Below are 56,929 nucleotides of genomic sequence, written 5' to 3'. Positions count from 1 at the left end.
CGTCGTCGACCACGAACAGCTCGACACCGACGTCGGCGGCGATCCGGGCCAGCTCCCGTTGCTTCGGCAGCGAGACCTCGAATCCCGTTGCCTCCCACGAGTTGTAGAGCACTGGCTTGCGCGACTCACGGCTGCGGAGCCGATCGTAGGCGTGCCAGACCTGGGTGAGACCGTCGACGCTGTAGGCCAACGCCAGCTCCGGCGTCGTGAACGTCTCCCCCGGCTCGACCACGACCGGGCCGAGCATTCCGGCACGCACACGCGTGAGCCCGGAAGGCTCGACCTCGGCCGTGATCTCCCAGGAACCGGACCACGCCAGCGACACGCCCCACGTGTCGTCCACGGACAACCAGGGCGCGTAATTGTGCCCGGGAACGCCGTATGAGCTGCCGATGCGAAACCCGCCCGAGGGCAGGTCAACGTGGTCCAGCTGGAACTCCCGCGCCCATTCGCCGTGCAAGAAGGACAGACGAGGACGCGAGGTCGGCAGGCAGACGCCTGCCGAAGCGATGCGATCGAGACGCAAGGGCTGATCGGACGTGTTGGTGAGTTCGACCCACCGCGCCAGCACGTCGACCTCGGGTGAAGGCCGGTAACACAGCACAGCGCGGATTCCGGCGACCGAGTCGGCGAACGCCAGTCGCAGCACACCGTCGGCCTCGGTCGCGCCGTCGAAGGTGAACCACGAGTCGCCGGCCAGTTCCAGGTCGGCACCGGTGAACGGCCGCTGCCCGCGCGGCACGTACTCGACCGGCGCCGCGTCGGCCTCGGTGATGAAGTGGATCTCGCCGAGGTTCTTCAACGGGGACGGCCCGCGCTCGACGCCGTGCGGTCCCCACGCCACGAGCTCGGCCCAGCGACCGCCGGGTTCGACCGCCACCGTGTAGGAGGTCGTGGCCATCCTCAGCGTCCAGGTCATTTGACCGCTCCCACCGCGAGTCCGGAGATGAAGTGCCGCTGGAACCGCAGGAACACCGCCACGGTCGGGATCGCCGCGATCACCGAGCCGGCCGCGATCACGTTCCAGTTGGACACGTACTGGCCCTGCAACGCCAGCAGCGCGGGCGTCACCGGCATCACCGCGGACGACCGCAGCACGGTGATCGCCCACAGCAGGTCGTTGAAGATCCAGGTGAACGCCAGCGCCGCCAGTGCGGCCAGCGCGGGCCTGGTCATCGGCAGCACGATCCGCCAGAAGATCTGCACGGGACCGGCGCCGTCGATGGTGGCCGCCTCCTGCACCTCGTTCGGCATGGCGCGCATGAAACCCTGCAGCACGAACGTGTAGAAGCCCAGGCCGAAGCCGACCTGCACCACGATCAGCGCGACGAGCGTGTCGTAGATGCCGAGCAGCTCGGTCAGCTTCGACACCGGCACCAGCAGGATCTGCGGCGGCAGCAGGTTGCCCGCGAGCATCAGCAGGATGATCGAGCGGCGGCCGGGGATGTGGAAGCGGCTCAACGCGTACGCGGCCGCGGAACTCAAAGCCAGTGACAGGAACACCGTCGGCACCGTCACGAGGACGCTGTTCCACATGGCGCCCGCGCCACCGTTGGTCCACGCGTCGCCGAATCCGGCGAGGGTGAACGACTGCGGCAGCGACGCGAGGCCGTTGGCGGCGATGTCGTCGAACGAGCGGAAGGCGGTGATCAGCACCGCCGCGATGGGCAACAGCCAGAGCACGGAGATCGTGCCCGCCACGGCGTGGAAGATTCGATTCGACATCAGTTCTCCCGGAACGCGCGGACGAGGTAGGTCACGATCACGCCGAACGCCAGCACGAAGATGACCACGGCCAACGCACTCGCGTAACCGAGCTTGAGCGACTGGAACGCGGTCGAGTACATGTACGTGCTGAGCAGCTCGGACGAGTGGTACGGCCCGCCGCGCGTCATCGACCACACCACGTCGAACGACCGCAGCGAGTCGATCACGATCACCGACAGCACGACCGAGTTCACCGAGCTCAGCTGCGGCCAGGTGATGTGCCGGAACTTCTGCCAGGCCGTGGCACCGTCCAAAGTGGCCGCTTCGTAGAGCCCGGGGTCGATGCCCTTGAGCCCCGCCAGGTACAGCACCATCACGTACCCGACCTGCCGCCACAGTGCCGGAAGCAGCACCGCGTACAACGCCGTGTCCGGATCGGCCAGCGGCGAGCTGTCGAACAACCCGCCCGGCTGGTAGAGCACCTGCCAGATCAACGAGGTGGCGACCAGCGAGAACACGACCGGCACGAACAACGCGGCGCGGTAGACGCCCACGCCACGGCGTTCCTTCTGCAGCAACACGGCCATTCCGAGGCCGCCGACCGCGGACAGCCCGCCGAACAGCACGAGCCAGATCGCGGTGTTGGTGACGGCGGTGTGGAAGACCGGGTCGTCGATCATCCTGGCGAAGTTGTCGGCCCCGACGAACCGGGGCGGCGAGACGCCGTCCCAGTTCGTCAGCGCGAGCCAGAAGCCCTGCAGCGCGGGCCAGAAGACCCAGAACCCCTCCACCAGCAACGGGATGAGCACGAACAGCAGCAGGATCGGAGGGACCCTGGTGAAGCTTCTGGTCATGTCAGGACGACCACACCTGCTGAGCGGCCTTCTGCCAGTCCGCGAGAATGGTGTCCAGCTGGTCGGGCTGCTGCAGGAACTTGATCAGCGCGGCGTCCGCGGTGGGCTGCAGCGCGTCGCTGGAGTCGCGGTTGAAGAACTGGGTGATCTCCGCGGCCTCCTTGAGGTGCTGCCGGCCCTTGGTGACGAGCGGTGTGCCGGAGTCCTTGGCGTTGGGGTGCGTCGGCAGGATCGTGCCCGACGACGCCTTGATGTAGGCCTCCTGCCCCTCCGCCGTCGCCGCATAGGTCAGGAACTCCTTGACCTCCTTGACGTGCGCCGACTTGGCACTCGCGAAGAAGCCGTCGGTCGGGCCCTCCTCGGCGAGCGGCACCTTCGGATCGATGATCGGGAACCGGAAGAAGTCGATGTCGTCGATCGCGTCCTTCGGCACCCCGTCGGCGAAGAACGCGCCGGTGAGCAGCATGCCCGTGCTGCCCTGCAGCATCGCGGTCGTGGCCTGCTGGAAGCCGATCGCGGTGCCGTTCGGGTCGGTGAAGGGCAGCACCTCGCGCCACGGCGTGAAGATCGCCTTCACCTTCGGGTCGTCGAACTTCTGCTTGCCCGCCAGCAACTCGCGGTGGAACGGCGCGCCGTTGATCCGGATGTTGAAGTAGTCGAACCAGCTCGACGCCGTCCACGGCGAGTCGGATCCCGCGCCCATGCCGAGCGGGATCACGCCCTTGCCCTGCAGCGTCTTGCACAGCTCGACGAACTCGGCCCAGGTCTTCGGCGGGGTGACGCCCCACTTGGTGAAGTTGGACTTGCGGTAGAAGAAGCCCCACCAGTAGTACGTCGTCGGCACGAACACCTTGCCGCTCAACGTCTTGAAAGCCTGCGGGTAGTCGCCCATGGTCTGCCAGACGTCGCTGACGTCGAGCAGCAGCCCCTTCTGCTCGTAGCCCGTGAGCAGCGCTCCGGGGTACCAGGTGTAGAGGTCGGGCGGGTTGGCCGAGGTGAGGTAGCTCGGCAGCTGGGTGCGGAAGGTCTCGGACGCCACGGTGTTGACCGAGGTCTGCGAGCCTTTCTTGTCGTTGAACGCCTTCACCAGTGCCTCGATCGCGGCCTTGGCGGCCGGCGCGCTGAGGTTCGACTGGATCGTGGCCGTGCCGGCGGTCTGCGCGACCGGGCCGGAGGACGCCGAGGTGGCGCAGGAAGCCGTGCCGCTGACCAGCAGTCCGGCACCCGCGGCGGCGGTGACGCGGAGGAAGTGACGCCTGTCCATGGCGGACAGATTGCGCCCAGGTCATGATCATGTCAAGAATAATTCATAATTTATGATGTGCCGTATGATCTGACTTCATGAGCGAGAAGCGGCTACGAGGCGTGCACGGCCAGACCGTCGAGGCGCTGGCGGGCCGGATCCTGGCCGGTGAGATCGGCGAGGGCGACACCCTGGATCTCCCGGCACTGCGCGAAGAACTCGACGTGTCGCTGACGGCGCTGCGCGAGGCGCTGAAGGTGCTCTCCGCCAAGGGCATGATCGACGCCCGGCAGAAGCGCGGCACGTTCGTGCAGCCCCGCTCCTCGTGGAACCTGCTGGACACCGACGTGATGCGCTGGCAGACGCAGACCGACATGGACCCCGGCCTGTTCGACGAACTGACCGAGATGCGGGTGATCGTCGAACCCGCCGCGGCCCGCCTGGCCGCCGAACGCGCCACCGACGCGGACATCGAGGCGCTCGGGGGCGCCCTGGAGCGAATGGCCGCGGCGCGCGACCTGGCCGCGACCGTGCGGGCGGACCTCGAGTTCCACCGGTTGCTGATGGCGGCCACGCACAACGCGTTCCTGACGCAGGTCGAGCGGATCATCGCGATCGGGCTGGCCGAGCGGGACAAGCTCGTGCACGGGAGCGTGGACGACGATCCAGTGCCGTCGCACCGGGCGGTGCTGGACGCGATCGCGGCTCGTGACCCGGAGGCGGCCTACGAGGCGATGCGGGCTCTGGTCGACAAGTCCGGGGCCGACCTGGACCGGATTCGCTGAAGTCCATCCGCACTTAATCGGTACGACACTCGTACCCGGTTGTGAATGATTCTCACGTCCTTCACCATCGGGCCTCATGCGCCTGATCACGCTAGCCGCCGCCGTCGCGCTCACGATCACAGCCACACCCGCGATCGCGGGCCCGGCCGCCCCGAAGATCTCCACCCACAACGTCTTCATGCTGTCCCGCAACCTCTACCCGAACTGGGGCCAGCTCGCCCGCGCCGACCTGATCGACAGCACCGGTGTGCTGAACGGCCAGGATGTCGTCGTGCTCAACGAGGCGTTCGACAACGCCGCCTCCGACCGCCTGCTCGCCAATCTCCGCGACACCTACCCGCACCAGACGCCGGTCCTCGGCCGCAGCCGCGCCGGATGGGACGTGACCAGCGGCGCCTACAGCGACTCGACGCCGGAGGACGGCGGAGTCGCGGTGCTGAGCCGTTGGCCGATCACGACGAGGATCCAGCACGTGTACCGGGACGGGTGCGGCGCGGACTGGTTCTCCAACAAGGGTTTCGCGTACGTCCGGGTCGAGATGCCGGCCGGGCCGGTGCACGTGATCGGCACGCACATGCAGGCTGAGGACTCCACCTGCACGAGCGCTCCGGCGGGGTACCGGGCCAAGCAGCGGGCGGAGATCAAGGCGTTCCTGACAGCGCGGAACATCCCCGCGTCCGAACCGGTGTACGTGGTCGGTGACCTCAACGTGGTCAAGGCGAGCGCCGAGTTCCCGCGCATGATCGGCGAACTCGGTTCAGCCACGCCGGAGATCGTCGGGCACCCGTTCTCGTGGGACTGCGCGGACAACAGCGTCTGCCGCGACCAGTACGGGCCGGAGTACGCCTCCGAGCACCTCGACTACGTGCTCACGATCCAGGGGCCCGTGCTGCGCAACGAGACCCGCCGGGCGAAGAGTCCCGAGTGGTCGATCTGGTCGTGGGGGCGCAAGTACACCTACACGGACTTCTCGGACCACTACCCGGTTTTCGCTAGCTGAGGACGGGAGCGACGGTCAGGCCGAGTTCGGGCATGCCCAGCCAGTCCAGGGTGCCGCCCGACTCGGCCAGCTTCAGCCGCACCGCGTAGACGCTGAGCAGCAACGCCTGCAACGAGTCCACGCCGTACGCCGCCGAGACCGCGCCGTCGCCGAGGCCGGTGATCTGATGTGGACAGACCCAGTCACCGTTGCTGCTCAACGGGTCCGGACGCGGGGCGCCGAACCTGATCACCACGGCGAGGTGGGATCCGTCCGGCGCCACGCCCTCGATGCTGCGTTCCGCGACTACCTCGCCCAGGTCCATGTGGACACTGAATCACAGGGCGAGCGCGCTCTCCAACCGACGTCAGGTGCGGCGGATCGCCTTTGGTCACGCGCGCCAGCGCCCTGCGCAGCGACTCGTTGATGTCGGCGTTCGTGGTGCCGCGGTCGTGCACCTCACCGTCGAGCGCGCCCGAGGCACGTCGAGCCGCGCGTGGACGCCGCAGCAACCGGAGACCGACTCGAACCGCAGCCGGGGTCGCCGACGTATGCGTACGAATGCATCGCGTCACTCTGGTGCCGTGACCGCTGGCTTTCGCTGCTTCTCGGTTCCTGATCGGTGCGGTCGTGCTCGCAACAATGCGCAAGCTCGTGGCAAATTGATCATTTTCCGGCTTTTGACTATTTCCTCCGAGCGATAACCATCCATCAATCCATCAGATCGGGTGCAATCTGAGCCCACGCGTGAATCCCGGAAGTAGCATCAACTCCATGCCTATCCGGATCAAGCGGAAGTTTTCTGCGGTTCTGGTCGCCTGCACCCTCGCCGCGATAGCGCCGGCCACCGACGTAGGCGCAACGCCCAAGGCAGTGGTCGTGCCGATGTTCGGCGGAGCAACGATGGACACCACACAGCCGGACGGCCAATGCATGACCAACCAGCGTGCGATAGACCGGCTCCACAGGCTCAAGACCGTCGAACGCCTCGCGCAGACCGTCCGCACGCTCACCACCAGCGACTGCAACGCGCTGATGAACCTCATACCTGCCGCCATGGCAACCGGACTCAAGATCAATGTAACCGTGTGGGCCGTGGACACGGCAAAGTTCGATACGGAGAAGCGCCACCTGGAGGATGCCCTCAAGTCCTTCGGAGCCGACTGGCTCAACACGGTGTCTGTAGGATCCGAGTCCCTTTATCAAAAGGAAATCGATCCGAATCTCCTCGCCGAGCGGATCCTTGACGTCAAGGGCATGGTGCATGACGCATATGGCCACCGTGATGTCGCGGTCGGCACGTCCGAACCCCGGACAGTCTGGGCCGACAGTGCGAGCGATCCCGTGGTCGAGGCGTCCGACTTCGTCGGGCTGACTGTCTTCCCCTACTGGGAGGGCAAACCCGTCGACGAAGGCGTTACGACGCTGAAGAAGGCGATCCGCGAGACCAGGGCGGCGACCAGCGGCAAGCCGCTCGTGGTCACCGAAACCGGGTGGCCCTCAGCCGGACCCGCTTTCGGCGAGGCCGTTGCCAGTCTGGAAAGTCTGGAGAGGTACTTCAACGAGGCTGTCCTGTGGCTGCTACAGCAGAAGATCCCTTACAACTGGTTCTCTGGATGGGACGAGCCAGGACGGTTTTCAGAGGTGGAGAAGCACTTCGGGGTCTTCCTCGCCGATGGCACGGCCAAGTTCCAGCTGACCAGGTAGCTGTCTCTTCGACCTGTGGCGCAGTGTGTGGGCGGAACGATCAAACGTACCGGCGCAGCAGATCCTCCTCCGTCTCCCTGCGCACGATCGGCCGCGCCACCCCGTCGCGCACCGCGATGATCGGCGGGCGGCAGACCTGGTTGTAGTTCGAGGCCAGCGCGTGGTGATAGGCACCGGTAGCGGGCACGGCCAGCAGATCACCGGCGTGCACGTCGGCGGGCAGCAGCACGTCCTCGGCCAGGACGTCACCGGCCTCGCAGTGCCTCCCGACCACCGTCACCGGCCGCCGCCTCCCACCGCGACCGACCAGCCTGACCGCGTACTTGGCGCCATACAGGGCCGGACGCGGGTTGTCGCTCATACCGCCATCGACGGCCACGAAGGTGCGCGAAACACCCTGCTTCACCGTGCAGACCCGGTACAGGGTCACGCCGGCGTTCGCGACGATCGACCGGCCCGGCTCGATGAGCACCTTGGGCACCGGCACGCGGTGCACCGCGCACTCGTAGTTCAGCGCCACGCGGATCCGGTGCGCGAACCCGGCGAGGTCGAAGCCGGACTCGCCCGCGAGGTAGGGCGCGCAGAAGCCGCCGCCCAGGTCGAGCTGCTCGAGCCGCACGCCGCACGAGGCGATCAGGCCGACCATGCGCCGCACGGTTTCCTCGTACGACGCGACATGCCGCACCTGGGAACCGATGTGGCAGTGCAGGCCGGCGAGCCGCAACGACGGCTGCTCGACGACCCGGAGGATCGCCTCGAGCGCCGCGCCGGACGCCAGCGAGAAGCCGAACTTCTGGTCCTCCACGCCGGTCGCGATCGCGGCGTGGGTGTGCGCGTCGACGCCGGGCGTAACCCGGATCATGACCTGCTGGCCGTGCCGGGCCAGCGCGCCGAGCTGGGCGATCTCGTCGAACGAGTCGACGACGATCCGGGAGACGCCGTACTCCAGGGCGGCTTTGAGGTCCTCGGCGGTCTTCACGTTGCCGTGCATGATGATTCGTGACGCCGGGACGGTCGCGGCACGGGCCAGGGCGAGCTCGCCGGCGGAGGACACGTCGAGCGAAAGGCCTTCCTGCGCCATCCACCGGTAGACCTCGGGGCACGGCAACGACTTGCCCGCGAACACCACCTCCGCCTCCGGCAGGGCGCGGACGAACTGCCTGGCGCGGGACCTGACCGTCAGCTCGTCGAGCACCTGGCACGGCGTGCCGAACCGGGCGGCGAGCTGCGTCGCGGGGAGTCCACCGATCACCAGGTCCGCGCCGGCGAGACGGGTGCCGTCCGGCCACAGACCCTCTTCCAGCACCGGCTCGGTGGAACATCCGGTGCTGGGCAACAACTCGGCGAGCGTCATGCGTCCAGGACACGCCTGCGCAGAGCCCGTGCCCAGTGCCGCGACGAGACCCTGACACGGACGAGGCCTACCTTGACGCGATCCTGACGATCACGGTGGCCGGGGCCACAGTCAGGTCACTCCGGAGTCGCGGTAGAAGCCCTCGATGTGCGCTCGCACAGCCTGTTCGGCCGCGTCGGACTGTCCGTTGCGCACGGCCGTGAGGATGTCGCGGTGTTCCGAGCGCAGACGGGCGGCCATCGCGGGCCAGTCCGCGAGTGCCGCCGCCCCTTCGCGCACGTAGGAACGCACGGCGCCGCGCACCCCGGACATCACCGCGGTGATCAGCTCGTTGCCCGCGGTGGCGGTCAGCAGGGCGTGGAACTCGGTGTCCAGCTCCAGGAACTCGTCAGCGTCGAGTGCCGGGAAGTCCATGCGGTCCAGCAGTGCGGCCGCCGCGGCGAGGCGGTCCGGGTCGGCGTGGGCCGCCGCCTCCCGCACACCCCAGCTCTCCACCAGCACCCGCAGCGCCACCACGTCGGGAACCGGCACGGCGCGGCTCGCCACGTGCAGCCGCAGCGCGACCCCGATACCGGCGGCGGCGTCGGCGATCAGGACGGCGCCGGCGGTCGGGCCGGAACCGGTGCCGGTGCGCACCACGCCCAGCGCCTCCAGCACGCGCACGGCCTCCCGCACCGACGGGCGCGACACCCCGAGCTGCTCGGCGAGCACGCGTTCGCCGGGGAGCCGGTCGCCCAGCTCGAGCCTGCCCGCGGCGAGCTCGGCCTCGATCCACGCCAGCACGCGTTCGCGGGTTCGCATGCGAGCACCCTACTGGACTGTGGTCAGACCACATGCCTAAGCTGTGGTCTGACCACACAGGAGGCGTCATGCGGATCGCGCTGTTCGTGACGTGCCTGGCCGACGCGATGGCACCCCAGGTCGGCAGGGCGACCGTGGCGCTGCTCGAACGGCTGGGACACGAGGTCGTCTTCCCGGCCGGGCAGACCTGCTGCGGGCAGATGCACGTCAACACCGGTTATCGGCGGGAGGCCGTGCCGTTGGTGCGCCACCACGTCGAGACGTTCGACCCGTTCGACGTCGTGGTCGCGCCGTCGGGGTCGTGCGTCGGTTCGGTGCGGCATCAGCACGCGGAGGTCGCGCGTGAGGCGGGTGACGGGGCGCTGGCCAGACGCGCCGAGTCCGTCGCGGGACGGACCTACGAGCTGTCCGAACTGCTGGTGGACGTGCTCGGGGTGGAGGACGTCGGCGCCTACTACCCGCACCGCGTGACCTACCACCCCACCTGCCACTCGCTGCGGATGCTGCGCGTGGAGGACAAACCGTTGCGGCTGCTGAGGAAGGTGCGCGGCATGACGCTGGTCGAGCTGCCCGCCGCCGAGCAGTGCTGCGGCTTCGGTGGCACCTTCGCGCTCAAGAACGCCGACGTGTCGACCGCGATGCTCGCGGACAAGATGAGCAACGTGCTCGCCACCGGCGCCGAGGTGGCCACGGCGGGCGACGCGTCGTGCCTGATGCACATCGGCGGCGGGCTGTCGCGGCTGCGCACCGGTACCCGCGCGGTCCACCTGGCCGAGATCCTCGCGACCACGGAGACGTCATGAGCACCTTCCTCGGCATGCCCGCTCCCCGCGGGGTCGGGCACCTGCGCGGCACCGAGTCGTTCCCGGACGCCGCCCGCACCGCGCTCGCCGACACCCAGCTGCGCCGCAACCTCGGCCACGCGACGTCCACGATCCGCGGCAAGCGTGCTCTGGTCGTGTCCGAAGTGGACGACTGGGAACAGTTGCGGCTCGCGGGTTCCGCGCTCAAGGCCGCGACCATGGCTCGGCTCGACGAACACCTCGAACAGCTGGAACGCGAGGTCCAGGCGCGGGGTGGCGTCGTGCACTGGGCGCGGGACGCGAACGAGGCCAACGCCATCGTCACGAAGCTCGTGCGCGACACCGGCGAGACCGAGGTCGTCAAGGTCAAGTCGATGGCCACGCAGGAGATCGGGCTGAACGAGGTACTCGCCGAAGCGGGCATCACCGCGCACGAGACCGACCTCGCCGAGCTGATCGTCCAGCTCGGCGGTGACCTGCCGAGCCACATCCTGGTGCCCGCGATCCACCGCAACCGCGCAGAGATCAGGGAGATCTTCCTGCGCGAGATGCCCGGCGTCGACCCGGCGCTGACCTCCGAACCCAGGAAGCTCGCCATGGCGGCCCGCGCGTACCTGCGCGAACGGTTCCTGCGGGCCAAGGTCGCGGTGTCGGGCGCCAACTTCGGGGTCGCGGAGACCGGCACGCTGCTCGTGGTGGAGAGCGAGGGCAACGGGCGGATGTGTCTGACCCTGCCGGAAACGCTGATCACCGTGATGGGCATCGAGAAGGTCGTGCCCACGTGGACGGATCTGGAGGTGTTCCTCCAGCTGCTGCCGCGGTCGTCGACCGGCGAGCGGATGAACCCTTACACCTCGGCGTGGACCGGTGTCACCGAAGGCGATGGCCCGCAGGCGTTCCACCTCGTGCTGATGGACAACGGACGCACCGCGACGCTGGCCGACGAGGTCGGGCGCGCCGCGTTGCACTGCATCAAGTGCTCGGCGTGCCTCAACGTCTGCCCGGTCTACGAACGGACCGGTGGCCACGCGTACGGCTCGGTCTACCCCGGGCCGATCGGCGCCGTGCTCACCCCGCAGCTCACCGGCGTCGAGGACAACGCCTCGCTCCCCTACGCCTCGACGTTGTGCGGCGCCTGCTTCGACGCGTGCCCGGTGCGCATCGACATCCCTTCGCTGCTGGTCCGGCTGCGCGCGCAGCACGTCGACGCCAACCGAGGCGGGATCCCGAGCGCGGAGGCGGTGGCGATGGCCGCGGCGTCCTGGGTGATGGCGTCGCCCCGCCGGTTCTCCTTCGCGGAGACGGCGATGCGGCTCGGCCGGGTGCTGGGACGCAAGAACGACCGCATTTCCGCGCTGCCACCGCCGTTGTCCGCGTGGACGTCGAGCCGGGACGCACCACGGCCGCCGCGGGAGACGTTCCGGCAGTGGTGGGACAGGAGGGCCTGATGAGCGCACGAGACGAGGTGCTGGCGCGTGTTCGCGCGGCCAACGCCCACGCCGGCAGCCCCGGGGTACCGGAGATTCCCCGCGACTACCGCCGGTCAGGACACCATCCGCCCGGATCACCGGCCGTGCTGGAGCTTCTGACAGACCGGTTGCTCGACTACCGGGCGTCGGTCATCGACGCTCGTGTTGTCGGCGTCCAGGAGGCGATCCGCAGCGCGCTGTCCGAAGTGGACGGACCGGTGCTGGTTCCGCCCGGCCTACCACCAGACTGGTGCCCGGACGGCGTGCCGGACAACGGTTTCACCGCCGCCGGGCTGGACGGGTTCGCCGCCGTCGTCACCGGCTGCGCGGCGGCCTGCGCGGCCACCGGCACGATCGCCCTCGACGCCGGACCGGACCAGGGCCGCCGGGCGCTCACCCTGGTGCCGGACGTGCACGTCTGCGTCGTCCGCGCCGACCAGGTGGTGGAGACCGTGCCGGAGTTGCTGGCCCGGCTGGACCCGGTGCGGCCCACCACGTTCATCAGCGGGCCGTCCGCGACCAGCGACATCGAGTTGCAGCGCGTGGAAGGTGTGCACGGGCCACGCACACTCACCGTCGTACTGGCGTGACCCATCGTCCAAAAGTACGACCACGAGATGTGCCCAGAGGATGACGACGGTGCACAAGGGAATGGCCACAGTGGAGGGAGGAACCTCACGAAGGAGTAGCAGATGAACGGCAAGACAAGGGCCGTCGCCGCCGTCGCACTGATGGCCACGGCAAGCCTCGCGCTGGTCGCCCCGATCGCGTCCGCCAACCCCTCCGACAAGCCGTGCGACACCTCGGACCTCAAGGTCTCCGTGACGCCGGACCCCACGTCGGCGGCGGGTCAGCAGGCGTACGTGATCCACTACGCCGCCGCGGGCCCGCACACCAACTGCACCCTGCAGGGCGCGCCGACCGCCGTCACGTTCACCAAGGGCAACGGGCACAGCCAGGGGGACGACAGCGGCATCCAGGTCGTGCTGGACGACCCCAGCGGCGTGCCCGCGCCGGTCAACGTCCAGCCGGGCCGGCCTGCCGAGTCGCGGATCCTGATGGCCTCACAGGCGCCGGTCACCTTCGTGCCGAACGTCGTGAACCTCAACCTGCCCACCACCAACGGCCACACCGTCACGGTGGCGTGGCCGGCCGGCGCGCCGTTGAAGGGCGCCTCCGTCGAGCTCACCGCGGTCTCGCCGGAGTGATCCTTCAGGCGTACGGAAGAGAGACGACAGGGTCGGTCGAGGGCGTAGCGGATCCGCCGCGCGGTTCCACGGTGAGCGCGATCCTCTGCGTGCCGTCGTGCAAGGCCATGACCATCGGGTCGCCCGCACCGCCGAGCAACCCGGCCGGGTGCAGTCCGGAACCGTCCTCCAGCCACAGCTGGTAGGTGCGGTTCGCCGGCAACGCGGGCAGTCCGGTGGCGACGAACGCCACCTTGCCGTGGTCGGGCGAGAACACCGCGATGCCCGAGCCTCCTGCCGGCAGCTCCCGGCTCACGATCTTCGCGTTCGGTGCGGACATGAGCGAGTTGAGCTGCTCGTACCGGGCCGCGACCTGCCTCAGGTCGGCGACCTCGCCCGACAGCTGCAGGGTGCTCTGCACGCCGATTCCCACCGCGCCCAGCAGGCTCGCCGCGGCGGCGAACACCGCGGCGCGGCGCAGCCACGGACGCCGGGGGCGTAGTTGTGCGACCCGCGGCGACTCCGGCGGCTGCTGGCGCGTGGTGGAGGCGGCGGCGAGCACCCGTTCGCGGAGGTACGGCGGCGGCATGACCTCGATGAGCGCACTCAGGCAAGCCGCGGTCTCCCGCATCTCGACCGCCTCGGTCCGGCAGCTCTCGCACTCGCGCAGGTGCTGCTCGAAGGCCGCGCTTTCGCTGTCCTCCAACGCGTTGAGCGCCCAGACGCCCGTCATCAGGTGCTGTTCGGCGAGGTTCATCCGGTCACCCCCATGCAGTCGCGGAGGCGGATGAGACCGTCCCGCATCCGGGTCTTCACCGTGCCGAGTGCGATGCCCAGCAGGCTCGCGACCTCGGGATAGGTGTAGCCCTGGTAGTACGCCAGCAGCACGGACTCGCGCTGCAGGCCGGTGAGCGTGCTGAGGCACCGGCGGACCTGCCGCTGCTCGAACCGGATCGCCGCCTGTTCGCTGACCTCGTCGAACGGCGTGGCGACCTCCCGGCGGGCCGCCTGGTCCTCACGACCGGCAGCGGCCTGCGCCGACCGCACCCGGTCGACCGCCCTGCGGTGGGCGATGGTCATGATCCAGGCGGACGTGCTGCCGAGTGAGGCGTCGTAGCGACTCGCCTTGCGCCACACCTCGAGCATGACCTCCTGGAACACCTCCTCGGACTGCGCCTCGTCCCGCAGCACCCGGCGGATCAGGCCGAACACCTTGCCGGCGACGAGGTCGTAGACCTGGCCGAACGCGGCCTCGTCGCCCCGTGCCACCTGACCGAGAAGATCCGGCGTGACCTGCTCCGACGGTGGTTCGGCCGACCGCGGCGCGCGCGGTCGCACGAGCTCCTGCATCGTGCCCCTTCCGTTGGTCTCACCGGGGTGTTCGGCGCGGCCGCGGGATCGGTTCGATCGGCCATCGAAGCAATCCCGGAAGGCGTCGTCTTGCCGCGAGAGGGGTCAGGCGGTGGGCAGCAGGACCGAGTCGATGAGGTAAACGGTCGCGTTGGCGGTGTGCACGCCGCCGCAGATCACGTTGGCGTCGTTGACCTTCAGCGCGTTGCCGGAACCGGTGACCTTGACGGTGCCGGTCTGCACGGTCTTCTGGTCGCCGGCGATCTTGTCAGGCGCGATCTGACCGGGCACCACGTGGTAGGTCAGGATCTTGGCCAGCAGCGCGTCGTCGGTCTTGAGCTTCTCGATCGTCGCGGCGTCGATCTTCGCGAACGCCGAGTCGACCGGCGCGAACACGGTGAACTCGGCACCGTTGAGCGTCGAGACCAGGTCGACCTTCGGGTTGAGCTTGCCGGACACGGCGGCGACCAGCGTCGTCAGCAACGGGTTGTTGCTCGCGGCCACGGCGACCGGGTCCGCGGACATGCCCGCCACCGAACCGGCACCACTGGGCACCTGCTTCGCGTAATCCGCACAACCGGGACCGACGAGGTCACGCGCGGGGTCGGCCATCGCGGCCGAGGACGGGGGCGTGGAGGTGGGTGCGGTACTGGTGCTTGCCATGTCACCCGAGCCGCAGGCAGCCCCGAACAGGGCGAGCGAAGCGGCGCTGACGGCCAGGACGGTGCTGCGGACGGTCGTGTTCATGGCGGACATCTCCAAGGGGTGTTACGGCGGTTGCTCCCTTCATTCGCCGCCCCTCGGCCACCGGATTGGTCTATCACCGTAATTTCGGATTGGTGCCACGCCTTGAGCGCCGTAGGTTCGAAGTGCGATGACCGGACCGTTTCACCTCGTGCTGCGCGAGGCGATCCACGAGCGCGGGCTGCCGTTGGCACGCCTGCAGTCCCGCCTGGCCGACCGGGGCATCCAGGTCGGGCTGGCCAGCCTCAGCGACTGGCAGCACGGCAGGGCCTGGCCGCGGCGCCCGAACTCGTTGCGCGCCATCGTCGCGCTGGAGGAGATCCTCGGCCTGCCGCGGCACACGCTCATGCGGTTGCTCACCACCCACCGACCGCCGCCGTTCCAGCCGCGCCAGGGTGTCGACGAGTACAGCGGGCCGATGGCCGAACTGCTCGACGAACTACCGGGCGCGCGGGCGTGGAAGCTGGAGGTGCTCTGCTCGGAACATGTCGTGAGCGTCGGGGCCGACCACCGGCCGTCACGGTTGGTCGGACGTTCGGTCGCTCGCGCGCGCCACGACGGCGTCGACCGCACGGTGGTGCGGTACTACGGCGCGCCGGGCTGCGACATCGACCAGGTCGAGGTGGTGCCGCGCCACAACTGCGCGCTGGGCAAGGTGCTGCGGCACCGCGAAGGGCGCGCGCTGGCGGTGGAACTGCTTTTCGGGCAACCACTTCAGGCCGGCGAGACCTGGGTGTGGGAAGCGGAGCTGCGGGATCCGACCACGACACGCACCGACTGCGCGCACGCGTTCCGACGGCCGGAGGGCAGCTATCTGCTGGAGGTGCGGTTCCATCCGGACGCGTTGCCTGCGCGCGTGCACCAGTACTTCCGCGCCGACCTGTACGTGGATCGGCACGTGCTCACCGAGCTACCGGTCAACAACCACCACGCCGTGCACGTGATGGCGGCGGGGATGACTTCCGGCGTGCTCGGCATCAAGTGGGAGTGGCCGGACTGAGGCGCCATGAGGGTGACCTTCATGGACCTCAGGTCCATGAAGGTCACCCTCATGGCGCGCCGATCTACGTGCAGGTCCAGCGGATCGCGCCGTATCCGGTCTCCTGGCCGAAGATCGTGTCGTCGTCCCCGATCAGGTAGAGGTCGGTGACCGACCTGAGGCCGTCGGGCAACGGCAGGTCGCCCAGGAACGTCGTGTTCCGCCAGACACCGGTCTTGCCGTCGATCGCGTCACGACGGCCCGCGATCAGCCCGCCCGCGTTGATCGCCGCCGCGGTGCCGCCCTGCTCCAGCTCGAGGACGTTCGCCGGCCCATCCCACAGGAACGACTGCGCACCCGGCCAGCTCGTCACGTGGTAGCCGATCACCTTGCCCGACCTCAGGCCGCTGATGACCGGGCGGTTGCCCTCGGGCAGGGCCAGCCGTGTGACTTCCCCGTTGCGCCACAAGGACGCCAGGCCGGTGCTGCTGTCCTCGAGAAGCACCGTGCCGTCGTCGTCCAGGTCGGTGCCCAGGCCGGCGGAAGAGTCGATCACGATCGGGCCGGCCGCGAGCGTGGACCACAGGACCGACACCGTCTTGCCACCGGTGACCGGCTCGGCACTGCCGAGCACGTCGCCACGCTCGTTGAGAGCGGTCCCGCCGGTCACGCGGTAGCCCGCCGGAGCGACGAGTTCCGTGGTGGTGCCCCTACCGGTGTGCGCTCCGGTGAACAGCACGGTCTTGGAGCGCCCTTCCGCCACGAACCCGGCGCTGAGCAGCACCGTGCCCGACGAGTTCTCGTCGGCGACGCTCGGATACATCAGTTCACCGAGTTCGTCGGCCACCCGCGGCCGACCGTCGGTCCAGACCGCGACCTTGCTGTTGTTCGCGGCAGGGATGCTCACCACGCCCACGAAGTTGCCGCGGCTGTCGGTTCCCCGCACCCGGACCCCCGCCGGGTCGTACCCGTCTGGTGCCGCGATCTTCGACGCCGCCCACGTGCAGGGCGCCCCCTGTTCCGCCACCGCGTTCGGCACGGCCACCACGGCGAACGCCGCGGTCAGCGCAAGCGCCACTACCCCAGTCCTCATCAGGCCTCCCCAGCCTCGGTGATCACGAAGTACACGTCGTGGTCACCGGCAGGGTTGCCTCGCGGATGAGATCAAATGCGGCGCAACGTGTCCGCCGCGCGTGCTGCCCCGAGCCGGTAGCCGCACCGCTCGTGCAGCGCCTTCGCCTCCTCGGCCTGGCTGCGGGCGTCTGCCAGGAGATTCTGGGCGAGGTCGGCCTCGGCGAGCACGCGCAGGCTCTCCCCCTCCACCAGCTGGTGCCCGGAACCGCGGCTGAGCTCCAGCGCCTCCCGCGCCAACGCCCGTGCGGCGTCGGGCTCGCCGTCGCGCAGGTGCAGCGCCGCCAACGAGAGCAGGGCGTCACCACGCCCCCTCAGGTGGGAGGCGGCCGTGGCCAGGTCCAGCGCGGTGCGGAGCTCGACGCGGGCGCGCTCGTCGTCGCCGAGCAGCAGATGCGTGCTGCCGAGCACGTGCCACGCGCTGATCTGCGTGCGCCGCATGCCGAGCCGGGTCGCGATGGCCAGCGCCTGCTCCGCCGCGTGCAGGGCGTCGTCGTACTTCTCCCGGTCGCGGTAGGCGCCGGAGAGGTTCGCGAGGTTGCCCGCCTCCTCGGCCGGCTCACCGAACTCGCGGCACAGCACCAGACCGGCCTGGTAGTGCTCGATCGCGCGGTCGAGCTCCCCCAGCGCCTGGCAGGAACGACCGGCGTGGGTCTCGCCGAGCAGCACACCCCAGCGCACGCCGATGCGATGCGCGACCGCGATCGCCTCGGTGTGCAACTCGTAGGACCTGGTCAGCTCACCGAGTTCCCAGTACGCGTCGCCGAGCACCGCGAGGACCGACACCGAGGGGACGTGGCCCGCCTGTTCGTGCAGCTCCAGCGCTTGCTGGTAGTAGACCGCGCAGTCCCTCGGCCGTCCCATCGAGATGGAAGTCCTGCCGAGCGCGCCCAGCACACTGGGGTACAGCTCGGCGTCGCCCAGCTCCTCGATGATCGCGCGAGCCCGTTCCAGGTACGCCAGCGACTGCTCGTAGTCGCACCGGCTCCAATGCGCGTGGCCGATCAACTGCAACGCGTGCGCCTGGCCGCGCAGGTCGCCGACGCGTTCCGCCGCACCGAGCGTCGCCGTGGCGGTCTCCAGCCAGATCTGATCGGTCCGGTGCCGCTCGAACTGCGGGTGCAGCGCCACGGACAGCTGCACGGCGAGGCGGCTGAGTCCGTGCTGCGCGGCCGCCTTCGTCGCGGCCACGAGGTTGTCCGTCTCGACGTCCAGCCACTCGTTCGCGGAGATCTCGTTCTTGAACGGGACGACGCCCTCGACCGCCTGCCGGAACGGCCGCGGGTCGACGAGCTGCACCGCGGCGACCGTGGCCATCGCGTAGTGCCCGCACAGCCGCTCGACCGCCGCGTCGCAGTCCGCCGCAGACTCCTCGGCCCTGGCGCGTTCGCCCGCGTAGAGCCGCAGCAGGTCGTGGAACGTGAAGCGGCCGGGCTGGTGCTCGTCCACGAGGTGCGCTGCGGTCAGCGCGCGCAGGCACCGACCGGTCTCCGCCTCATCGAGCCGGGCCAGCGCGGCGGCGCCGTCCGCCGTCAGGTCGCGACCGGGCATCAGCCCCATCAACCGGAACAGGCGGCGCTGCGGCTCGTCCAGGGCCGAGTACGACAGCGCGAACGCGGCCCGCACCGCCGTGTCCGGGTCGCCGGGCACCTCCAGCGAGGTGAGCCGGTCACCCGAGCGCAGCGCCGCGACGTAGCTCGCGATCGTGCCGAGGCCGTTCAGCAGGTGGGCGGCGGCGATGCGCAGCGCGAGCGGCAGCCGGGCGCACAGCTCGACGAGCTCGTCGACGGCCGCGGGTTCGGCCGCGATCCGGTCGGCTCCCAGCACGTGCGCGAGCAGGGCTCGAGCCTCCGCCGGGCTGAGCACGTCGAGCACCAGCCGCCGGGCACCGTCGCGGGCCACGAGGCCGTCGAGCCGGTACCGGCTCGTCACGATGGCCAGGCAGGTCGGCGAGCCGGGCAGCAGCGGGCGGACCTGGCTCGCGTCGACGGCGTCGTCGAGCACGACGAGAACGCGCTTGCCGTTCAGCAACGTGCGGTAGGTGGCGGCCGCGGCCTCGACGTCCTGCGGGACCGCGCTCAGCTCCATCCCGAGCCCCGCGAGCAGCTGGGACAGGGCCTCGAGCGGCGTCAACGGCGGACCACCGCCGTGGCCGCGCAGGTTCAGGAAGAGCTGACCGTCCGGGAACCGCGCCCGCGCGCGATGCGCCCAGTGGATCGCCAACGTCGTCTTGCCGATGCCCGCCGTGCCCGCGATCGCCGACACGACCACCGCGTGCGACGACTCGTGCTCGGCCAGCAGCGCGTCCAGGACCGGCAGGACGTCCGCGCGGCCGCTGAAGCCCGACACGGCGGGCGGCAGCTGCGCCGCGGCCGTCTTCTGCCCGGCCGGTTTGGGGGTGGATCGCCTGGTCGCGGCGGTCACCAGGGCGGTCTGCTCGGCGCCGCCGAGCCCCAGTGCGCCGGCGAGGCGCAGGACCGTGTCCCGGTGCGGGTAGCGGCGGGTACCGCGTTCGAGGGTGCTGATCGCCTGCGTGCTGAGGCCGGCGCGTTCGGCCAGCGCCTCCTGCGTCAGTCCGGCGGCCACGCGGTGCCGGCGCAGCAGGTCACCCAGTGATGCGTCCACTCAACCCCTCCCGTACGACCGATTGTACGAGTGGGTTGTACGGGTTGTCGCTGTTGCGGACGCCGGGTGCCCCCGAGAATTCCTGCCAGAGGATGTTCTCGCGGGAGGCGAGATCGTGGGCGGTGCCGGCCTGATGTAGGGGGTTGGACCGGCACCGCCCACTCGAATGAAGGCCGGTCGCTGCCTCGGGGACGGCGACCGGCCTTCGTGGTCTCTGACCGTCCACATGAGACGCCCACGATCCCGGTTCCAAGCTATCCAGCTGTTCGGGCCGCCGCCTTGAGGAATCACCGGAAGAACTTCCGGCAGAAATCCTCATGAGACGATCCGATCCCGAACGCGAGCTCACGACCCGTGGCAGCATGGCCAGGTGAGCACGAACGCGTTCGGGGACTTTCTCCGCTTCTACCGCTCGCGTGTACCGCTCACGCAGGAAGAACTGGCGGACCGCACGGGCCTGAGCATGCGGGCGATCAGCGACATGGAACGCGGCCGCACGCTCACACCCCAGTTCCGCACCGTGCAGCTGCTCGTTCAAGGACTTGAACTCGAGGACGAGGAAGCCGCGGAGTTCACCGCGCTCGCCAGGGCCAGCCGGGTGCGCGCCGCCGAAGAGAAGCCACCCGTCGCACCCGTGGTGGTGGCGGACACGTTGCCGCCCGTGCTGATCGAGCTCACTGGCCGCGAGACCGAGCGGCACACCCTGGACGGGTTCGCGCACGACGCGGAATCGTCGGCACTGCTGCAGATCACCGTGGTCCACGGCCCGCCGGGCGCGGGCAAGACGGCGCTCGCCGTCGACGCCGGGCACCGCCTCGGCGGCCGGTTCGTGCACGGCTGTGTGTTCCTGGACCTGCGCGGCATGGACGACGAGCCGCTGTCACCGGAGCGGGCCGCGCACCGGCTGCTGCGCACGTTCGGTGTGGACGAACGGCAGATTCCCGCGGACCAGGACGACAAGCTGTCGCTGTACCACTCGATGCTGCGCGACCGCTCTGTGCTGCTGGTGCTGGACAACGCCGCCAACGAGGCGCAGGTGCGGCCGCTGCTCGCGTCCAGCCCCGGCACGATGATCCTCGTGACCAGCCGCAACACCCTCACCGGCCTGGACGCCCGGCACCGGCTCGCGCTGGACCTGTTGCCGCTGGACCCTTCCATCGCGTTGCTGCGCGTCATCGTGGGCGACCAGCGCCTGGCGGCCGAACCCGAAGCCGCCGCGCGGGTCGCGGCGCTGTGCGGTGGCACGCCCCTCGCGTTGCTGATCGCGGGCAACCGGCTGGCCAGCAGACCACAGTGGACGATCGCGCACCTCGCCGACCAGCTGGAGGACGAGCGGCGAAGACTCTCGGTGCTCAGGGCGGGCGATCTGCAGGTGCGCGCGGCGTTCGAGATCTCCTACCACCAGCTCAGTCCCACCGCCGCCCGGCTGTTCCGCAGACTCGCCCTGCTGGCCGGCCCGGACACGAGCGCCGAACCGGCCGCGGTGCTCACCGACCTCGCCGAGGAGGCGCTGGAGGAGCTCGCCGACGCGAGCCTGCTCGGCATCAGCGAGACGCCCGGCCGGTACACGTGCCACGACCTGCTGCGGGTGTTCGCCGTCGAACGGCTCGACCTCGACGAGGACCCCGCCGACGTGCGAGAGGTGAGCGAACGGTTGCGGCACTGGTTGCTCGCCGTCGCCACCAAGGCCGCGCGGTTCTTCGACCACGACAACCCCGCATCTGACGGGCCGGATCCGGTGCACGACAAGGAATCCGCGGATCGCTGGCTCACGCTGGAGCTGGAGAACTGGCGCGGTGCCCTGCGATCGGCCGTGGCGCACGGCGAGCACGAACGCGTTCTCGCGCTGGCACAGGCGATGCACTGGTACTCCGACATGCACGGCGTCGGCGAGCTGTGGCGCGAGGTCTTCCAGGCGGGCGCGGACGCGGCACGACGGCTGGGCAACGCCAAGGACACCGCGGAGCAGCTGAACTACCTGGCGTGGGCGCACTACGCGTTGTGCGGGCAGGCACACGAGGCGTTGGTGGTGCACGAGCAGGCCGCCGCGTTCGCCAGCGCCGACACCCTCACCGAGGCGTGGACCTGGTACTACGGCTCGGCGATCCGGCGCAGGCTCGGCGATCCGGAGAAGGCCGTCTGGCTCGGCCGGCAGTCGGTGGCGCTGTTCGAGCAGGCGGGTTACCCGATCGGCGTGAACCTGGCGCTCTCCCTGCTCGGCCTGATGCTGCACACCGCCGGTGAGCTCGGCGAGGCGGTCGAGGTGCAGCAGCGCGGCGTGGCCCAGCACCGCGCGGCCGGCGGTGACGACGGGCTGCTGTCGATGATGCTGATCCGGCTGGCGACCAGCCTGGCCGCCACCGGCGAGGTGAGCGCCGCGCTGGAGCTGCTCGACGAGGCCGAGTCGTTGTTCGGCAAGCACGGCACGACCGCCGGAGTCGCACGGGTGCGGCACAACCGCGGCCTGGTGCTGATGGACGTGGGCAGGCTGCCGGAGGCGAAGGAGCAGCTGCTGTCGGCGTTGGGCGAGGCACGGCTGTCCGATCACCGGATCGAGATCATGGCGCGGCTGGCGGAACTCGCGGACGCCGCCGGTGACGTGGCGCAGGCTCGTGAGCTCCGGGTGCGCGCGCTGGCCGAGTGCCTTCGGTACGAGACGCCTTCGGTGCGCGGGATCGCGGCCCAGCTGGCCGCGGCCCTGACCTAACCGTCCTGCCCAGGTCGTGTTTCGGCGCGAAAAGCACGTTCGGGCCATCTAGCGGCGCCAACGTCCCGTTCGTGCCAAACGGCGGCCCAGAGCGAACGGGGAATTCGGGCCATCTAGCGGCCCGAACGTGCTTTTCGCGCCAAACGGCACGGGGGTTAGCGGCGGCGGCCGCGCGGGCCGATTCTGCGGCCGTTCTCCAGGTCGAAGAAGTGCAGCTGTTCCAGGCACAACCTCACACCCACCTGCTCGCCGTGCACAGGCCGGACGTCCGGGCGGATCCGCAGCACCAACTCCCCCGTGTGCTGCTCATCGACGTTGCACTGCTGCACGGGCCACGCGCCGACGTCGACCGACACCAGCGTCTCGTGCCCGTGGTGTTCGAGGTGCCGCACCAGACCCGTCAGCACCGGGCCGGGCGAACCCGGTGCGGCAGGCCGCAACGCCTCGGTCCGCGCGCCGACCGCGATGTCCTCGCCGTCGTAGTGCGCGACCGCGCGGGCGCGCATGTCCGGCCACGGCAGGTCGATCACCTGGCCGCCGATGTGCAGCGCGACGTGGCTGTCGACGACGACCTGCACGTACGCCTTGATCAGGCTCATCCGGGGACTGCCGAGGAACGCCGCCACGTGCATCGTCGCGGGATGCCGGTAGACCTCGTCCGGCAGGCCCTCGTCCTCCAGCACACCGTTGCGCAGCACGGCGATCCGGTCGGCCATCGTCTGGGCCTCGATCTGGTCGTGCGTCACGTAGAGCACCGTCAGGCCGAGTGAGCGGGCCAGACCGGCGATCTCCGCACGCAGGCCCGACCGCAGCACGGCGTCCAAATTGGACAGAGGCTCGTCCATCAGCAGCACCCGAGGCCCGCGCACGATCGCACGTGCCATCGCCACCCGCTGGCGCTGGCCGCCGGACAGCTCGGCCGGGCGGCGGGCCAGCAGGTCGCCGATGCCGAACGTCTTGGCGACCTCGCCGATCCGGTCGTCGCGCTCCAGCCGCGGACAGTCACCGACGTCCAGCGGAAAGCCGATGTTGTCGCGCACGGTCAGGTGCGGGTACAGCGCGAAGTCCTGGAACACCATCGACACGCCGCGCGAACGGGCCGGCACGTCGTCCGCGGTCCTGCCGTCGAGCACGACGTGGCCGCTGGTGGGCCGTTGCAGGCCCGCGACCATGCGCAGGATGCTCGACTTGCCACAGCCGGACGGACCGAGCAGCACCACGAACTCGCCGTCGCGCACGGAGAGGCTCACGTCGTCCACGGCGACGGTGCCGTCGGGGTAGACCAGGCTCACCTCTCGCAGCGCGACGGCGGTCATTTCGTCGATCCCGCCAGCACGCCCTGCACGAAGTACTTCTGGAACACCAGGAAGACCGCCAGCGGCACGATCATCGACAGGAACGCGCCGGTGGCGAGCAGGTCGATGTTGGTGCCGAACTGGCGCAGCTGCGCGCGCAGCGCCACGGTGATCGGGGCCGAGTCCTGGTCCGCGAACACCAGCGCCACCAGCAGGTCGTTCCACACCCAGAGGAACTGGAAGATCGTCAGCGAGGCGATCGCCGGCTTGGCCACCGGCAGCACGACCCGCTTGAAGATCACCCACTCGGTCGCGCCGTCCATCCGCGCCGCCTCGATCAGGTCGCGCGGGATGCCGGCGAAGAAGTTGCGCAGCAGGAAGATGGCGAACGGCAGGCCGAACGCGACGTGGAACAGCACCACACCGGTGATCGTGCCGAACAGCCCGAACGCCCCGAACAGCTTCGCCACCGGGATCAGCGCGACCTGGATCGGCATGACGAGCAGCCCGACCACGACCACGGTCAGCGTCTCGCGGCCGGGGAACTCGATCCACGACAGCGCATACGACGCCAGCGACCCCATGACGACGACCAGAATCGTTGCGGGAACGGCGATGTAGAAGGTGTTCAGGAACGACTGCCACACCGCCTGGTTCGCGACGAGCTCGGCGTAGTTGGCCAGGGTCAGCTCGGCGGGCTTGGTGAACACGGTCCACCAGCCGCTCGCGGTGTTCGCCGACTCGTCGCGCAACGACGCGATCAGCAAGCCGAACACCGGAACCAGCCAGAAGATCGCCACCAGCGCCAGCAGCAGCTGCACGACACCGTTGCCGAGCCTGGCGACGAGCCGCGACAGCGCGCCCCGCCGCGGTGCGCCGGACACCGGCACGTCGATCCGGACCTCGTCCGGCACCAAGGTGGTGGTCACGACCGCTCCCGTCGGAATCGGCGGATGTTGAACAGCATCGCCGGGGCGACCAGCAGGAACAGGATCACGGCGAGCGCACTGCCCGCCCCCTGGTCGCCGCCCGTGCCGAAGGACACCTGCCACATCTGCAGGGCCAGCACGTTGGCCTCGGACTGCACCGAGCCGGGTGCGATGACGAAGACGAGCTCGAAGATCTTCAGCACGTTGATCACCAGCGTCACGAAGACGACCAGCAGCACCGGCGACAGCAGCGGGATGGTGACCCGTTTGAACACCTGCCACTCGGTCGCACCGTCGACCCGCGCGGCCTCCAGCGCGTCACGGGGGATCGCGGAGAGGCCGGCGGCGATGAACGTGATCGCGAACCCGGTCATGATCCAGATCCAGGACGAGATGATCACCGGGGTGATCAGCGACGGCCCGAGCCAGGTCAGGCCGCGGAACGGCAGCTCGAAGTTCGACGACGGCAGCCGGACCGCGACCTCACCCCACGCGAGGTCGGGGAAGGTGAACCTGCCGTCGTCACCGGTCGTGGTGCGGGCCACGACCTGTCCGTCCCGCACCGCCTCCAGCGCGATGCCGGGCAGCCCGCGTTCGATCGGGTCGACCTGTCCGGCCTTGCCGCCGAGCGACACGTCGAGCCACACGACCCCGCGCACCTCGCCGGTACCGGCCGCCGGCGCGGAGGCCGGGAGCGCCTGCGCGGGCACGTCCTGCGGCGAGAAACCCACCAGCGGCAGCATGATCGTGTCACCGGGCCGCACCGGGGCGTTGCCGAGGAAGCCCGACTCCGTTGCGGTGTACCCATCACGTGGCCGCGCGCCGGGGTACTGCGACGACGGGCTGAACATGTCGTGCACGCCGACGATCGCCGCGTTGACCACGCCCTGGTTCGGCTGCTCCTCGTAGACGAGCCGGAAGATGATGCCCGAGGCGAACAGCGAGATCGCCATCGGCATGAACAGCACCAGCCGGAACGCGGTCGCCCACCGGATGCGTTCGGTGAGCACGGCGAGGATGAGGCCGATGCCGGTGACGGCCGCCGGGGCGACCACCACCCAGATCACGTTGTTGCGGAACGCGGTCAGCGTCCGCGGGTCGGTGAACGTGTCGACGTAGTTGCGCAGGCCGACGAACTGGTCGCCCGTGGCGTCGAAGAAGCTGCGGATCAGCGAGAACACCAGCGGGTAGAGCACCAGTGCCGCGAGCAGGACCAGGGCGGGGAGCAGGAACGGGATCGCCTGCCGGGGCGAGCGCCCCGGCGCGGCGTCCACGTTCACACGGAGCTTCATTCTCGGGGCCTATTTTCCGTAGGCCTTGGCGGCGTTGACTTCCAGCCGCGCCATGATGCCGTCGACGTTCTTCGGGTCGGCCAGGAAGTCCTGCAGGTCCTTCCACTCCCCCGCACCCTTCGTGCCGCCGAACGCGGCCGGCGCCAGGTCGGACATGTCGAACCGCACGTTGTCGCCCGCGTCGACGATGCGCCGCGCCAGGTCCTGGGTCACCTCGTCCGGGTAGGCCGACGCCGGGATGTCCTTGTTGGGCGAGAGGAACCCGCCGAGCCCGGCCCAGGTCTGCCCCGACTCCGGCGAGGCGAGGAACTTCATCAGCTCGGTGGTCGCCTTGTCGTCCTTGAACTGCACGGCCATGTCACCGCCGGCCACGACCGCCTCCTTGCTGCCCGCGACCGACGGGAACGGGAAGAACTTCGCATCCTGGCCGACCTTCGCCTGGGTGTTCGTGGTGATCACGCTCGCGACGAAGTCGGCCTCGAAGACCATCGCCGCCTTGGCCGGCTCACCGAAGACGTTGATCACGGACTTGGGGAACTCGGTCTGCAGGGCGCCGCCGTCGATCAGCGTCGGGTCTCCCCACAGCTTCGCCAGTTCCTCCAACGCCTTGCGCACGGTCGGGTCGGTCCACGGGATCTCGTGACGGGCGAGCTTGTCGTAGTTGTCAGGACCCGCGGTGCGCAGGTAGACGTTCTCGAACCAGTCGGTGAGCGTCCAGCCGTCCGCGCCGCCGACCGACACCGCGGCCAGGCCCGTCTCGGCGATCGCCTTGCTGGTCTTGATCAGGTCGTCCCACGTTCCCGGCGGGGTCGCGCCGACCTGCTTGAAGGCCTTGTCGCTGTACCAGAACGCGGACTTGTTGGCCGCCTTGAAGGTGAACCCGTAGAGCTTGGAGTCGACGCTGCCGAGCTGCTTCCACACCGCCGCGTTGTGCTCGGTGACGGCCTTCTCGACCTCACCGCTGACCGGCTTCAACGCACCTGCTCGCGCGAACTGCGCGACGAGGCCGGGCTGGGCGATCAGCGCGACGTTCGGCGGTGTGCCGCCGGAGACTCTGGTTTGCAGCACCGTCGGCAGTTCGTCACCGGCGGGTGTGTACTTGACCTCAGCGCCGGTCTTGGCCGAGAACGCCTTCAGCACCTGCTCGAAGTTCTTCTGCTCGTCACCGGTCCACGGGCCGATGACCTCGACGGTCTGGTTCTTCAGGTCCTCGGAGCCGGACACGGCGGCACCTCCCGAGCACGCGGCGGCGGTGAGCGCGAGCAGGGCGATCCACTGCTTCTTCATCATCGAAGCTCTCCTACTTCCAGATCGAGGACCCGGTGGCCGGGTCGAAGAAGTGCAGCCGGGAGGTGTCCACCCAGGCGGCGACGGGTTGTCCTTCGTAGATGCGGGTGCGCGGGCTGAACCGTCCGACCAGGACGGTTCCCTTCCCGGCGGTCTTGGGCAGGTCGTCGGTGCCCGCGTCCTGCGCGAGCTCACGGGTGTCGTCGGTGACCACGGGCGGGACGTCGACCGGGAAGTGCACGAGGACGTCCGAGCCCATGGCCTCGACCAGGTCGGCCACCGAGTGGAGGATCTGGCCTTCCCGCGCGTCGGCGAGCGCTGTGTCCTCCATGTCCTCCGGCCGGATGCCGACCACGACGTCGTGGCCGACGTACTGCTCCAGCGCGGGCCGTTGCAGCAGAACGGATTCCGGCAGCAGCAGGGCGTCGGAGTTGAGCGACACCCAGAACCGGTCGTCGGAGTCGCGGTCGAGGCGGGCGGACACGAGGTTCATGCCCGGTGAGCCGATGAACCCGGCGACGAACAGGTTCACCGGCCGGTCGTAGAGCTCCTGCGGCGGCCCGACCTGTTGCAGCACACCGCGGCGCATCACCGCGACGCGGTCGCCGAGGGTCATGGCCTCGGTCTGGTCGTGCGTCACGTACACGGTCGTCACGCCGATCTCGCGCTGGATCCTGGCGATCTGGGCCCGCATCTGCACCCGCAGCTTGGCGTCCAGATTGGACAGCGGCTCGTCCATCAGGAACGCCTGGGGCGCCCGCACGATCGCCCGGCCCATCGCGACGCGCTGCCGTTGCCCGCCGGAGAGGTTGCGCGGCTTGCGGTCGAGGTGCTCGGTCAGTTCCAGCACCTCGGCCACCTCGCGAACCCGGTGGTCGATCTCGGTCTTCGGCAGCTTGCGCAACGTCAGGCCGAACGCGATGTTGTCGTACACGTTCAGGTGCGGGTAGAGCGCGTACGACTGGAACACCATCGCCACGTCGCGGTCACGCGACGGCACGTCGTTGACGACCTGCTCACCGATGCGGATGGTGCCCTCGGTGATCTGCTCCAGCCCGGCGATCATCCGCAGCGCCGTCGTCTTGCCACAGCCGGACGGGCCGACGAGCACCAGGAACTCACCGTCGCGGATCTCGAGGTCGAGGCCGGTGACCGCACGCGTGCCGTCCCCGTACGCCTTGCCGAGACCCGTCAGAACGACTTCTGCCACGCCCACTCCCTGGTTCGGTGTGAGTGCAGACCGTAGGGCCGCCCTCCCTAAGAGAGATTTAAGGACGAAACACGATCTCGATAAGCTCGAAACACCTCTCCCAATCGGCGGGTTCGCTGCTTACGCTGCGTGTATGTCGAAGGTGCTGGTGGTCGAGGACGACCCGGTGGTCCAGGCAGCGCTCGTGCACGCGCTGACCGACCTCGGGCACGTCGTGCAGGCCGTCGGCACCGCCGTCGCGGCGTTGCGGGAAGCGGGCACGAACGAGCTGGACCTGGTGATACTCGACCTCGGACTGCCCGATCTGGACGGTGTCGCGGCGCTGCGGATGCTGCGCGGGATCAGCAACGTGCCGGTCATCGTGGCGACCGCCCGTGGCGCCGAGAACTCGGTCGTGAGCACGTTGAACGCAGGCGCGGACGACTACATCGTGAAGCCGTTCACCGCCGAACACCTCGCCGCGCGGATCAACGCGTTGTTACGCCGCACGGGTGGTTCTGCCCCCGCGACCGACGAGGTGGTCGCGCTCGGCGAGCTGCGGATCGATCTCGCGCAGCGTTCGGCCACGCTCGGTGACCTGGCGCTCGCGTTGAGCAGGCGGGAGTTCGACCTGCTGACGTATCTGGCACAGCGGCCTGGGCGGGTGATCTCGCGGCGCGAGCTGATCCAGGCCGTGTGGGGGCATCCGTACGTCGGTGACGACAAGACGATCGACGTGCACGCTTCCTGGTTGCGGCGCAAGCTCGGGGAAACCGCGGCGCACCCGCGTTATCTGCACACGGTCCGCGGCGTCGGGTTCAAGCTGGCGGCGCCGGAATGAGATCGGTCATCACCCGCGCGCTGCTCACCGCCGCCGGGTTGGTGACGGTGGTCTTCCTGGCCACCGCTGGGTTTCTGGTCTACACACGCGCTGCCGCCGCGGTCGCCGCGGGTGATCAGCGCGACGCCGCCGCCGTCGCCGCCGTGCTCGCGGTCTCCTCGGACGCCGATGCGGTGCGGGCCACGATCGCGCGCACGTCCGCCGGTGCCGAGGGACGGCTTTCCGTGGTGCTCGCCGACGGCACCCGGCTCGGCGCCGGCGTTGGGGAGCCGGTGACTTCCAGTGGCGGTGCGGTGGTTTCGGTCGTGCCCGCCACCGTGCCGTTCCCCTGGGCTGTCACGTCGGCGGTCGTCGGTCTCGCGCTGCTGACGTTGGGAGTGGCGGTGCTGCTCGGACATCGGCCGTTCAAACCGGTACTGTCCGCGTTGGGGGTGCTCGCTTCTTCCGCCGGGCGCCGGGTTCGGCTGACCGGGCCTCGCGAACTGGAGGCGCTCGCGTCCTCGATCAACGCGGCCGGTGAGCGGACTTCGCGGTTGCGGGCCAAGGAACGCGAGATGATCGCGGACGTGTCGCACCGCCTGCGGACGCCGTTGACCGCCCTGCGGCTGGACGCGGACGCGGTGGGTGCAGGGCCGGTCGCCGATCGGATTCGCAGTGCGGTCAGCACGCTCGGCCACGACGTCGACAGGATCATCCAGGCGTTGCAACCAGCCGAGAGCGACTCGCCGAGCACGTGCGACGTGGCATCGGTGGTCGAGGCCAGGATGGCGTTCTGGTCCGCGCACGCCGCGAACCAGGGCCGGCCCTGCGAGATCGACGTCGGCGAGCCCGCCTGGGTGCCGTTGTCCCCCGACGCGCTGGGTGCCGTGGTGGATGCGTTGCTGGAGAACGTCTTCCGGCACACCCCCACTGCCGCCCCGGTCGGGGTGTCCGTCGTGCGGCACGCCGGGTGGGTGACGCTGGCGGTCGAGGACGGCGGTACCGGCGTCGCCGATCCGTCGTCCGCGTTGCACCGGGGCAGCAGCGGGGGTGGGTCGACCGGGCTCGGGCTGGACATCGCCCGCGCCGCCGCGGAGGCGACGGGCGGGACGATCCACCTGGAGCGCGGACGGCTGGGCGGAGCGCGCGTGCGATTGCGGTTCGGGGAGGCCGACAGCCACCACGAGCCGGCGAGCCCGCGCGCGTGGCGGCTGTGGCACGGTCATCCCTGACGGGTCAGGGCACGTCGAGCTTGAAGGGGTCGTGCTCGGTCAGCAGCTTGTCCAGCCGCGCTCTGTCCACCCGGCTTGTTATGTAGGTGTCCTCCTGCCGGTCCCTGAGGACCTTGGCGAGCGTGAACGCCGAGGTGACCGTGTAGAGCATCGCGATCCCCAGGAACGCGCGCACCCAGCCGTCCACCGGCAGGAACACCACTCCGATACCGACGGCGGTCAGCGAGAGCCCGAACGACAGGACCGCCTGCACGTAGAAGGCGGCGGTCGTCGGGGTGTGCGAGGGCGTGGGAGAAGTCATGATCCCGAGAGTCCTGGGTCACCGGCGGGCTGTCATGAGTACGGCTACTCATGTGCAGGTCACGACTCGTCCAGCAGCCGGGCGCACCGGATCAACCCCAGGTGGGAGTAGGCCTGCGGGTGGTTGCCCAGCGACCGTTCGTTGACGGGGTCGTACTCCTCCGGCAGCAGTCCCGTCGGCCCGGCGAGGCCGGCGAAGCTCTCGAACAGCTCCTCCGCGTCGGCGCGGCGGCCGACCAGCAGGTAGGCCTCGATCAGCCACGCCGTGCACAGGTGGAAACCGCCCTCGTCGCCGGGCAGGCCGTCGTTGCGCAGGTAGCGGTAGACGGTCGGGCCGCTGCGCAGCACCTCCTCGATCGCGACGACCGTGGCGTGGAAGCGCTCGTCGGCCGGGTCCAGCAGGCCGGACAGGCCCACGTGCAGGGACGCGGCGTCGAGGTCCGTGCCGTCGTAGGCGGTGGTGAAGGCGCCGACGCCGGGGTTCCAGCCGTGGCCGAGCACCTCGGCGGCGATCTTGTCGCGCAGCACCGGCCAGCCGGGGTCGAGTTCGCGGCCGAAACGGGTGGCGAGGGTGATGGCGCGGTCGAGCGTCTGCCAGCACATGACCCGCGAGTAGACGCGGTGCCTGAGGACGTGCCGTTCCTCCCAGATGCCGTGGTCCGGCTCGTTCCAGCGGCGCGTCACGGCCCGCACCATCGCGGTGACGACCTGCCAGTCGCGGTCCGCGAGCACACCGCGGGCCACCGCCAGGTCGTGCACGAGGTCGGTGATCGGGCCGAAGACGTCGAGCTGGACCTGCTGGTCGGCGAGGTTGCCCACGCGCACGGGGCCGGAGCCCGCGTAGCCGGGCAGGGTGTCGATCACGACTTCCGGGCCGAGCGTGGTGCCGTGGATCGTGTAGAGCGGGTTGAGGTGTTCCGGTCCCGGCACGGTGGCGAGCACGCGGTGCAGCCAGTCCAGGAAGGCCTCCGCCTCGTCCGCGGATCCCAGCGACACCAACGCCTGCACGGTGAGGGCGGCGTCGCGCAGCCAGCAGTAGCGGTAGTCCCAGTTGCGGATGCCGCCGATCTGCTCGGGCAGCGAGGTCGTGGCCGCGGCGAGCACGGCGCCGGTGTCGCGGTGGCACAGGGCGCGCAGGGTGAGTGCGGATCTTCGCACCATGTCGCGCCGGGTTTCCGGAAGTCGCAACGACTGCGCCCATCCGGGCCAGTCAACGTCCTTTTCGGACGGTTCGTCCCAGCGCAGTTCGAGCGTCGCGGGCGAGGTGAGGACCGCGGTCGCCGTGCCGTTCGTGATCTGCCAGTCCACGCCGGGCGAACGCAGCTCGATCTTGGTGCCTGCCAGGCGAAGGCCTTCGTCCGTTTGCTCCAGCCGCACGGGCGCACGGCCGAAGTCGGGGCGGGGCGCGAACTCCACGACCGCGGGCACCCTCCCCTCCACGACGCGCACGAGGCCGTCCGCGAGCCGGTCGGTCACCTGCAGACCGGTCCACCGCGTCTGCACGGACATCGTGCCGGGTACATACCGTTGGCCTAGCGGCAGTTGGTCTTTTCGGGGCCGGATCGAGAAATGGCCGTCGCCACCGAGGAGTTTGGCGAACAATGCCGGTGAGTCCGGCGAGGGCTGGCACAGCCACGTCACGTCCGCGTCCGGCGTGACCAGGGCGAGCGCACGGCGGTTCGACAGCAGGCTGTGCCGTTCGATGGGCACGGCCGGGCGCACCGGAGCCTCCGTCAGCTCCGTCAGCTCAGTCATGAAGTCCGTCACGACCGGCACCGTAGGAACTCGCAAGGGCCATCGGACCTGCGTTGGCCAAGACTTAGGTCCGCCCTAAACCTTTCTTATTACATCAGTTGCGGATGCGTGGATTGTTCGCGTTGAGGCATCTCGATAGGGTCCGCGTATCACTCCTGAGCATCACGAAGGCGGCTATCTTTGATCGGGCAGCGTGGACGACCGCCGTCGGATGCCGATCTGATCGATGCCGTCCGCGACGGCAAGATCGAGTCCTACGGCAAGCTCTACGAACGCCACGTGCGAGCCGCCAACATCCTGGCGATGCAGCTGTCCACGTCCTCCGCGGACGCGGACGACCTCGTGGCGGACGCGTTCGCCAAAGTTCTCTCGGTCCTGCGCACCGGCGGCGGTCCCGGCGCGGCCTTCCGGCCCTACCTGCTGACAGCGGTACGCCATGCGGCCTATGACAGGACCCGCAAAGCGCGTCGGCTGGAGCTGGCGGGCGACATCGAGGAAGTGCCCGGCGCCGTGCGGGTGACCAGCGTTCCGTTCCGCGACAAGGCGGTCGAGGACCTGGACCAGGCGCTGGCGGCCTCGGCGTTCGCCTCGCTGCCCGAGCGGTGGCAGACCGTGTTGTGGCACACCGCGATCGAGGGCCAGTCGCCGGGCGAGATCGCGCCGCTGCTGGGCCTGACCGCGAACGGTGTCTCCGCGATGGCGTTCCGTGCCCGCGAAGGCCTGCGCAAGGCGTTCCTGCAGGCGCACGTGGCGCAGGAGCCCAAGGAGAAGTGCCGCACCACGGTGACCAAGCTCGGTTCCTGGACGCGCGGCGGGCTCAAGGGCCGCGAGGCCGGTCAGCTCGACTCGCACCTGGACGACTGCTCCGACTGCCGCAAGCTCGCGAGCGAACTGGCCGATGTCAACGGAGCGCTGCGCGGCCTCGTCGCGCCGTTCATCCTCGGCACGGGCGCGGCCGGCTATCTGGCCGCCGGCGCGAGCACCGGCGCCGGGGTGACGATCAGTGCCGCGTCCTGGTTCGGAGTGGCGGCCTCGGCCGCGGCGGTCGTGGTCGTCGCGGGCTCGGGCGTCGTCACCTCGAACAACGCGGATCCGCAGATCGCCGCTCCGGCGACCACGTCCACCGTCACGGTGGTGACCGCACCGAGCGGTTCGCCCTCGCCGTCGATCTCGATCACCGCTCCCGCCGCGAGTTCCGGCGGGCGTGCCCCGTCCACCGCGGCGAGCGCGCCGGGACCGTCGATCTCCGCCGCGCAGTCGAAACCCACCACGCTGGAGGTGGCGGCGCCCAGCAGCTTCGACATGACCACCAGCGGTCCGCCCAAAGAGCTGAGCATCGGCATCACGAACACGGGCTCCGAGCCTGCCGCGTTGCCAACGTTGACGTTGAACCTGCCGGACAAGATCAAGACCGTCGGGGCGGGCAAGGTGCCGGAGGGAACGATCGGCTGCCCGGCGGGCAAGGGCACCGTGACCTGCGGCGGCGGGCAGACGCTGGAGCCGGGCGAGACCATCACGTTCCTGGCGCGCGTGCAGGCCGGTCCGAAGGCGGGGGACGACACGATCACGGGCTCCGCGGGCTCGTTGCCGTTGCGCATTCCCTTGACCGTCGCACAAACGTAGACGGTTATTCCACTTCGGACAGCGAAACCGCGCGAACCGACGCACGATGAGCGGGTGGAGGAGCTCACGGCGGCCCTGGCCGTGCTCGAAGCGCCGTTCCGCACGCTCGTGGACGACTCGGAGTGGGCGCACGCGAGCATGGAGGGCATGGTGCTCGACGTCGGCCGGTGGTGGACCGCCGACGCCGAGACGCGGCTGTCGCCCCAGATCACGTTCAGCGTCGCCTTCAGCGAGGCCGGTCGCCTCCAGGGCGGGGTGTACGTGGAGGGCTACATCTGGACGGAGGGCAAGGCGGTCCCCGCCGGGTGGTGCGGGGTCGGCGACCGCGTCGTCTACGGGCCGCGGGCCGAGGCTTACCTGGGAGTGCCGTTGTCGCCGCACTTCTGCCACCGCATCCAGCAGCGCAACGGCACAGCCGCGGTGCTGATGAGCAAGCACCCCAAGCTGTTGCCGTTGCTGCGGGACGGTCTGCCGCGCGGTGCAGTGCTGCCCGGCGGCAAGCCGGGGCCGCGGTCACAGCTCTAGCGCAGCGAACCTCTCCTCGGCCTCTTTCTGGTGCCGCGCCGCCTCTTCGGGATCCGCGACCGCCTTCGCGAGGTGCTTGTGCGCGTTGGCCGCCTCCCGCCGGTCGTCGATCCGCTCCGCCAGCTCCAGTGCTTCGCGCAACGGCACCACCGCCTCCGCCGGGCGTCCGGCGGCGGTCAGCACCACGCCCAGGTAGTTCAGCACCACGGTTTCCGTTGTGACGTCACCGATCGCCCGTACGGCCGTGAGCGCCGAACCCAGCTCGACGAGGGCCTCCTCGTGCCTGCCCATCGCGTGCAGGATCATGCCGAGCGCGCTCAGGGTGTCCGCCTCGTCGCGGCGGCTGCCGAGTTCGCGCATGAGCTTCAGCGCGGACGTGCAGGCGTGCAGCGCCTCGTCGTAACGGCCGAGTGCGCTGTAGATGTTGCTGACGTTGCTCAGGGCCTGGGACTCGAGGTGCCGGTCGCCGAGCTGCCGCGCGACCGTGATCGCCTGCTCCAGCAGGTCGGCCGCCTCGGCGTGGCGGCCCAGCGTCCGGTAGACCAGCGAGAGGTTGTTGAGCGTGCCCGCCTCGCCCTGCAGGTCGCCCAGCTCGCGCAGCAGCCGGATCGCGCGCTCGTTGTACTCGATGGCCTCCTGGTAGCGCGTGGTCTGCCAGAAGTACATCGCGTAGTTCTTCACGGTCATGGCGAGGGCCGGTGGGTTGTCGTCCACGGCCTTCAGCGCGTACTCGTGGATCGTGGACCAGTCGCGGGTGTGACCGCGCACCATGGTGAAGTACGTCATCGCGCGGGCGAGCTGCCAGGTGTGCGTGTGCCAGCCGCCTTCGAGCGACAGCGCCACCGCGGCGACGAGCGTCTGGCGTTCGGTCTCCATCCACTCCACGGCGTGGTCGTAGTCGCGCAGCACGAGCCGCGACGCCGGCCGGTAGGTGATGTCGACCTCGTACTTCCTGGACGCGGGCGACATCAGCTGGGTCGCCTGGTTCGCGGTGTCCAGGAAGTGGTCCAGCAGCCGGGTCAGCGGCTCCCGCGACGAGTCCACTTTGGACTGCGCGTACTGCCGCAGCAGGTCGTGCAGCCGGTAGCGGCCGAGCGTCGTGGACTCCAGGAGGTGGACGTCGACGAGGTCCTCGAGCATGCCGTCGCAGTCGAGCTGGTCGAGCTCGGCGAGTGCGGCGGCCTGGTCGACGTCGAAGTCCGTGCCGTGGTGCAGGCCGAGCAGGCCGAACAACCGCTGGTGCGCGGCGGGGAGCTGGCCGAACGACAACGCGAAGACCGCGTCCAGCTCGGATAATCGCCCCTCGCGCAACCGGGTCGCGAGGTGCGCCGTGGTCCAGGTCGGCCGGCTGCGCAACCGGCCGGCGGCCAGCCGCACGGCCAGCGGCAGCCTGCCGCACAGCTCGACGATCTCGCGGGCCGCAGGATCGGTGCCGCGTTCGTCGCCGACGATCGTGGCGAACAGCGCCAGTGCCTCCGCCTCGGACAGCACGTCCAGCGTCAGCGTCGAGGTGCCTTCCAGCTCGACCAGCCGCGCTCGTGACGTGACGAGCACGAGCGATCCGGGCACGCCCGGCAGCAACGGCCGCACCTGGTCGGCGCTCGCCGCGTTGTCCAGCACGACCAGCAGCCGCCGGCGGGACAGTTCGGCGCGCCACAACGAGGCCCGCTCGTCGAGATCCGTCGGGATCTCCTCCAGGCCGAGCGCGCGCAGCAGCACGTCCAGCGCGTCCGTCGGTTCGACGGGCGCACGACCGGCCGTGTGCGCGTGCAGGTCGATGAACAGCTGACCGTCCGGAAATTCGAGGCGGTGCGCCAGATGCACGGCCAGCGTCGTCTTGCCGACGCCGGGCATGCCGTCGATCGCGGAGATCACCACCGCCGATTTTCCGGTGACCGCGCGTGTGAGCCGTTCAAGCTCGGCGGTGCGGCCGGTGAAGTCCGCGACGTCGCGCGGGAGAGTGTTCAGCGACGGCCGGGGCTCATCGCCGCGCAGCAACCGTGCGTGCATCTCACGCAGTTCGGCACCCGGATCGGTGCCGAGCTCCTCGGCCAGCAGCACGCGCAGGTCCTCGAACGTCTGCAACGCCTCGGCCGGCCGTCCTGCCCGATGCAGCGCGTGCATGAGCTGCAGCCACAGCTGTTCGCGCAACGGGAACTGCTTGGTCAGCCGCCGCAGCTCGCCGACCAGCCGTTCGCCCTGGCCCAGTTCGATCGCCAGCCGGGCGTGCTGCTCGGCGACGGTCAACCGCCGCTCCTGCAACCGGGTCAGCTCCGCGACCAGGCTCGGGCCGACGGTCAGGCCTTCCAGCGGCAGGCCGCGCCACAGCGCCAGCGCCTCCGCGTACCTGCTCACCGCCGCCGGGTGGTCGCCGTGCCGCAGCGCGTCGTCGCCGGCCGCGCTGAGCTGCTCGAAGACGCTGACGTCGACCTCGTCGGCCGGCACCTTCAGCCGGTAGCCGCCGGGCACGGTGACCAGGTCGTCCAGCACGAGCTTGCGCAGGGCAGCCACGTACGTGCGAATGTTTGATTCAGGGGCTACGGGTGGAGATTCCCACACCGCTTCACTCAAGTGTTCAAAACTGACCGATTCGTTGGCACGCATCGCCAACGCCGCCAGCAGCGCCCGTTGCCGGGGCCCGCCCAGCCGCAGTTCCACGCCTGCGCGCCAGATCTGCAGCGGCCCAAGAAGCCGATACCGCACTGACCCTCCTCGTTCGGGCATGGTGCCAGACCTCGGGGCGGCTGTGCGGAATTTGTGCGGACGATCTTCGAAACTTGTCCGATGCCGCTGCCGAGACCCGAACACGCAGAAGCCGACCGGCCGTCGCGGGTGCCGCACTGGAAAGGCGAGGCCGCCCTACGATGAGTTCATGACCGAGACGGCTAAACGGCGCCCAGGGCCGCGCATCGAAGAGGTCGCGCGGGTCGCAGGGGTGTCGAAGTCGACCGTCTCGCGCGTGATCAACGACGAGCAGTACGTCAGCACGAAGTCGCGCGAGGCCGTGCACGCCGCGATCGCCGAGTTGGGCTACTCCCCCAACCAGGCCGCGCGAGCGCTGGCCGGCCATCGCGCCAACGCGATCGCGCTCGTCGTGTCCGAACCGTCCGGCCGGGTGTTGTCCGACCCCTTCTTCGCCGGGGTGCTGCGAGGGGTGCACGCCGAACTGGCGGGCAGGCACGTCCAGCTGCTGCTGATGATGAGCCAGCCGTCCGACACCGACGACCTGGTCACGTACCTGAGCAGCGGGCACGTCGACGGGGCGTTGCTGGTCAGCCTGCACGGCGACGACCCGCTGGTGCCGATGCTGCACGAGATCGGCCTGCCGACCGTGTCCGGAGGGCGGCCGCTCGGGACCACGGCTGTGCCGTTCGTGGACGCGGACAACTTCAGCGGCGGACTCGAGGCCGCGCGGCACCTGGTGTCGTTGGGACGCAAGCGGATCGCCACGGTGGCGGGCCCGAAGGACATGGCCGCCGGTGCCGACCGGCTCAGCGGGTTCAAACGCGGGCTGAGCGAGGCGAGGATCGCCACCGACCTGGTCGCGCACGGCGACTTCACGCCGGAGAGCGGCACGAAGGCCATGGAACAGCTGCTGCGCAAGGCTCCCGACCTCGACGCGGTGTTCGTGGCGGCGGACATCATGGCGCTCGGCGCCCTGCAGGTGCTGCACGCGAAGGGCAGGCGCGTGCCGCAGGACGTGGCGGTGATCGGGTTCGACGACTCGGTGTTCGCCGCGACCGCGACGCCGCCGCTCACCACGATCCGCCAGGACGTCGAGGAGCTCGGCCGCACCATGACGTGGCGGCTGCTCGCGGAGCTCGCCGGTGAGGAAGGGCTGCCTCCGTCGCTGCTGCTGCCCACGACCCTCGTCAAGCGGTCAAGCGCCTGATCAGGTCGATCACCTCGTCGACGTGCTCGCGGTGGGTGCGGTGGCTGAGCACGCAGATGCGCAGCGTGAACCGGCCGCCGAGCCTGGTGCTGGACAGGAAGAACTTCCGCGACCCGTTGATGCGGCTCAGCAGTTCCTCGCTGGCCTCGTCGCCGTGTTCCGACCTGAAGACGACCACGGTGAGGTCGGACGGGAGCAGTTCCAGGCCGGGGATCGTGGCGAGTTGTTCGCGCAGGTGGTCGGCGAGGTCGTGCTTCTCGTCGAGCGCTGCCCGGAACGCGGCGACGCCGTGCAGGTGCAGCGGCAGCCAGATGCGCAGGCCGCGGAACTCGCGGGTCAGCTCGGGACCGAGGTCGGAGTAGTCGGGCACGCCAGTGCCGTGGTCGAGGTCCTGCAGGTAGTCGCCGTCGGCCACGTGCGCGGCACGCAGTTTCGCCTCGTCGCGGACCAGCAGCACGCCCGTGCCGTAGGGCAGGAAGAGGCTCTTGTGCGGGTCCCACGCGATGGAGTCCGCTTTGCCGACTCCGGTGAGGATCTCGCGGCCGCGTTCGGTCAGCTGGAACGCGCCACCGTAGGCACCGTCGACGTGGAACCACAGGTCCTGCTCGCCGGCGAGGGTGGCGATGTCGTCGAGCGGGTCGACGACGCCGGTGCTGGTCGCGCCCGCCGTGCCGACGATCAGGAACGGCCTGCGCCCCTGGTCGCGGTCCTCGGTGATCATGGCTCGCGCGGCTTGGATGTCCATGCGCAAGTCGGCATCGGTGGGAACGACGCGCAGGCTGTCCGGGGCGAAACCCGTGATGTGGGCGGCCTTCGCGACGCAGTGGTGGGTGTGCGGGGTGACGTAGATGGTGCCGGTCGGATCGTGGCTGCCGAGACGGTCCTGCCTGGCGGCGTGCACCGCGGAGAGGGTGGCCAGGGAGGCGCCGGTCGTGAAGATGCCGCTCGCGCTCGCCGGGAGCCCGAACTCGGCGCACAGCCAGCGGATCACGCTGTGCTCCATCGCGACGAGGGCGGGAGCCGTGGACGCGACGCCGGTGTAGCGGTTGGTGGCCTGGGCGGCGAACTCGGCGAGCACCGAGCTGTAGAGGCCGCCGGCCGGGAAGTAGGCGAGATAGCGCGGGCCCGCGGTCTCCACGGCCTGGCTCGCCGCGCCGGCGAACTGCGCCAGCAGGTCAGCGAGTTCGCCGGGGGTTTCCGCCGGTGGTGGGGGCAGGAGGGCCGTGCCCGGTGTTGAGGCGGGTGCGGCCTCCAGCCCTTCGATGAACTCCTCGACGAAGGCGGTCACGGTCTTCGTCCACTCGGCCCTGGTCTCGCGGTCGGGCTGCAACATGAGCACACGGTACGAACCTCTGCCCGCCTGGTGCTCGCGGGATTCCGTCGTGCAGGTCGCACTACGCCTGCCACGGCGTGTCCAGCGCCATGCTGTTCTCCTCGGGTGAAGATCTTGAGCCCAATGGGCCAAAAGTAGCGTGAAAGCGCTCTCCCGGAAGATCCGCGTCTCAGCCCGGAGCAGAGGGAAACGGTTACATCGGTGATCTTGAGCGCTGCGTGACGGTCGGAGTCGATTATCACCCGTTCGGCACAACTTCGCGGCACTCTCGGTAACACCTGGAGTGGTCTCTCGATGGTCAGGCGTACGAACGCCCACTCCGAGGGAGCCTGCAGTGATCGAGAACTCGGCCGCCGGTCTGGTGATGGTGCCCGGTGAGGTGACGGTGACCGTCACCGGCGAGGAACACCACCAGCCCGTGCTGGCCCGGTACGACGTCCCGGCCGGTGTGACGCGGCAGGTCGCGGTGCACCTGACGTGGTGCATGATCGCCGCCGGCCGGTACCGCGGTCAGCGCGGCATCGAGGTGCGGCTCGACGGGCAGCGGGTCGGTGAGCTCACTTTCCTGATGTCGCAACGGTATGCGCCGGTGCTGATGCACGTGGAGTCCGGTGGCCACGCGACCGGGTGCGCGGCGCTGGTGCAGCGCGGCGCCAACGGGTTGCTGCAGGTCGTGCTGCGGATGCCGCGCGAGGTGCCGCGCGGCGCGGTGGTGCCGGTGCCGGCCAAGTCCTGGGTGGCGCCGGTGGCGATCGGTGCGGCCAGCCTGCTCGCGTTCGTCTTCGCCATCGGCGTGGTCGGTGCGGCGATGAGCGACGGACCGTCCAAAGTGAACAACGCGTCCGAGCTCACCACGACCGCATCACCCACCACCACAACGACTACGACGGTGGTGCCGCCGACCAGCACAACGACGACGACCACCACGACGACCACGACCACCACTCCCCCGGCGGTCGCGCAGCCGAAGCCGCAGCCACAGCCCAACCCCCAGCCGCAACCGCAGCCCCAGCCGGCACCACAGCCGGAGCCGAAGTGCGACCCCAACTACAGCGGCTGCGTGCCGATCGCGTCCGATGTGGACTGCCAGGGCGGCAGCGGAAACGGGCCCGCCTACGTGGCAGGCCCGATCCGCGTCACCGGAAGCGACATCTACGGGCTGGACAACGACAAGGACGGCATCGCCTGCGAGTGACGTCAGCGCTGGACGAAAACGCTGTTCGCCTGGAACGTGATGTCGGGCTGGCCGGTCTTGCCGTCGATCGGGTAGGGCCGGCCCGTGCAGTCGTCACTCGCGAACAACGACGCGGTCTTGGTGCTGTTGTTGTAAGCCGAGCGGACCCGCCCGCCCCAGCCGTGTTCGACGAGGTCGACGCACGCCGAGGAACCGATCGGCATGACGTTGAACCGCGCGCCTTGGTAGTTGGTCTTCTCCCAGGCGCAGAACGCGTCGGTGAACGGGCAGTCCGGCGCGGCGGCCTGAGCCGCCGGAGTGATCGCGAGACCTGCCAGAGCGCACAGCAAAACAGCGATCTTCTTCATGAGTCCTCCCCAGTTTCCCCTTGTCTGGCACCATCCCTCCGCTGCGGGGCCCGGGTCAAGGCTTTGCCGGACCGGAACTTGGCAGAATGGTCCGCGTGGAGATACCCGGGGAAGTACTCGCCGCGGTCGGCGAGGACGCGGTCTGGTCCAACGAGCACGAAGGACTGTCCGGAGATGTGTGGCGGGCGGGGTCCAGTTACGTCAAGCGCGCCGGCGTGGACGAGCGCGATCGGTTGCGGTGGCTGGGCGAGCACTTCGAGGTGCCGGAGATCAAGGCGTTCGCGAACGACTGGCTGGTGCTGGCCGACGTCGGAGCACCCTCGCTGGCCGCCGCCGATCCGGTCCTCGCGGGAACGGTCATGGGCACGGTGCTGCGGTCGTTGCACGCGTTGCCGGTCGCCTCGTGCCCCTTCGACGCACGTATTCCTGTCGTGCTGGACAAGGCGCGGCGCAACGTCGAGGCGGGCCTGGTCGATCCGGAGGACTTCGACGACGACAACCGCGGGGTGACGCCCGCCGAGTTGCTGGAGCGGCTGATCGCCACCGCGCCCGAGGACGAGGATCTCGTGGTGGCGCACGGGGATTTCTGCCCGCCGAACGTGCTGCTGCGCCCGGACGGTTCGACCGTGCTGATCGACGTGTCGAGGCTCGGTGTCTCCGATCGGCACCGCGACATCGCACTGGTGCACCGGGAACTCGGCGAGGAGGCCGTGGACGCGTTCACGCGCGCCTACGGCCTCAACCCCCGCCCGGAAATGCTGTCCTGGTACCGGTTGCTCGACGAGTTCTTCTAACCCCGCTCGTAGGGCGTCTTCTCCCCCGCCTCGACGTCGAACGGCAGGTGGTTGCCCGCGGGTGGCAGCGGGCAGGTGGCGAAGTCGGTGAAGGCGCACGGCAGGTTCGTCGCGCGGTTGAAGTCGAGCACCACCTTGCCGTTGCTCGGCGTCGCGGCGATCTGCCGGTTCGCCGCGTACGTGGTGACGCCGCTGGTGGAGTCCGTGAACAGGATGCTCAGCCCGCCGTTGCGGCCGTTGAACGCCGTCAGCGTGTGCTCGGCGCCGTCGTAGGTGAACCGCACACGGCCCGGTGCTTCGTACACGTGGCTGAGCCCTTCCACCACCGCACCGACCGTGGTGGGAATGGGTGCGTCGAACGGTTCGTAGACGCCCTCCAGCACCCACCGCGGCGAGGGCTCGTACGACGGGACGCCGCGGAAGTCCTGCAACACCTGGGCTTTGGGGTCGTGCACACGGATCAGGTAGCCGCCGCGCCGGGCGATCTCGATCTCGACGTCGCCTGCCTCGACGCGGGTGCCGGGGCCGCTCTGGACGAGTTCGAACCGGGTCGGTTCGGTGCCGTCCTGCGGGTCGAAGTAGGCCGCGTCGTCGTCTTGCCACCACACGCCCGGTAGGCCGTCATAGGCACGAGGCGTCGTCTCCAGCCAGTCGAGCGAAACGAGCGCGAGCCACCCGTACGGGTCGGCCAGGCTCTTCTCCCGCTCCGTCTTCCAGGTTTGCCAGTCCTCCGCGAAGCCGCTCATGTCCATGCCAACGGGCCAGGAGCCGCCGCGCTTCCCTGTTCCAGTGGATGAGAAGGACCTAGTCTGGTGCCATGCGCTGGCTACTGGGGGCCTTGCTGATCCTGTCCGCCTGTGGTTCGGAGGCACTGCCTCCCGTGTCCACCACCACGCGGCCGTCGATCAGTCAGGAGGAGCAGATCCGTGAGGTGCACCGCACCTTCGTCCGGGCGTGGAACGCCACCAACAGCAAGGAAGCACTGCCCGTGCTGTCGAGGCGGTCGGCCGAGTACGTCGAGACGCTGCGCGGGCACGCGTTGCGCAGCACCGAGGAGCAGCTCGTCACCCTGCAGTTCGGTGACCGGCTCAAGGTCTACGAGCTGCGTGCCTCTCCCAAGCTCGAGGTGGTCCGCGGTGGTACCGCCCACGACCTGCTGACGCTGGTCGTCGAACTGGAGGGCAGCCCTCTCGAGGAAACCGCGCTGACCGGTCTCGAGGTCCGGGACACCTCGGCGTCGGACGGCACCTGGGCGTTCCACCACGAGGGCGGCGAGTGGAAGGTCAGCCTCGCGGAGGTCGTGCGGGCAAAGGGCGCCGCGCTGATGCGCGACATCGAGGAGAAGGGGGTCTCCCCTGACGTGTACGTCATCGGCTCGTTGCGGCTCGAGTACGGAGATGACCGTGCCCTCGAGATCCTCAAACCGCTGAACTGACGAGGGCGTGCCCTAGCTCGGTCCGGGCGTAGAGCACGCTGCGCCCGTGGCGTTGCGTGGTCAGCAGGCCGGCGTCGCGCAACGCTCTGAGGTGCTGGTTAACAGCCGAGGTGGTCACCCCGATGCGCCGCGCGATGACGGTGGACGAGCCCGGTTCCGCAAGCCCGGCCAGCAGATCCGCCCGCACCTGGCCGAGCACGCCCGCCAGCGCGGCGGGGCCGCGGGTCCGCCCGGTCTCCCACAGCGTGCCGGCACCGCGGGCGGCGTAGATCAGCAACGGCGGCGCGGCGGGGTCGACGGGAACGGCAGTGCGGCGGACGAACACGCTGGGCATCAGGGTGAGGCCCTGCCCCCTCGACTCGACGCGCCACGGGTCCACCCCTGCGATCCGTACCCGCACAACCGGGCTGTCGAACGTCACGCGTTCGGAGATGCCGGCGAACATCGCCGCCATGCCGCGCTGGGCCATCTCGCGGCCGCGATGGGCGATGTCCGCCTCGAGGACGGCGCGCATCCGGTCCCAGTGACCGGCCACAGCGTTGTGCCAGTACGACTCCAGGGCCGCCAGCAAACGTTCGCGGTCTCGCAGCACCGCCGGCACGTCACCGAGCACGGCGCGGAAGTCCCGCCGCATCGCGCGCGTGGAGACCTCGCGGAGTTCGGCGAACTCGTCCTCGATCCGGGTGAACGGCGACCGCGGGCGAGGGCTGAGGAAGTCCGGTGTCCACCCGCGCCCGGTGGACAGCGCCAGCAGCACCTCCAGGTCCACGTCGCGAACCTGGCGCACCCACGGCAGGTGCAACGGGTACTTGGCCGGGTCCTTCAGCACGCGGAGGCTGAGCGTGAGCTCGTTCAACGGGGACACGGCGAACCTGACGTCCGCCAGATCGGACTCCCCGAGCATCACCTCGATCATGTAGCACAACGCTACATCAGTTACGCGCGACCGCGGTCGCCGACAAGCTCCTGCGCATGTGGAGTGACATGCGGCTGGCGTTGCGGATCGCGCACGAGGCAGCCGAGTTGGCGAAGGTGGCGTTCGTCTCGGACACCCTGCACGTGCGGTACAAGGCGGACGGCAGCGAGGTGACGGCGACCGATCTGGCGGTCGAGGATCTGGTGCGCAGGCGGCTGGCCGAGGCCGTGCCGGACGACGGTGTCGCCGGAGAAGAACGTCCCGAGCGGCGCGGCACCTCCGGACGCCGCTGGCTCGTCGACCCCATCAGCGGCACGGCCGATTTCGTGCGCGGGAGGCCGACCTACTCGGTGGACCTGGCGTTGGAGAACGCGCTCGCGGTCTCGGTGATGCCGTCGCTGGGCATCACGATGGCGGCCGGGCGCGGCATCGGCTGCCGGGTTTTCCGGGGCAAGCGTGAAGAAGTGGCCCGTGTGTCCACACGAGACGCCGTCGACGGCGCACGGGTGTGCTTGCACGGCAAGAAGAAGCCTGTGTTGGAGCGCTGTGTGGTGGTGGACAACGCCACGTCGGTGCTGCATCTGGTCACAGGTCAGGTGGACGCAGTGGTCGTCGCCGGTGCCGACCTGGACGAGTTCGACCTCGCGTGCCTGCCGGTGCTGGTGGAGGAGGCCGGCGGCCGCGTCACCGTGGCCGGAGGCGTCGTGCTGGCCACCAACGGTGTCCTGCACGACGCCTTCCTCACCCTTCTGGAGACCCACCTGGGAGTCGAACCCAGTCCTACGGCTTTGCAAACCGTTACACGACCGTCGTGACGTGGGTCGGGCATCGCGCGTCCTGGTGTCGAACCAGGCACTCCGGGGTTATGAGCTCCGGATGACCACCGGGTCCCGCGCGATGGGGTGACCGACCGGACTCGCACCGGCTTCGACCAGGATCACAACCTGGCGCCTCGTCTGCTTCGGCTTCGGTCACAGCTGCCCGTCGAGGACTCGAACCTCGATCTCCGCGTTCAGAGCGCGGTATCCGTGCCAATTGGACCAACGGGCAACAAAAAAGCCGCCTCGTCGCAGCGGCGACGGGACGGCTCCCCGGGACATGAGTCAGATCATGCCGAGGAGCACCAGACGTGCTGATGACACATGTGCTGCATCACGGCTGGCTCCCTTCTCCGGTTCGTTGCGATCACTCTGACGGATGGTGGTGCGGCGGCGCAACGCATTATTCAGGCTTGCAAAAGTTTGCAGATCATGACCCGTTTCTTTAGTAATCCTCAAGCCGACTTGCGGAAAACTTTTGCAACGTCTTTCCTGGACCGCTGACACACCCCATCGGAAGGCTCAGGACATGTCCCAGGACTGGTGGCGACACGCCGTCATCTACCAGGTCTACGTGCGCAGCTTCGCCGACTCGAACGGCGACGGCGTCGGTGACCTGCCCGGCATCCGCTCACGCCTGCCCCATCTGCGCGACCTGGGCGTCGACGCGGTCTGGATCACGCCGTTCTACGCGTCGCCGATGGCCGACGGCGGCTACGACGTGGCGGACTACCGCGCGGTGGACCCGCTGTTCGGTGAGCTCGACGACGTGCGTTCGCTGGTCGCGGACGCGCACGCGATGGGCATCCGGGTGATCGTCGACATCGTGCCGAACCACAGCTCCGACCAGCACGAGTGGTTCCAGGAGGCGCTGGCCGGGCGTGGCCGTGAGCGGTACATCTTCCGCGCGGGCGTCGGGGACCAGCCGCCGAACGACTGGGAGTCGGTGTTCGGCGGGCCGGCGTGGACGCGGGTCGCCGACGGCTCCTGGTACCTGCACCTGTTCGCGCCCGAGCAGCCGGACCTGAACTGGGACCTGCCGGAGGTGCGCGCGGAGTTCCTCGACGTGCTGCGGTTCTGGCTGGACCTCGGCGTCGACGGGTTCCGGGTGGACGTGGCGCACGGGATGATCAAGGCGCCCGGCCTGCCGGACATCGGGCACGCGGACCAGCTGAAGCTGCTGGGCACGGAGGCGTTGCCGTTCTTCGACCAGGACGGTGTGCACGAGATCCACCGTGAGTGGCGCACGGTCGTTGACTCCTACCCAGGTGAGCGCGTGCTGGTGGCGGAGGCGTGGACGCCTTCGGCTGAGCGGACGGCGTTGTACCTGCGTGCCGACGAGATGCACCAGGCGTTCAACTTCCACTACCTGACCGCGGAATGGACGCATCAGGCGCTGCGGTCGGTGATCGACTCGTCGTTGGCGGCGGTCGCACCTGTTGGTGCGCCTACTACGTGGGTGCTGTCCAACCACGACGTGCAACGGCACGTGACGCGGTACGGCGGCGGCGAGACCGGTGTGCGGCGAGCGCGCGCTGCGCTGGCGTTGATGCTGGCGCTGCCGGGGTCGGTGTACCTCTACCAGGGCGAGGAACTCGGCCTGCCGGAGGTGCTGGACCTGCCGGACGACGTGCTGCAGGACCCGATGTGGGAACGGTCCGGGCACACCGAACGCGGCCGGGACGGGTGCCGCGTGCCGCTGCCTTGGACGACGTCCGGGCAGTCGCTCGGCTTCGGTTCCGGCGGATCGTGGCTGCCGCAGCCGGCGGACTGGGCCAAGCTCAGCGTGGAGGCCCAGGCGGATGACCAGGACTCGATGTTGTCCTTCTACCGCACCGCTTTGCGCGTTCGCCGCGAGCACCCCGCGCTCGGTGCCGGCCTCACGTGGGTGGACGGGCCAGCCGACGTCCTGTGGTTCGAGCGGGAGGGTGTCGCGTGCGCGGTGAACCTGTCCGGCGAGGTCGTCGAGCTGCCGGATCCCGGCGCGGTGCTGCTGGCGTCGTCGTACTACGGGGTGCGGGACGGTCAGCTGCTCCTGCCGCCGGACACCGCCGTCTGGTGGAAGCTCTGACCTGCGCTTTCGCCTGATCAACAAGAACTGTCAGACCCCCTGGGTACGGTCGGTGGACATCAGCTCCGGATCGGATTCAGGGGGATGGCAGTGCGCAGGTGGGAGCTCATCGCGGGTGGCTCGGCGAAGTTCTGGGAGGTCGGGCGGGACTCCTCGTCCGTGACGGTCCGGTTCGGCCGGCTGGGGGCGGCCGGGCAGACCCAGACCAAGGAGCTCTCCTCGGTGGAGGCGGCCGAGGCGCACGTCGCGAAACTGGTGGCGGAGAAGGAGAAGAAGGGCTACCAGAGCACCGAATCCGCACCTGAGGCTGTTCCCGCGGTGTCACCTCAGCCTCCTCGCGACGAGGAGACGTGGGTGATGCCCGCGGAGTGGTTGCGGCAGGCCAGACGCCGGCGGGACGCGAGACCGTTGCCGGAGTTCGTGGTGGATTCCGTGCTGGCGCAGGAACTTCGCGCTCAGGTGGCGGCCTACAGCGACAAGATAGCCGAGGTGCTGGCCCACCCGGACTCCGACGCCGACCTGCTGCGGGTGCTGCGAGCCCAGCTCGAAGGCCGCCCAGACCCCCGTGGTGCCGCGATGCTCGCGAAGGTGGCCCAGACCGCCGACTCGCCGGTGCACTGGTGGATCGAGGACTTCGGCCTCCCGTTCGCCGCGGCGGCGGCCGTGCACTACGCGACCGGGCACGTGCGCAACTTCAAGGACTGGCAGACCGAGGAGTGGTCCGGCAACCACCTGCACTGGGAGATGCCGTACCACGTCACGGAAGACACCTTCGAGGAGAGGGTGCTGACCCAGGTCCGCACCGCGCTGGCGGCCGCGGACGTTGCGACGTACGACGCGGCCCTGGCCGAGCTCGAGACCGTCGGCGACACGTGGTTCGGCCAGATCGCGCGGGCCTTCCTGGCCCCGACGCGGCACGACTGGTTCGAGGAGGCGAACGCCGTTCCGCGGGGGCCGTCCTGGCTGGTGTGGTGCTCGGCGAGCACGGCGGAGCAGCTCGGCCGTGTGCAGGTCGACCACCTGATCTGGTCGGACGTCGCCATGTACACCGCGTTGCACCTCCTGGGTCCCGCGCTCGCACCGGTGCTCGACGCGGAGCTGCGGTCGAACGCGGAGTGGCTCCCGGTGCAGCGCAAGCGGGCGCTGGAGGTGCTGGCGGCGCTGCCGACCGATGAGGCGTTCCTGCTGCTGCTGAACCGCCTGAAAGAGAAGTACGTGCGGTCCGCGCTGGTGTCCGCGATGGCCGCGTTCCCGTTGCGTGCGGCCCGTCTGCTGGCACCGCGCGCGGCCGGTGACCCGGAGATCCGCCACCTGCTCCGAGTGCACCTGCTGCACCACCCGGACCTCGCGCTGCCGCCGGCCACCGCCGCGCTGCTGGCCGAGACGAGCTTGCTCACCCTGCCGGACGCACCGGTCTCTGCTTTGCCCCGAGTGCTGGCCGATCCGCCGTGGGCGCACCGCCGTCCGCAACCGAAGCCCTTGGTGCTGAAGGATCTTCCGGTGCCCGCCGCGCGGATCTCGTGGCTGGACGGCGAACACGAGAAGTGGCTGGAGTTCAGCAACCCCTGGACCACGTGGACCGCCCAGCACTGGCAGGACTTCGCCGGGGAGGTCCGCTCCCGCAGGAACCCCCGCCACGACCACCGGCTCTTCGAAGCCGGGCCGGAGGAGCTCGCCCGTCCGCTGCTCGCCGACTGGGTGCCCAGTGACACCTGGGACAGCGAGAACTGGGGCAAGCGCATCACGGCCCGGTTCGAGATGGACGCCCTCCCCGCGATGCTGCGCCTGGCGGCGCGCGACCCGCACGTGTCCGGCGTGGTCCTGCTCCCGTTCGCCACCGCCGAGGTGGCCGAGCTGATGGCGGACTGGTTGGTACGCCTCAAAACCGCGCGCACGTTCGCCGTGTCCTGGCTCGCCCGCCACGGCGAGACGGCCGCCCGCCTCCTGCTGCCCGCCGCGTTGGGCGTGGCGGGCCCGCACCGCCGCAACGCCGAGTTCGCCCTGCGCCACCTGCACCTGGAGACCGGCCTCGACGTCGTCGCCATCGCCACCTCGCTCGGCGAGGAGGCGGGCTCAGCGATCCGAACCCTGGTCGAGGTCGATCCGATCGACGTCCTCCCGGCGAAGCTGCCGGTGATCAGCGAGTGGGCCGACACCCGCCTGTTGCCTCAGATCCTGCTGACCGACCGCGATTCAGCTCTGTCGGCGGAGGCGGCGAAGAACCTCCTGATGACCGCGGCACTGTCCAAACCGGACGCCGTGTACGCCGGCCTGCCACCCGCCGCCCAGGTGTGCGACCGCGAGTCGCTGGCGGAGTTCGCCTGGGCGGTCTTCTGCCGCTGGCAGGACGAGGACGCACCGGCGAAGGACGGCTGGGCCCTCACCGCACTCGGCTGGTTCGGCGACGACGACACCGTGCGCAGGCTAGCGCCCGTCCTCCGCGCCTGGCCGGGCGAGAGCCAGCACGCCAAGGCCGTGGCGGGCCTGGACGTCCTGGCGCAGATCGGCACCGAGACCGCCCTGGCCCACCTGAACAGCATCGCGGAGAGGGTGAAGTTCAAGGGCCTCAAGGCTCGCGCCCAGGAGAAGGTGGCCGACATCGCCGCCGGCCTGGGCCTGTCCCGCGACCAGCTGTCGGACCGCCTGGTCCCCCGCCTCGGCCTGGACGACGCCGCGACCCTGGTGATCGACTACGGCCCCCGCCAGTTCACCGTCGGCTTCGACGAACAACTCAAGCCCTACGTCCTCGACCCGGACGGCAAGCGCCGCAAGGATCTCCCCAAGCCGGGTGCGCGCGACGACCAGGACCTGGCTCCCCAGGAACACAAGCGCTTCACGGCGTTGAAGAAGGACGTCCGCACAGTCGCCGCCGACCAGATCCACCGTCTCGAACGCGCGATGGTCGACCAGCGCACCTGGACGGCCGCCGAGTTCCGCACCGTCCTGGTGGCCCATCCGCTGCTGTGGCACGTGGTCCGCCGCCTGGTGTGGGTCACCGACGAGGGCCTGTCCTTCCGCGTGGCCGAGGACCGCACCCTGGCAGGCGCGGGCGACGAGGAGTTCGCCCTCCCCGGCGAAGCCACCGTCCGCGTGGCCCACCCGGTGGACCTGACCGGCACCCTGGAGACGTGGGGTGAGGTGTTCGCGGACTACGAGATCCTGCAACCCTTCCCGCAACTGGGCCGCCCGACCCACGCCTTCGTCCCCGGTGAAGACCGCATCCCGCAACTGCAGAAGTACGTCGGGCACCCCGTGCCGGTGGGCAAGGTCCTCGGCCTCACGAACCGGGGCTGGGTCCGCGGCCCAGTCCTGGACAACGGCGTCGAAGAATGGATCACCCGCCCCCTGCCCGCCGGCGGCGCCCTCATCGCCAAGCTGGATCCCGGCATCGCCATCGGTGCGATCGACGTCTTCCCCGAGGTCGGGTTCAGCGCCCTGTGGTTCTCGCAAAGCGGTGAAGGCGACTGGGTCGCACCCCCGGACGGTGGGCCGGCCAGCTTCGACGTGGACCCGATCACCGCCTCCGAACTGCTCTCGGAACTGGCTTCGCTGCAGGCATGACCTGCGCGTTCTGGTGATCGACAAAATTGTCAGACCGGCTGAGTACGGTCGCCGACATCAACTCAGGATCGGATTCAGGGGGATCGCGGTGCGCAGGTGGGAGCTCGTCGCTTCAGGCTCGGCGAAGTTCTGGGAGATCGGGCGGGACGGGTCGTCCGTGACCGTCCGGTTCGGACGGCTGGGGGCGGCCGGGCAGACCCAGACCAAGGAGCTGCCGTCGGCGGAGGCGGCCGAGGGGCACGTCGCGAAACTGGTGGCGGAGAAGGAGAAGAAGGGCTACAGCTCCGTCGGCACGGCTGCGTTGATCGCGTCGACCACGTCGCCCACGTCGCCCACGTCCACCGTGCCGCCCGCATCCACCGCGTCCACCGCTCCGCCCGCGCCGACTACGTCCACCGCATCGACCACGTCGTCCACGTCGTCCACGTCGTCCACGTCCACAGCGTCGCCCACGTCCGCCACGTCGCCCACGTCCACCTCCACCGCGCCGACCGCGCCGACCACGTCCACCTCGCCGCCCACGCCGTCGACGTCGGCCACGTCTACCGCGTCGCCCGCGTCGGCCACGCCTACCGCGTCGCCCGCGTCGGCCACGCCTACCGCGTCGCCCGCGTCGGCCACGTCGCCCGCATCCCCCGCATCGCCCGCGTCGCCCGCGTCGACGGCGCCTACCGCCGCCGAAAATCCCGCCGTGTCACAGCCTTCCGCTGCCCCCACCCCCGAAAAGCCCGCCGCCAACCAGCCCGCCGTCGACCACCCCACCACCGTCCCCGCCGCCGAAAACCCCACCACCCCTCCCCTCGTCCCGGACGAGAACACCTGGGCGATCCCCAAGGCCTGGCTGCGAGACGTGGTCCGGCAGCGCGGCTTCAACCCGGCACCGGCATTCGCCGTGGACCAGGAGAAGGCAGCCGAGGCACGCCAACGTGCAACCAGCCAAATCGCCACAATCAACCGGGTGCTGTCCGAACCGGACTCCAACCCGGACTTCGTGCAGGCCGCACGAAACCACCTAGCCGGCCAGCCGAATCCAGTTGGCGCAGCGGCGATCGCGGCCATGACGACCCGCGACCTGTCGTCGGTGCACGCCTGGATAGCCGACCACGGGCTGGCGTTCGCGGTGGTGGCGGTGGTCGAGGGCATCGTGATGACCTCCTCCGCCAAGTGGATTCCGCAGCAGCAGAAGTGGAGTGAAGCCCACCTGCACCGCCATCCCGGCCACATGCACCTGAACGCCGGCAGTGCGGAGGGCCAGCTGCTCACGGCGGTCCGCTACGCCCTGGCCGTCGCGGACGACGCCGAGCGCGAGGCTGCGGAAGCCGCGCTTGCCACGTTGAACACGCCCAATGCGGCGGTGATGCGGGCGTTCCTGGTGCCTTCCCGCGACGACTGGTTCGACGAGGCGTGCCGGCAGTCGCACTCGTCGAGCCGGTGGTGGATGTTGCCGTGCAGTGCCAGCAACTACGACGAGTTCGTGAACGCCCAGTCGTCGTTGACCAACAGTGCTCTTGTTCTGCACACGGCGGCGTACGTGCTGGGCCCGGCCGTCGCGCCGTTGCTGGCGGAGGAGCTCGACCGCCAGTACCAGCGGGCGGACGGCCGCAAGCAGGTGCTGAAGGTGCTCGCGGCGCTGCCGACCGACGAGGCGTTCACCATCCTGCTCGACCGGCTGGACAGCAAGTACGTGCGCCCGGCGCTGCTGTCGGCGATGGCGGCGTTCCCGGCGCGGGCGGCCCGGCTGCTGGCCGGGCGCGTGTCCAGGAACGACGATCTGCGTCAGCTGCTGAGCGTGCACCTGCGGTCTCATCCGCACCTGGAAGTGCCGGCGGGGTTCACCTCGACCGACTCCGAGAGGGTGCCGGAGGCGTCAGCGGAGGAGTTGCCGCCGTTGCTGGCCTCGCCGCCGTGGGTGCAGCGGAAGCCGCCCGTGAAGCCGGTGGTGGTGCCGGATCTTCCCGTGCCCGGCACGTCGATCGTGTGGGAGCCGGGTGAGCGGGAGGAGTGGCTGACGGCGGGCCACTGGAACACTCACGTGAAGTGGCAGCACCTGTTGTCGGAGTACAAAGCCGGCCGGATCGGCTACCGCATGACCGACCTGCTCACCCTGGCGCCCGAGGACGAGGTGCGGCATCTGCTGGCTGGCTGGGAGCCCAACCTGAGTTGGAGCGCCGAGTCGTCGGGCAAGCGCCTGGCCGCGCGGTTCGGTTTCGACGCGCTCCGGCCCCTGCTGCACGTCGTCGAGTCGAACGCGAACGCCGCCGTGATCGTGCTTCCGTTCGCCACGCCCGAAGTGGCGACGCTGATGGCGGACTGGCTCGTGCGTCTCAAGCAGGTGCGCAAGGTGGCGCTGGACTGGCTGGCCCGGCACCGCGAGATGGCCGCCCGCTTCCTCATCCCCGCCGCGCTGGGCAAGCCGGGGGCCGAACGCCGCAACGCCGAGACCGCGCTCCGCTACCTGCACGGCATGGGCGTGGACGTTGTCGCGCTCACCAAGAACGCCACGGCGGCAGCCGCCCTGCAGACCTTGCTGGAGGTCGACCCGGCCGACGTGCTGCCCGCCAGGTTGCCCGCGATCGGCGAGTGGGCCGACACCCGCATGCTGCCCCAGGTCCTGCTGAGCGGCCGCAGGTCCGCGCTGTCGCCCGAGGCCGCCCGGCACCTGCTGATGACCGCCGCGCTGTCCAAGCCCGGCGACGTGTACGCCGGGTTGCCCCGTGCCCGCGAAGCGCTCGACGCCGGCTCGCTGGCAGCGTTCGCGTGGGCCGTGTTCCAGCGCTGGCTGGAGATCGGCGCGCCGTCGAAGGAGAGCTGGGCGCTGGCCGCGCTGGGCTGGTTCGGCGACGACTCCACAGTCCGCGCGCTGTCGCCGCTGATCCGCACCTGGCCTGGCGAGAGCCAGCACGCCAGGGCCGTGGCGGGTCTGGACGTCCTGGCGGACATCGGCACCGAGGTCGCCCTCTCGCACCTCAACAGCATCGCGGAGAAGGTGAAGTTCAAGGGCCTCAAGACGCGCGCCCAGGAGAAGGTGTCCCAGATCGCCGCCGAACTGGGCCTGTCCCGCGACCAGCTCGCAGACCGTCTGGTCCCCCGCCTGGGTCTCGACGACGAAGCCTCGCTGGTGATCGATTACGGCCCGCGCAAATTCACCGTGGGCTTCGACGAGCAGCTCAAACCCTACGTCCTCGACCCGGACGGCAAGCGGCGCAAGGATCTCCCCAAGCCCGGCGCCAAGGACGATCAGGACCTCGCGCCGCTGGAGCACAAGCGGTTCACGGCGTTGAAGAAAGACGTTCGCGCTGTCGCGTCCGACCAGATCCACCGCCTCGAACGGGCCATGGTCGACCAGCGCGCCTGGACCGCGACCGAGTTCCACACGGTCCTGGCCGCGCATCCCTTGCTCTGGCACATCGTCCGCCGCCTGGTCTGGATCACCGACGAAGGTCTGTCCTTCCGCCTGGCCGAAGACCGAACCCTCGCCAACGCGAGCGACGACGAGATCACCCTCCCCGCCGAGGCCACCGTCCGCGTGGCCCACCCGGTCGATCTCCAGGCCAGCCTGGAGGCGTGGGGCGAGGTGTTCGCCGACTACGAGATCCTGCAACCGTTCCCGCAGCTGGGCCGCCCGTTGCACGTCGTGCCGCCGGAGGAGGACCTCCTGCCGCAGCTGGCGAAGTACCGCGATGTCCTGTACCCGATCGGCAAGGTCCTCGGCCTCACCAAGAAGGGCTGGGTCCGCGGCGAACCTCAGGACGGCGGCGTGGAGTGCTGGATCACCCGCCCGTTCCCGAACGGCGGCGCTCTCGTCGCCGCGCTGGACCCCGGCATCGCGGTGGGCGCCGTCGACATCTTCCCGGAGGTCAAGTTCGTCGAACTGTGGTTCTCCGCCAGCGGCCACGGCTACTGGACCGCCCCGAAGGACCGGCCGGACACGACCGAAGTGGACCCGATCACGGCCTCCGAGCTCCTCTCCGAACTGGAGTCCCTGCACCCGTAGGTCGCCCCGGCACGGGGATCTGACCTGCTTTTTAAGCTGACCATAAGAAATTGTCAGACCTCGTGAGTACGGTCCGTGCACACATCAACTTCCGAATCCGACCCCTGGAGGTACGGCAGTGCGCAGGTGGGAGCTCGTCGCGAGTGGCTCGGCGAAGTTCTGGGAGATCGGCCAGGACGGTGCCACCGTGACCGTCCGGTTCGGACGGCTGGACACGGCCGGGCAGACCCAGACCAAGGAGCTCGCCTCCGCGGAGGCCGCACAGGCGCACGTCGCGAAGCTGGTGGCGGAGAAGGAGAAGAAGGGCTACATCGAGGTCGGCTCCGCTGGGTCTGCGGAGCAGACCACCGCAGAACAGCCCGCCGCAGAACAGCCCACCGTGGCACAGCCGGCCGCGGAGAGACCCCTCGTCAGGAAGAAGGCCGCAGCCAAGAAGGCCGCTCCTGCTGTCCTGGACGAGGACACCTGGGTCATGCCCAAGGCGTGGCTGCGCGACGTGGTGCGGCAGCGCGGGTTCGACCCGGCACCGGAGTTCGCGGTGGACGCCGCGCTGGCCGCCCAGGCCCGGCAGCAGGTCGTCGAGCAGGCCGACGAGATCGAACGAGCGCTGACCACCAAGGGCTCGAAGGCGGAGCTGGTGAGCGCGGCGCGCGAGCACCTCGCCGGGAAGCCGAATCCTGTTGGCGCGGCGGCTATCGCGGCCATCACGTCGTCCGGGCTGTCGTCGGTGCACGCCTGGATCGCCGACCACGGGCTCGCCTTCGCCGCCGCCGCGATCGGCGAGTACCTGGGACTGACCTTCTCGAAGGAGTGGAACGACCGGCGGGGTGACTGGACCAACGTCCACCTGCGGCCCCGGCGCGACCACCTCCAGACGTCGGTCAACGAGCCGGAAGGCCGGATGCTCACCGCTGTCCGATACGCGATCGCGGTCGCGGACGACGCGTCACGCGAGGCCGCGGAGACCGCGCTGGCCGGCCTGGCCACGACGCCCGCGGTGAAGGAGATGCGGACGTACCTGGTGCCCGCGCGGGCGGACTGGTTCGACAAGGCGTGCCTGCAGTCGTACACGCACAACCAGTGGTGGATGCTGCCGTGCAGTGCCAGCAGCTTCAAGGACTACGAGCTCGCCCATCACCCGCTGACCGGTTCGCCCTTCATCCTGTACACGGCGCTGTACGTGCTGGGTCCGGACATCGCGCCGTTGCTCGCGAACGAGCTCGACCGCTACCAGACCGCGGACAGCCGCAAGCTGGTGCTGAAGGTGCTCGCGGCGTTACCGACCGACGAGGCGTTCACGATCCTGCTCGACCGGCTGGACGACAGGTACGTGCGCCCGGCGGTGCTGTCCGCGATGGCGGCGTTCCCGGTGCGGGCCCTCCGGTTGCTGGCCGAGCGCGTGTCGTCCGGCGACCAGGTCCGGCAGCTCCTGCAGGCGCACCTGCTGTCGAACCCGTCCTTCACCGTGTCCGCCGAGGTGGCCGCGGTGCTCGCCGAGTCCGAGGGGGAGACCTTCCCCGAGGCTCAGGCGGATCAGCTGCCGCCGCTGCTGGCGGCACCGCCGTGGCTGCATCGCCGCCCGGCGCCGAAACCCGTCGTGGTGGCCGATCTCCCGCTTCCCAGGGCGACCGTCGTGTGGGAGCCGGGCGAGCAGGAGCAGTGGCTCGAGTACGGCGAAGTCTGGCTCTCGGACCACCTCGACTGGCGGAAGCTGCTCGTGGACTACCACGAGGGCACCATCTCCCACTACGACAACGATCTGTTCCTCCTCGCTCCCGCGGACGAGGTGCGGCACCTGCTGGCGGACTGGCAGCCGGCCTACCACTACCGCGTCGAGAACTGGGGCAGGCGGCTCGCCGCCAAGTTCGGCGTCGACGTCGTGCCCCCGCTCGTGCTGATGG

Annotated in this window: 46 protein-coding genes, 3 tRNA genes and 2 pseudogenes (2 of these 51 cut by a window edge); 23 read left to right on the top strand and 28 right to left on the bottom strand. The window is 69.8% G+C overall.

The window, feature by feature from the left end:
- The 4 genes in view from ACIA8G_RS02340 to ACIA8G_RS02325 are tightly spaced (at most 1 nt apart) and all read right to left on the bottom strand, a layout consistent with a single transcriptional unit that may run on beyond the window.
- Positions 1-919: the 5' end (the start) of an alpha-galactosidase gene (locus ACIA8G_RS02340; RefSeq protein ID WP_396416437.1), read on the bottom strand. Its footprint begins 1,025 nt before the window's first position; only the first 919 of its 1,944 coding nucleotides appear in the window; it begins with the start codon at positions 917-919; the stop codon falls past the left edge of the window.
- Entirely contained in the window at positions 916-1,725 is an 810-nt protein-coding gene (locus ACIA8G_RS02335) for a carbohydrate ABC transporter permease (protein WP_396416436.1), read from the bottom strand. Before ACIA8G_RS02335 ends, ACIA8G_RS02340 begins: the two co-directional genes overlap by 4 nt.
- Positions 1,725-2,561, bottom strand: a complete 837-nt coding sequence (locus ACIA8G_RS02330) for a carbohydrate ABC transporter permease (protein WP_396416435.1) — start codon at positions 2,559-2,561, stop codon at positions 1,725-1,727. Before ACIA8G_RS02330 ends, ACIA8G_RS02335 begins: the two co-directional genes overlap by 1 nt.
- 1 nt (position 2,562) lies before the next feature.
- Positions 2,563-3,825, bottom strand: coding sequence for an ABC transporter substrate-binding protein (locus ACIA8G_RS02325; RefSeq protein ID WP_396416434.1), 1,263 nt, complete (start codon positions 3,823-3,825; stop codon positions 2,563-2,565).
- 77 nt (positions 3,826-3,902) lie between these two features.
- Here ACIA8G_RS02325 and ACIA8G_RS02320 point away from each other — a divergent pair, with 77 nt between their 5' ends.
- Together ACIA8G_RS02320 and sph are read left to right on the top strand one after the other, a co-directional pair.
- Entirely contained in the window at positions 3,903-4,589 is a 687-nt protein-coding gene (locus tag ACIA8G_RS02320; RefSeq protein WP_396416433.1) for a FadR/GntR family transcriptional regulator, read from the top strand.
- A gap of 76 nt (positions 4,590-4,665) precedes the next feature.
- Positions 4,666-5,589 (top strand): sphingomyelin phosphodiesterase, encoded by a 924-nt coding sequence (sph, locus tag ACIA8G_RS02315; protein ID WP_396416432.1) that lies wholly within the window; start codon positions 4,666-4,668, stop codon positions 5,587-5,589.
- Here sph and ACIA8G_RS02310 read toward each other — a convergent pair.
- A complete protein-coding gene (locus tag ACIA8G_RS02310; protein ID WP_396416431.1) occupies positions 5,582-5,893 on the bottom strand; it encodes a DUF6968 family protein in 312 nt (103 codons plus the stop codon). The genes sph and ACIA8G_RS02310 overlap by 8 nt on opposite strands.
- Positions 5,894-6,342: 449 nt before the next feature.
- On the opposite strand from ACIA8G_RS02310, the gene ACIA8G_RS02305 reads away from it, so the two are divergent.
- On the top strand, positions 6,343-7,275 hold the full coding sequence (locus ACIA8G_RS02305; RefSeq protein ID WP_396416430.1) for a glycosyl hydrolase family 17 protein: 933 nt from the start codon (positions 6,343-6,345) through the stop codon (positions 7,273-7,275).
- A gap of 40 nt (positions 7,276-7,315) precedes the next feature.
- Here ACIA8G_RS02305 and lysA read toward each other — a convergent pair whose 3' ends face one another.
- Positions 7,316-8,629 (bottom strand): diaminopimelate decarboxylase, encoded by a 1,314-nt coding sequence (gene lysA, locus ACIA8G_RS02300; RefSeq protein ID WP_396416429.1) that lies wholly within the window; start codon positions 8,627-8,629, stop codon positions 7,316-7,318.
- A gap of 111 nt (positions 8,630-8,740) precedes the next feature.
- Positions 8,741-9,430, bottom strand: a complete 690-nt coding sequence (locus ACIA8G_RS02295; RefSeq protein ID WP_396416428.1) for a FadR/GntR family transcriptional regulator — start codon at positions 9,428-9,430, stop codon at positions 8,741-8,743.
- 68 nt (positions 9,431-9,498) lie between these two features.
- On the opposite strand from ACIA8G_RS02295, the gene ACIA8G_RS02290 reads away from it, so the two are divergent.
- From ACIA8G_RS02290 to ACIA8G_RS02275, 4 genes are all read left to right on the top strand, one after another.
- Positions 9,499-10,233: a (Fe-S)-binding protein gene (locus ACIA8G_RS02290; RefSeq protein WP_396416427.1), complete on the top strand. Its 735-nt coding sequence runs from the start codon at positions 9,499-9,501 to the stop codon at positions 10,231-10,233.
- Positions 10,230-11,681, top strand: a complete 1,452-nt coding sequence (locus tag ACIA8G_RS02285) for a LutB/LldF family L-lactate oxidation iron-sulfur protein (protein ID WP_396416426.1) — start codon at positions 10,230-10,232, stop codon at positions 11,679-11,681. Before ACIA8G_RS02290 ends, ACIA8G_RS02285 begins: the two co-directional genes overlap by 4 nt.
- On the top strand, positions 11,681-12,292 hold the full coding sequence (locus ACIA8G_RS02280) for a lactate utilization protein C (RefSeq protein ID WP_396416425.1): 612 nt from the start codon (positions 11,681-11,683) through the stop codon (positions 12,290-12,292). Before ACIA8G_RS02285 ends, ACIA8G_RS02280 begins: the two co-directional genes overlap by 1 nt.
- A 102-nt stretch (positions 12,293-12,394) precedes the next feature.
- Positions 12,395-12,910, top strand: coding sequence for a DUF4232 domain-containing protein (locus tag ACIA8G_RS02275; protein WP_396416424.1), 516 nt, complete (start codon positions 12,395-12,397; stop codon positions 12,908-12,910).
- Between the two features lie 4 nt (positions 12,911-12,914).
- Here the strand turns inward: ACIA8G_RS02275 and ACIA8G_RS02270 are convergent, their stop codons facing one another.
- The 3 genes from ACIA8G_RS02270 to ACIA8G_RS02260 form a co-directional block, all read right to left on the bottom strand.
- Positions 12,915-13,646, bottom strand: coding sequence for an anti-sigma factor domain-containing protein (locus ACIA8G_RS02270; RefSeq protein WP_396416423.1), 732 nt, complete (start codon positions 13,644-13,646; stop codon positions 12,915-12,917).
- On the bottom strand, positions 13,643-14,239 hold the full coding sequence (sigK, locus tag ACIA8G_RS02265) for an ECF RNA polymerase sigma factor SigK (RefSeq protein WP_396416422.1): 597 nt from the start codon (positions 14,237-14,239) through the stop codon (positions 13,643-13,645). The genes ACIA8G_RS02270 and sigK overlap by 4 nt, the downstream gene beginning before the upstream one ends.
- Positions 14,240-14,344: 105 nt before the next feature.
- Complete coding sequence (locus tag ACIA8G_RS02260) at positions 14,345-14,986, bottom strand: fasciclin domain-containing protein (RefSeq protein ID WP_396416421.1); 642 nt, start codon at positions 14,984-14,986, stop codon at positions 14,345-14,347.
- Between the two features lie 127 nt (positions 14,987-15,113).
- On the opposite strand from ACIA8G_RS02260, the gene ACIA8G_RS02255 reads away from it, so the two are divergent.
- The gene (locus tag ACIA8G_RS02255; protein ID WP_396416420.1) at positions 15,114-15,983 is read left to right on the top strand and encodes a hypothetical protein; all 870 of its coding nucleotides are present in this window, start codon (positions 15,114-15,116) and stop codon (positions 15,981-15,983) included.
- Between the two features lie 64 nt (positions 15,984-16,047).
- Here the strand turns inward: ACIA8G_RS02255 and ACIA8G_RS02250 are convergent, their stop codons facing one another.
- Together ACIA8G_RS02250 and ACIA8G_RS02245 are read right to left on the bottom strand one after the other, a co-directional pair.
- Positions 16,048-17,055: a hypothetical protein gene (locus ACIA8G_RS02250; protein WP_396416419.1), complete on the bottom strand. Its 1,008-nt coding sequence runs from the start codon at positions 17,053-17,055 to the stop codon at positions 16,048-16,050.
- A 71-nt stretch (positions 17,056-17,126) separates the two neighbouring features.
- Positions 17,127-19,718, bottom strand: coding sequence for an ATP-binding protein (locus ACIA8G_RS02245; RefSeq protein ID WP_396416418.1), 2,592 nt, complete (start codon positions 19,716-19,718; stop codon positions 17,127-17,129).
- Positions 19,719-20,088: 370 nt separating this feature from the next.
- Here ACIA8G_RS02245 and ACIA8G_RS02240 point away from each other — a divergent pair, with 370 nt between their 5' ends.
- Positions 20,089-22,425, top strand: a complete 2,337-nt coding sequence (locus tag ACIA8G_RS02240; RefSeq protein ID WP_396416417.1) for an ATP-binding protein — start codon at positions 20,089-20,091, stop codon at positions 22,423-22,425.
- A 155-nt stretch (positions 22,426-22,580) separates the two neighbouring features.
- Here the strand turns inward: ACIA8G_RS02240 and ACIA8G_RS02235 are convergent, their stop codons facing one another.
- From ACIA8G_RS02235 to ACIA8G_RS02215, 5 genes are read right to left on the bottom strand one after another with little or no spacing between them, the layout of a single operon-like run.
- Entirely contained in the window at positions 22,581-23,741 is a 1,161-nt protein-coding gene (locus tag ACIA8G_RS02235) for an ABC transporter ATP-binding protein (RefSeq protein ID WP_396416416.1), read from the bottom strand.
- Positions 23,738-24,649: a carbohydrate ABC transporter permease gene (locus tag ACIA8G_RS02230; protein ID WP_396416415.1), complete on the bottom strand. Its 912-nt coding sequence runs from the start codon at positions 24,647-24,649 to the stop codon at positions 23,738-23,740. Before ACIA8G_RS02230 ends, ACIA8G_RS02235 begins: the two co-directional genes overlap by 4 nt.
- A complete protein-coding gene (locus ACIA8G_RS02225) occupies positions 24,646-25,941 on the bottom strand; it encodes an ABC transporter permease subunit (RefSeq protein WP_396416414.1) in 1,296 nt (431 codons plus the stop codon). The genes ACIA8G_RS02230 and ACIA8G_RS02225 overlap by 4 nt, the downstream gene beginning before the upstream one ends.
- Positions 25,942-25,950: 9 nt before the next feature.
- Complete coding sequence (locus ACIA8G_RS02220; RefSeq protein ID WP_396416413.1) at positions 25,951-27,231, bottom strand: ABC transporter substrate-binding protein; 1,281 nt, start codon at positions 27,229-27,231, stop codon at positions 25,951-25,953.
- A gap of 10 nt (positions 27,232-27,241) precedes the next feature.
- Positions 27,242-28,438, bottom strand: a complete 1,197-nt coding sequence (locus ACIA8G_RS02215) for an ABC transporter ATP-binding protein (protein ID WP_396416412.1) — start codon at positions 28,436-28,438, stop codon at positions 27,242-27,244.
- A gap of 133 nt (positions 28,439-28,571) precedes the next feature.
- Here ACIA8G_RS02215 and ACIA8G_RS02210 point away from each other — a divergent pair, with 133 nt between their 5' ends.
- Both ACIA8G_RS02210 and ACIA8G_RS02205 read left to right on the top strand, forming a co-directional pair.
- Complete coding sequence (locus tag ACIA8G_RS02210; protein WP_396416411.1) at positions 28,572-29,258, top strand: response regulator transcription factor; 687 nt, start codon at positions 28,572-28,574, stop codon at positions 29,256-29,258.
- Complete coding sequence (locus ACIA8G_RS02205; RefSeq protein WP_396416410.1) at positions 29,255-30,469, top strand: sensor histidine kinase; 1,215 nt, start codon at positions 29,255-29,257, stop codon at positions 30,467-30,469. Before ACIA8G_RS02210 ends, ACIA8G_RS02205 begins: the two co-directional genes overlap by 4 nt.
- Before the next feature lie 4 nt (positions 30,470-30,473).
- On the opposite strand, the gene ACIA8G_RS02200 is transcribed toward ACIA8G_RS02205, so the two are convergent.
- Together ACIA8G_RS02200 and ACIA8G_RS02195 are read right to left on the bottom strand one after the other, a co-directional pair.
- Positions 30,474-30,770 (bottom strand): YiaA/YiaB family inner membrane protein, encoded by a 297-nt coding sequence (locus tag ACIA8G_RS02200; RefSeq protein ID WP_396416409.1) that lies wholly within the window; start codon positions 30,768-30,770, stop codon positions 30,474-30,476.
- Between the two features lie 59 nt (positions 30,771-30,829).
- Positions 30,830-32,536: a glycoside hydrolase family 15 protein gene (locus ACIA8G_RS02195; protein ID WP_396416408.1), complete on the bottom strand. Its 1,707-nt coding sequence runs from the start codon at positions 32,534-32,536 to the stop codon at positions 30,830-30,832.
- Between the two features lie 168 nt (positions 32,537-32,704).
- Between ACIA8G_RS02195 and ACIA8G_RS02190 the strand changes: the two genes are divergently transcribed.
- Together ACIA8G_RS02190 and ACIA8G_RS02185 are read left to right on the top strand one after the other, a co-directional pair.
- Positions 32,705-34,147 (top strand): sigma-70 family RNA polymerase sigma factor, encoded by a 1,443-nt coding sequence (locus ACIA8G_RS02190; RefSeq protein ID WP_396416407.1) that lies wholly within the window; start codon positions 32,705-32,707, stop codon positions 34,145-34,147.
- Positions 34,148-34,201: 54 nt separating this feature from the next.
- On the top strand, positions 34,202-34,672 hold the full coding sequence (locus ACIA8G_RS02185) for a hypothetical protein (RefSeq protein WP_396416406.1): 471 nt from the start codon (positions 34,202-34,204) through the stop codon (positions 34,670-34,672).
- Here ACIA8G_RS02185 and ACIA8G_RS02180 read toward each other — a convergent pair.
- Positions 34,661-37,396 carry a BTAD domain-containing putative transcriptional regulator gene (locus tag ACIA8G_RS02180; RefSeq protein ID WP_396416405.1) on the bottom strand — a complete coding sequence of 912 codons (2,736 nt, stop codon included), beginning with the start codon at positions 37,394-37,396 and terminating at the stop codon, positions 34,661-34,663. The two genes, ACIA8G_RS02185 and ACIA8G_RS02180, sit on opposite strands and share 12 nt — an antisense overlap.
- Positions 37,397-37,544: 148 nt before the next feature.
- On the opposite strand from ACIA8G_RS02180, the gene ACIA8G_RS02175 reads away from it, so the two are divergent.
- Positions 37,545-38,564: a LacI family DNA-binding transcriptional regulator gene (locus ACIA8G_RS02175; protein ID WP_396416404.1), complete on the top strand. Its 1,020-nt coding sequence runs from the start codon at positions 37,545-37,547 to the stop codon at positions 38,562-38,564.
- Here ACIA8G_RS02175 and ACIA8G_RS02170 read toward each other — a convergent pair.
- Positions 38,545-39,897, bottom strand: coding sequence for a pyridoxal phosphate-dependent decarboxylase family protein (locus tag ACIA8G_RS02170; RefSeq protein WP_396416403.1), 1,353 nt, complete (start codon positions 39,895-39,897; stop codon positions 38,545-38,547). The genes ACIA8G_RS02175 and ACIA8G_RS02170 overlap by 20 nt on opposite strands.
- A 334-nt stretch (positions 39,898-40,231) precedes the next feature.
- Here ACIA8G_RS02170 and ACIA8G_RS02165 point away from each other — a divergent pair, with 334 nt between their 5' ends.
- Positions 40,232-41,092: a hypothetical protein gene (locus tag ACIA8G_RS02165; RefSeq protein WP_396416402.1), complete on the top strand. Its 861-nt coding sequence runs from the start codon at positions 40,232-40,234 to the stop codon at positions 41,090-41,092.
- Between the two features lie 2 nt (positions 41,093-41,094).
- Here the strand turns inward: ACIA8G_RS02165 and ACIA8G_RS02160 are convergent, their stop codons facing one another.
- The gene (locus ACIA8G_RS02160; RefSeq protein WP_396416401.1) at positions 41,095-41,439 is read right to left on the bottom strand and encodes a peptidase inhibitor family I36 protein; all 345 of its coding nucleotides are present in this window, start codon (positions 41,437-41,439) and stop codon (positions 41,095-41,097) included.
- A 95-nt stretch (positions 41,440-41,534) separates the two neighbouring features.
- Here ACIA8G_RS02160 and ACIA8G_RS02155 point away from each other — a divergent pair, with 95 nt between their 5' ends.
- The gene (locus tag ACIA8G_RS02155) at positions 41,535-42,233 is read left to right on the top strand and encodes an aminoglycoside 3'-phosphotransferase (RefSeq protein ID WP_396416400.1); all 699 of its coding nucleotides are present in this window, start codon (positions 41,535-41,537) and stop codon (positions 42,231-42,233) included.
- Here ACIA8G_RS02155 and ACIA8G_RS02150 read toward each other — a convergent pair.
- Positions 42,230-42,979, bottom strand: a complete 750-nt coding sequence (locus tag ACIA8G_RS02150; protein ID WP_396416399.1) for a DUF1684 domain-containing protein — start codon at positions 42,977-42,979, stop codon at positions 42,230-42,232. The two genes, ACIA8G_RS02155 and ACIA8G_RS02150, sit on opposite strands and share 4 nt — an antisense overlap.
- 71 nt (positions 42,980-43,050) lie before the next feature.
- On the opposite strand from ACIA8G_RS02150, the gene ACIA8G_RS02145 reads away from it, so the two are divergent.
- Complete coding sequence (locus ACIA8G_RS02145; RefSeq protein WP_396416398.1) at positions 43,051-43,668, top strand: hypothetical protein; 618 nt, start codon at positions 43,051-43,053, stop codon at positions 43,666-43,668.
- Here the strand turns inward: ACIA8G_RS02145 and ACIA8G_RS02140 are convergent.
- Positions 43,652-44,584, bottom strand: coding sequence for a DUF5937 family protein (locus tag ACIA8G_RS02140; RefSeq protein ID WP_396416397.1), 933 nt, complete (start codon positions 44,582-44,584; stop codon positions 43,652-43,654). The two genes, ACIA8G_RS02145 and ACIA8G_RS02140, sit on opposite strands and share 17 nt — an antisense overlap.
- Before the next feature lie 56 nt (positions 44,585-44,640).
- Between ACIA8G_RS02140 and ACIA8G_RS02135 the strand changes: the two are divergent.
- A pseudogene (locus ACIA8G_RS02135) lies at positions 44,641-45,231 on the top strand (inositol monophosphatase family protein); the annotation flags it as partial.
- A gap of 103 nt (positions 45,232-45,334) precedes the next feature.
- On the opposite strand, the gene ACIA8G_RS02130 reads toward ACIA8G_RS02135, so the two are convergent.
- The 3 genes from ACIA8G_RS02130 to ACIA8G_RS02120 all read right to left on the bottom strand — a co-directional run bounded on the left by ACIA8G_RS02130 (position 45,335) and on the right by ACIA8G_RS02120 (position 45,634).
- A tRNA-Cys gene (locus tag ACIA8G_RS02130) sits at positions 45,335-45,407 on the bottom strand.
- A 75-nt stretch (positions 45,408-45,482) separates the two neighbouring features.
- A tRNA-His gene (locus ACIA8G_RS02125) sits at positions 45,483-45,559 on the bottom strand.
- 2 nt (positions 45,560-45,561) lie between these two features.
- Positions 45,562-45,634: transfer RNA gene (locus ACIA8G_RS02120), tRNA-Gln, on the bottom strand.
- Positions 45,635-45,931: 297 nt separating this feature from the next.
- Here ACIA8G_RS02120 and ACIA8G_RS02115 point away from each other — a divergent pair.
- From ACIA8G_RS02115 to ACIA8G_RS02105, 3 genes and pseudogenes are all read left to right on the top strand, one after another.
- Positions 45,932-47,473 carry a glycoside hydrolase family 13 protein gene (locus tag ACIA8G_RS02115; RefSeq protein ID WP_396416396.1) on the top strand — a complete coding sequence of 514 codons (1,542 nt, stop codon included), beginning with the start codon at positions 45,932-45,934 and terminating at the stop codon, positions 47,471-47,473.
- 90 nt (positions 47,474-47,563) lie between these two features.
- A complete protein-coding gene (locus tag ACIA8G_RS02110; protein WP_396416395.1) occupies positions 47,564-51,034 on the top strand; it encodes a WGR and DUF4132 domain-containing protein in 3,471 nt (1,156 codons plus the stop codon).
- A pseudogene (locus ACIA8G_RS02105) lies at positions 50,928-51,263 on the top strand (WGR domain-containing protein); the annotation flags it as partial. The gene ACIA8G_RS02110 and the pseudogene ACIA8G_RS02105, both read left to right, overlap by 107 nt.
- A gap of 47 nt (positions 51,264-51,310) precedes the next feature.
- On the opposite strand, the gene ACIA8G_RS02100 reads toward ACIA8G_RS02105, so the two are convergent.
- Positions 51,311-51,751, bottom strand: coding sequence for a hypothetical protein (locus tag ACIA8G_RS02100; protein ID WP_396417331.1), 441 nt, complete (start codon positions 51,749-51,751; stop codon positions 51,311-51,313).
- Here ACIA8G_RS02100 and ACIA8G_RS02095 point away from each other — a divergent pair.
- Complete coding sequence (locus ACIA8G_RS02095; protein ID WP_396417297.1) at positions 51,726-55,028, top strand: DUF4132 domain-containing protein; 3,303 nt, start codon at positions 51,726-51,728, stop codon at positions 55,026-55,028. The two genes, ACIA8G_RS02100 and ACIA8G_RS02095, sit on opposite strands and share 26 nt — an antisense overlap.
- Before the next feature lie 118 nt (positions 55,029-55,146).
- Positions 55,147-56,929, top strand: the 5' portion of a protein-coding gene (locus tag ACIA8G_RS02090) for a WGR and DUF4132 domain-containing protein (protein WP_396416394.1). 1,760 nt of this gene lie beyond the right edge of the window; the window shows 1,783 of its 3,543 coding nt (coding positions 1-1,783); the start codon lies at positions 55,147-55,149; its stop codon lies off the right edge, out of view.

The organism is Lentzea sp. NPDC051213 (assembly GCF_044455585.1).
Classification (GTDB): Bacteria; Actinomycetota; Actinomycetes; order Mycobacteriales; family Pseudonocardiaceae; genus Lentzea.
The sequence above is the reverse complement of the archived record's forward strand: the minus strand, read 5'-3'. Positions and strand labels throughout refer to the sequence as shown.

Excerpts from the sequence above, each read along its gene's own strand:
- ACIA8G_RS02235 (WP_396416416.1), bottom strand. The coding sequence starts at position 23,741 with ATGACCGCCGTCGCGCTGCGAGAGGTGAGCCTGGTCTACCCCGACGGC.
- ACIA8G_RS02310 (WP_396416431.1), bottom strand. The coding sequence starts at position 5,893 with ATGGACCTGGGCGAGGTAGTCGCGGAACGCAGCATCGAGGGCGTGGCG.
- ACIA8G_RS02275 (WP_396416424.1), top strand. The coding sequence starts at position 12,395 with ATGAACGGCAAGACAAGGGCCGTCGCCGCCGTCGCACTGATGGCCACG.
- ACIA8G_RS02180 (WP_396416405.1), bottom strand. The coding sequence starts at position 37,396 with ATGCCCGAACGAGGAGGGTCAGTGCGGTATCGGCTTCTTGGGCCGCTG.
- ACIA8G_RS02150 (WP_396416399.1), bottom strand. The coding sequence starts at position 42,979 with ATGAGCGGCTTCGCGGAGGACTGGCAAACCTGGAAGACGGAGCGGGAG.
- ACIA8G_RS02170 (WP_396416403.1), bottom strand. The coding sequence starts at position 39,897 with ATGTTGCAGCCCGACCGCGAGACCAGGGCCGAGTGGACGAAGACCGTG.
- ACIA8G_RS02160 (WP_396416401.1), bottom strand. The coding sequence starts at position 41,439 with ATGAAGAAGATCGCTGTTTTGCTGTGCGCTCTGGCAGGTCTCGCGATC.
- ACIA8G_RS02290 (WP_396416427.1), top strand. The coding sequence starts at position 9,499 with ATGCGGATCGCGCTGTTCGTGACGTGCCTGGCCGACGCGATGGCACCC.
- ACIA8G_RS02225 (WP_396416414.1), bottom strand. The coding sequence starts at position 25,941 with ATGAAGCTCCGTGTGAACGTGGACGCCGCGCCGGGGCGCTCGCCCCGG.
- ACIA8G_RS02320 (WP_396416433.1), top strand. The coding sequence starts at position 3,903 with ATGAGCGAGAAGCGGCTACGAGGCGTGCACGGCCAGACCGTCGAGGCG.
- ACIA8G_RS02250 (WP_396416419.1), bottom strand. The coding sequence starts at position 17,055 with ATGAGGACTGGGGTAGTGGCGCTTGCGCTGACCGCGGCGTTCGCCGTG.
- ACIA8G_RS02285 (WP_396416426.1), top strand. The coding sequence starts at position 10,230 with ATGAGCACCTTCCTCGGCATGCCCGCTCCCCGCGGGGTCGGGCACCTG.
- ACIA8G_RS02280 (WP_396416425.1), top strand. The coding sequence starts at position 11,681 with ATGAGCGCACGAGACGAGGTGCTGGCGCGTGTTCGCGCGGCCAACGCC.
- ACIA8G_RS02325 (WP_396416434.1), bottom strand. The coding sequence starts at position 3,825 with ATGGACAGGCGTCACTTCCTCCGCGTCACCGCCGCCGCGGGTGCCGGA.
- ACIA8G_RS02220 (WP_396416413.1), bottom strand. The coding sequence starts at position 27,231 with ATGATGAAGAAGCAGTGGATCGCCCTGCTCGCGCTCACCGCCGCCGCG.
- ACIA8G_RS02205 (WP_396416410.1), top strand. The coding sequence starts at position 29,255 with ATGAGATCGGTCATCACCCGCGCGCTGCTCACCGCCGCCGGGTTGGTG.
- ACIA8G_RS02295 (WP_396416428.1), bottom strand. The coding sequence starts at position 9,430 with ATGCGAACCCGCGAACGCGTGCTGGCGTGGATCGAGGCCGAGCTCGCC.
- sigK (WP_396416422.1), bottom strand. The coding sequence starts at position 14,239 with ATGCAGGAGCTCGTGCGACCGCGCGCGCCGCGGTCGGCCGAACCACCG.
- ACIA8G_RS02210 (WP_396416411.1), top strand. The coding sequence starts at position 28,572 with ATGTCGAAGGTGCTGGTGGTCGAGGACGACCCGGTGGTCCAGGCAGCG.
- ACIA8G_RS02255 (WP_396416420.1), top strand. The coding sequence starts at position 15,114 with ATGACCGGACCGTTTCACCTCGTGCTGCGCGAGGCGATCCACGAGCGC.
- lysA (WP_396416429.1), bottom strand. The coding sequence starts at position 8,629 with ATGACGCTCGCCGAGTTGTTGCCCAGCACCGGATGTTCCACCGAGCCG.
- ACIA8G_RS02260 (WP_396416421.1), bottom strand. The coding sequence starts at position 14,986 with ATGAACACGACCGTCCGCAGCACCGTCCTGGCCGTCAGCGCCGCTTCG.
- ACIA8G_RS02200 (WP_396416409.1), bottom strand. The coding sequence starts at position 30,770 with ATGACTTCTCCCACGCCCTCGCACACCCCGACGACCGCCGCCTTCTAC.
- ACIA8G_RS02305 (WP_396416430.1), top strand. The coding sequence starts at position 6,343 with ATGCCTATCCGGATCAAGCGGAAGTTTTCTGCGGTTCTGGTCGCCTGC.
- ACIA8G_RS02335 (WP_396416436.1), bottom strand. The coding sequence starts at position 1,725 with ATGTCGAATCGAATCTTCCACGCCGTGGCGGGCACGATCTCCGTGCTC.
- sph (WP_396416432.1), top strand. The coding sequence starts at position 4,666 with ATGCGCCTGATCACGCTAGCCGCCGCCGTCGCGCTCACGATCACAGCC.
- ACIA8G_RS02270 (WP_396416423.1), bottom strand. The coding sequence starts at position 13,646 with ATGAACCTCGCCGAACAGCACCTGATGACGGGCGTCTGGGCGCTCAAC.
- ACIA8G_RS02140 (WP_396416397.1), bottom strand. The coding sequence starts at position 44,584 with ATGATCGAGGTGATGCTCGGGGAGTCCGATCTGGCGGACGTCAGGTTC.
- ACIA8G_RS02115 (WP_396416396.1), top strand. The coding sequence starts at position 45,932 with ATGTCCCAGGACTGGTGGCGACACGCCGTCATCTACCAGGTCTACGTG.
- ACIA8G_RS02145 (WP_396416398.1), top strand. The coding sequence starts at position 43,051 with ATGCGCTGGCTACTGGGGGCCTTGCTGATCCTGTCCGCCTGTGGTTCG.
- ACIA8G_RS02330 (WP_396416435.1), bottom strand. The coding sequence starts at position 2,561 with ATGACCAGAAGCTTCACCAGGGTCCCTCCGATCCTGCTGCTGTTCGTG.
- ACIA8G_RS02175 (WP_396416404.1), top strand. The coding sequence starts at position 37,545 with ATGACCGAGACGGCTAAACGGCGCCCAGGGCCGCGCATCGAAGAGGTC.